Raw genomic sequence first — 57,671 nt, 5'->3', positions numbered from 1 at the left:
GCGGCGTGTGCGACGTTGGTCGGGAATCAGCTGCCGGCGGTGCACCGTGAACTGCGCGCCCGGGCGTGCGGCTGCTAACGACCGTTGGCGACGCGGGGCTCTTCCCAGCTTTATTGCAACGGAGTACAATGGGTAACGTTTAAGTTCAACTTGAAGTTTTAGTTGTGGCTCCGGGCTTCGGCCGTAATGCAGGGAAAGGCGTTCCATGGCGATCTATGTGACATCCGATGCTCACGGGCACGTGCGCGCGCTGGACGAGGCCCTTTCCAAGATCTCGCTAACGTCCGACGACACGCTGTACGTGCTGGGCGACATGATCGATCGCGGTCCCGATCCGGTCGGCGTCATCAACTTGGTGCGATCGCTGCCCAACGCTCGCGTGCTTAAGGGTAACCACGAGCAGATTATGCTCGACGCGATCATTGGCCAGGACCCGCTCGATGCCGAGACCTGGGACATCAACGGCGGTTGGACCACGCGCCAGCAGCTCAACGATATGGAGTTTGAGGCATACGAGGAGCTGGTGCGCTGGGCTGCCGCCCTGCCACTCTATGCGGTGGCAGAGACTGCCGAGCGTCCGTATCTGCTGGTGCACGCCGGCATTCAGGCCGAGGCAGCGCGTGCGTTTTTGCTTGAGCATGGTGTTGATTGCGGTGACGGCAGGGGAGCGGTCGATGCCGATAGCGAGTTGCTGCAGCAAATGCTCGCCGTGCAGTCGTCCGATGACTTGCTCTGGATTCGCCATGGCTATTGGGATGCCCCGACGGGGCTGCTATCTGCCGAGGGCAAGGGTCCGGTCGTGGTGAGCGGCCACACGCCAACGGTGTCGCTCGGGCGTTATTGCGAGGTGGGCGGCCTGGCAGGGCTCGACGAGGAGTCGGGCCGCGGGCAGATGGTGCGCTTGGGCGGTGAGGATACCGCCGGTGTTCCCGACCGTATCGACATCGACTGCGCCGCCGCCACCGGCTCCGAGTTCGGCCGCGTAGGCATTCTGCGCCTGGACGATGGGGCGGAGTTCTATGCAAATATTCTCCCCGGCGAATAATCGGTGCAAAGGGTAGCTAATTTGGGACGGGGCTTTTTTGACTACTTTTGCCCTTCTGCCCATCAAATGATTTTTCTGGGACGGGGATTACATAATCATTTGGCTGCCCGCTGGCTAAGTGAGTAGGCTTTTTTGGAAATGCCGAGCACCCAACATGTTTGCTTCAACAAAACCGCAAGTCACAGGCTTGTGCTTTGTCGGTGTGGTCGGGGATTCGGTAAAAGTCTACTCACTTAGTTTTGCGTGATGCATATTGTCCGCGACGAGACCCCAGCCGGGGTGATTCCATCGCAAATTCCGGTGACCGGGGCAGCCAATTAGGCGCCGTACGGGTTGCGGGCTCGTTCTATGCGCTGGCGAATGTGGGCGTACTCGACAATCAACAGCACCAGCAGTAGGGCCATAACCGCCAGGTAGCTCACGACGGCACCCATCAGCCCCAGTAGGTTGATGAGGATCATCGGGAGCACCACGCTCACGGCAAAGCAAATGAGGTAGATCTTGGTGACATCGCCGGCGTGGCGCAGCACTGTGATAATGGCGTAGATAAAATCGATGGCTGCGGTGATGCCGCCGGCGACGACCATCAGCAGCGCCAATGTGCGGTAGCGCTCAAAGTTGAGGCCGTACATAAAGCTCATAAGGGGAATGCCGGGGCCTGCCATAAACGCGGCGCATGCGCCAGTGAAACCCAAGATCAGCGCCATGACGGCGACAATAATTAAGTCAAAGCGGCGACGCTTGCGCGGGTTAGCCCAAATGCTCGACAAACGCAAGAGCTGCGGTTTATAGATAAAACCAATGCTCAGCAAAATGGCCTGCGCCGGAAAGAATAGGGCATTAAAATACAGCTGATATTTGTAGGCCAGCGTGCCTTCCATCACAAACTTGGGCATGCTCTCGATAAGGTTGAACAAAAAGAGCGCGCCAAAGAGCGGGGCACACTGCGCAAAAAGGCGGCCGACTTCGCGTATGCTCACGCGACGCGATTTTTCGGTTTCGAGCAGGGCGAGCGGGGCGGTGACCAGCACAAGCGAGGCGATTGCTGTGACACCCATGGCCATGGCCGCGATGGGCATGCTGCGCGTGAGGAACAGTGCCGCGCTAAAGACCGCGATGACGCCGACGGAGCGCAGCGTTTGGCTCATGCCGGCCAAATAGAGCTTGTCGGCCTGCTGCAGGCGGCCCTCGTACACGTCGGCGATGCCGTCGATCACCTTATAGAGGTAGACGCCCAGGCCGATCGTCGCCATCTGCGCGTCATAGCCGCGGGCGCTGCTGTACATGAGGCCGCATCCTAGGGCGAGAGCTCCGCAAAGCCAGCGGTTGAGCTGGTAGGAGGCAAAGGACGTCTTCTCGTCGATGTCCGAGACCTGAAAATTGCGCACGCCGTAGTTGCACGCGATCATGATGAGCGTGCCGGTGACAAAGGCGATGGAGAACTTGCCGGCTTCTTCGGCGCCCACAAGCTGCGTAGACACGATAGTGAACAGCGGAAACGCCATGCCCCACACGGCGGTGCCGAGGGTATTCCAAAGGTAGTCGCGACGGGTGGCGTGCTCCTCGTATTCGGCTTCCTGCATGGAGAAACCGCCGCCGTAGACGGCGCCGAGCAGGCGGTTCCACCAGGCGTTGGCCACGCGGTGGATGGGGCCGGGCTGGCGATCGCGCTCGCGCCGACGACGCGTGGCTTGGTCGCTATTTGGCCCGCCGGCGTTACGCTGGCTTAGCTCCTGGATGCGCGCGAGCTCCTCGGCGGTGTGCGAGGCGGGGAACAGGCCGTTCTCGATGCGTCCGCCCTGTCCGTGCGCCCCGCCCGATACAGCGGGGTTGGCGATGCCGTTGCGGCGGGCGATGGCGCGGCGGATGCTATCGAGGGGCGAGATGCTCAAGGCGGGTCCTTTCTATTGCTGCGTTCTAGTATAGACGCGACGGTGTCACTCATGTTTTTGAACGGATTGTTCAATATTTTCGGGGGGCGGCAGTAAATTGTCGGTGAGCGTGCGGTATCCTGTTGAAGTTATGTGACACCCCGATGCCGCCCGCGCGGCACCAAGGAGCTTCTACCTATGGACGTCGCCGCATTCTTGCTGGCTCTTGTGCCGATCATTTGGCTTGTCGTGATGCTGCTGTGCTTTAAATGGCCAGCTTGGAAAGCCGCCATCGGATCGTTTGTCCTTTCGTGCGTGCTTGCCTTCGCATGGTGGCACCTGCCGGCAGCACAGATCGCGACTGCCTCGCTCGAAGGCTTTTTGATGGCCCTGTGGCCCATCGTTTTGGTAATCATCGCCGCGGTGTTCACGTATAACCTGTGCGTTCGCACGGGCGCCATGGACGTGATCGGCAGCATGATCACCTCCATCAGCAGCGATCGCCGTCTGCTGGCGCTGCTTGTGGCCTGGTGCTTTGGTGGCTTTATGGAGGGCATGGCCGGTTTTGGCACCGCCGTTGCTATTCCCGCCGGCATGCTCGCGGGCCTGGGCTTTGAGGCCGTGCCCGCCGTGCTCATCTGTCTGCTGGCCAACGGCGTGCCCACGCCCTACGGCTCCATTGGCATTCCCACGGTGTCCGTTGCCGGTCTGGTGGGCCTGGACCCGCTGCATTTGGCGACCGTTCAGATGGTGCAGTTGGCGCCTTTCTTTGTGGTGATGCCGCTGTTTATCGTGCTGGTTGCGGGTCGTGTCGCCGATGACCAGGGTAATGTTGCGGGCGTTGCCGAGCGCCTGAACGGCGTGGCGGGCATCGCCGTGCTCTCCGGCGTGTCCTTTGCCGGTGCGGCTCTTGTCGTTGCTATGTTTGTGGGTCCCGAGCTTGCCGTCGTCGTCGGTTCCATCGTTTCGCTCGCGCTGACAGCTGCGCTTGCCATGCGTGCCGAGAAGTCGGGGCATCTGGACGCACGCTTCCACATGAATATCGAGGCCGGCGAGCAGCTCACCGCTAAGTCGGCGCTTTCGGCTTGGTCGTGCTTCATCCTGATCTTTGTGCTGCTGTTGGGAACGTCTAACCTGGTGCCTGCCGTGCATGCTGCGCTCGCACCGTTTGCGAGCCAGGTGCAGGTGTATTGCGGCGAGAACCCCGGCACGCTCACGTTTTCGTGGATCAACACGCCGGGCGTCTGGATTTTCCTGGCGGCGTTTGTCGGCGGCGCCATTCAGGGTGCTTCGCCGCGCTTGATGGGCAAGGTACTGGCCGCGACCGTCAAGCAGATGATGCCGACGGTCATTACCATGCTTTCGGTTCTGGGCTGTGCCAAGGTTATGGGCTATGCGGGCATGATCTCTTCGATCAGCGCGTTTTGCATTGCGGTCGCCGGTGGCCTGTACCCGATTCTGGCTCCGTGGATCGGCGCGGTCGGTGCGTTCGTGACCGGTTCGGGCACGTCTTCTGGCATGCTGTTTGGTCCCATCCAGAGCCAGGCTGCCACCGCGCTGGGCGTGAGCGACTACTGGATGGTCGCGCTGAACGCGCTTGGCGTCGCCGCCGGCAAGATGATCTCGCCGCAGACGCTTGCCATCGGCCTGGCCGCCGTGCACGTGCGCGGCAGGGATGCCGAGCTCCTGGGCGCGGTCCTGCCCTACGCCGCCGGCATGCTGATCCTTATGAGCGCCATCGCCATGCTCGGCCAAGGCTTGCCGCTATAGTTGGCACTTAGGGACGTTCCTTTTGTGCTGGCATCCGGGGACACTCCTTGAATGTTGCCTGTTCAAGAGTGTCCCCAACGACTCGTCGTTTAAGAACGTCCCCAATGACTACCCAATGACTAGGCCGCTTGCCTGGGATTTTTGACCGTTGGGCGGGCTTGCCGCCCTTGCCGCAAAAAACGTTTTTGCATATCGGGTACAACGAACTTTACGTGAGTAAAGTGCGCGCCGCGCCCGCGTGACGCGCTTTTAAAGGAGGCCCCATGCCTGGTGTTACCCCTGCAGAAGTTCTGTCCAACTTTGGTATTACGCTGGTCGAAGATCCCGCCGAGAATCAGCCGCGTCTGCTGGTCGATCTACCTGCTGCGGAGCTCGTCGAGCACGCCATCCGCCGTGAAGAGGGCCGCATGGCATCCAACGGCGCGCTGGTAATCGAGACGGGGGAGCGCACCGGCCGTTCTCCCAACGACCGCTTTATCGTTGACACCCCCGATGTTCACGACAAGATCGCCTGGGGCGCCGTCAACCGCCCGCTTTCGATTGAGAGCTACGAGGCCATCAAGGCCGGCATTGTCGACTATCTCAACGAGCGCGATGTGTTCGTCACCCGCGGCATGGCCGGTGCCGACCGCAACCACACGCGTCGCCTGCTCGTTGCCTGCGAGCGCGCGAGCCAGGCGCTCTTCATTAAGCAGATGCTCGCCCGTCCGCTCGCTCGCGAAATTGCGCGCACCGGCGAGCCGGACTTTTGCGTGCTCGCGGCACCCGGGTACCAGTGCGACCCCGCCATCAAGGGCCTCAACTCCAGCGCCGCCGTGGTCATCAACTTCCAGGAACGCGTGATTCTGGTTGCCGGCACCGGCTACTCCGGTGAGATTAAAAAGTCCATCTTCAGCGTCATGAATTACCTGCTGCCCGTCGAGGACGATGTGCTGCCCATGCATTGCTCGGCCAGCATGGATCCCGTCACGCACGAGACCGCCGTGTTCTTTGGCCTGTCCGGCACCGGCAAGACCACGCTTTCGGCCAATCCCACGCGCCTGCTGATCGGCGACGACGAGCACGGTTGGTCCGACATGGGCATCTTCAACATCGAGGGCGGCTGCTACGCCAAGTGCGAGGGCCTGGACGAGTTTCACGAGCCCGAGATCTTCAATGCCGTTCGCTTTGGCGCGATCTGCGAAAACGTGGTGCTCGACGAGAACCGCAAGCCCAACTACGATGACGTCTCGATCACGCACAACACGCGCGTTGCCTATCCCGTCGAGCATATCCCCAACGCGTGGACCAAGGGCATGGGCACCACCCCGAGCGTCGTGCTGTTTTTGACCTGCGATGCCTTTGGCGTGCTGCCGCCTATCTCGCGCCTGACGGCCGATGCCGCCATGTATCACTTTGTGACGGGCTTCACCGCCAAGATCCCCGGTACCGAGGTCGGCGTCACCGAGCCCACGCCTACGTTCTCCTCGCTGTTCGGAGAGCCGTTTATGCCGCTCGACCCCATGGTCTATGCCAAGATGCTCGGCGAGCGTATCGCCGACGGTCGCACCCGCGTCTATCTGCTCAACACCGGCTGGATTGGCGGCGGTTATGGCGTGGGCCATCGTATCGAGCTTGCCTACACGCGCGCCCTGGTCGCACGCGCCCTCGACGGTACCATCGAGGACAGCGAGTTCTTGCACGACGATATCTTTAATGTCGATATTCCCACCACGTGCCACGGTGTGCCGGACGGCATCCTGGTGCCGCGCCAGTACTGGCAGAGCACAGCGCGCTACGACGAGGCCGCGCACAACCTGGCGGTGATGTTCGAGGAGAACTTCGAGAAGAAGTACTCGCACCTGCCCGAGTCCGTCAAGGCCGCCGGCCCGCACGCTCAGGTGTCCGCCGAGGCCCGTCATCGCGGCCGCGGCCTGCTGGGACTCCGCCACTAGCGTCGCCTTGAGTCCATATCCACCACAAAGAGGCAGGCGCCTTTGTGGTGGTTTTGCTCGTGTGGATGACTCGGGTTACAATGCGCCTGACATATCGTCCCCTTCTCCGGATGGGGACAGCGTAAGCGCTCTTGTGACGGCACCGTAGGACTTTGAAGGTGGCCGTTGTAGGGGCGCTTTTTGTTTAGGCGCTCGCGTTGGCGCGAATTGCGAAAGGAGCACGTATGAAGAGCTTTGTTGCCGATGATTCATTTTGGGAGCTATTTCCACAGGCGGCGGTCGGCGTCGTAGTCGTAAAGGGCATGAAGCCCGCGGCTACGATTCCTCAAGAGGACGTGGACGCGATTGCGGCGCTGCTCGATCGCGCCAATATCGATGCGGAGCGTCATCTGACAAGCGATACCATCAGCGAGAACGCGCCGGTCAAGGCTTGGCGCGAGGCCTATCGCCTGTTCAAGACTAAAAAGGGCGCCCGCTGCTCGATCGAGAACTTGCTCAAGCGCGTGCTCAAGGGCAAGCCGGTCGGTCATATCACACCGGCGGTGGATATTTACAACACGGTGTCGCTGACCTACGCGCTGCCCGTGGGAGGCGAGGATTTGCACGCGATTGAGGGAGACCTTCGCTTGAAGGTGACCGACGGTGGCGATGCGTTCCTGCCGCTTGGCGAGGAGGCGGATGATCCGACGCTGCCCGGCGAGCTCGCCTACATCGATGATGCGGGTGCCGTGTGCCGCTGCTGGAACTGGCGCGACGGCGTTCGAACGGCTCTGTCCGACGATTCTGCCGATGCGTTCCTGGCGATTGAGTGTGTTGAGCCCGAGCGAATGGGGGACTGTCAGGCCGCGATCGATCGCTTAGCCGAGCTGCTTGAGCGCTATCTGGGAGCGACGGTTGTCGTCAAGACGCTTGTGACCCGCGACAATCCCTGCGTGGAGCTGTAGCGGCGCCTAGAACCTTTTGATGCCCCAAACCACCACAAAGGTGCTGTCCCCTTTGTGGTGGTTTTTATGTTGATGAGTTAACAATTGGGATATTTGGGTACGGGGGTTCGGGCATGCGGCTAAGATGTTTACCCGTTAGCATCATGTAAGCGAAAGGCGGTCGTCTCCCATGCAGCAGAACGACGAGACACGTTTTGAGGACTTTGTCGGACTGATTAGCGGGCTCTACAAGGAGATCCAGCGCATTAAGGCATCTGAGGGCGCAAGGCTGGGCCTTAAGGGTTCCGATATCATGTGCCTGTACTATCTTGAGCGCAGCAAGGATGGCCTGACTGGTGCCGACCTCGCCCGCATGGCAGGCGTGACCCGCGCTGCCGTCTCGCGCACGCTGGCGCATCTGGAAGAGGGCGGCTACGTCGAGGTCGACGATTCGGGCGATGCCGCCGTTAAGTATCGTGCCCCGGTTCGCCTGACCACGTTGGGCGGCGAGAGCATGAATGAGGCCGATCGCATTATTCGCGAGGTGCTCGACGCCACCGGCAAGGCCATGGGTGTGGAGCAGCGCGAGCAGATGTACGCGTCGCTGCGTACGATTCTCGACACCCTGCGCGAGCTGTAGGGCCGCCTGGGCATTTGCTTCCCATTAACAACTGCATCGTCCCGTTTGAGCGCGTATACCGTGCCGGGGCATTGCTGTCAAAATTCCCTGCGCGGGACCTGCGCAAGAAAGGATTCGCTATGTCCGTCCGCATTATTACCGATTCCGCAAGCGATATGTCGCCGGCGGAGCACCCGGCACTGGCTGTTTTGCCACTGTCCGTTACCTTTGGCACCGATGTGTACATGGATGGCGTCGACATCGATCACCAGCGCTTTTACGAGATGCTCGTGGAGCGCGATGAGCTGCCCAAGACCGGTCAGGTCAACCCGTACGCGTTTTCGCAGGCTATCGCCGAGGTTCGTGAGGCCGGCGATGAGGCCGTGATTATTACCGTGGGCGCTAAGCTTTCCGGCACCAATCAGAGTGCGCGCACCGCTCTTGCCGAGGCCCCGGGCGGCGATGTGTTCGTGGTAGACAGCAACAACGTCACCTTGGGCGAGCGCGTGCTGGTCGAGTATGCCCTGCGCTTGGTGGACGAGGGCCGTGGCGCTGCCCAGATCGCGGCGGCGGTCGAGGCCGTGCGCGACCGCGTGGTGGTTATCGGCCTGCTCGAGACGCTGGAGTACCTGGTGCGCGGCGGTCGCCTGTCTGCTGCGGCCGGCGCTGTGGGTACGCTGCTCAACGTAAAGCCCGTGGTGGCTGCCGAGGACGGTCTGATCGTGCAGCTGGGCAAGGCGCGCGGTTCCAAGAACGGTCGCAACCTGCTGAACCAAAAGGTCGAAAAGGCGGGCGGCGTCGACTTTTCCATGCCGCTGGCGCTCGGCTATACGGGCCTTTCGGATGCGGTGCTCAAGAAGTATATCGAGGACAGCGCCGCGCTGTGGGCTGGCCACACCGAGGGCGAGCTGCCCGTTCACACCATCGGCGCCACCATCGGCACCCATGTAGGCCCCGGTGCCGTAGCCGTAGCCTTCTTCCAGCCTGCCAACTAACCGACCTGCCAAAAAGGGACAGGTTTATTTTGGCAGGTTTTATCTGGGCAAACGCTACCTGCCATGCCATGTGATCCCTCGGCGATGACGGGGTTGCGGACCATCGGCCGCACGGAGGCCGCAAATGATCCGCAACCCTGCCGTCCCCGAGGGATCATTTGATTTATGCTGTTGCGGGAGCAAAGGAGCATCGATGGCGTCTGAGGGCTTTTTTGAGCGGGTGTACGAGGTAGTCGAGCAGATCCCTGAGGGGATGGTTGCCACGTACGGCCAGGTGGCGCTGCTCGCCGGCCGTCCACGAAGTGCGCGGTACGTGGGCTATGCGCTGCACGGCAATCCGCGCCCTGGTCAGATTCCCTGCCATCGTGTGGTGTTTGCCGATGGCAGCATTTGCGAGGGCTTTGCGTTTGGCGGCCCCGATGCTCAGCGCGAACTTCTGCTGGGGGAGGGCGTGACGTTTGTCGACCCCATGCACGTCGACTTGGCCGCCTGTCGCTGGCCAGCAGGGCTCTAGCGGCTCTGCCGTGGTCAAAACCACCACAAAGGTGGCTGTCCTCTTTGTGGCGGAACGCTGGCTCCATTGATGTTTCCCCAGATAAAACCTGCCAAAATAAACCTGTCCCTAATTGGCAGGTTTAACGCGGTTAACTTATGCAGAAGGTGTGGCGGCGCGGTTTGATACGGCAGAGTAAACTATGGTGAACTATATTGTATGCAGCAACGGAGCAGGCCATAGGCGATGAAAAAGCCTGCCCTGTTGAGTTTGATTCGCATTCCTCCCCTCTGTGCGATTCAACGGTGTACTTCGGGAACGGGCCCGCCGGCTGCCATGGTCGGCGGGCGCTTTCCTGTAAGCATGGGGCAAACCCATCAGGTCTGTTATCCCATAATGAGGTACTGACGTTTGGTTTTAGGGGGGCACTAACTTTGATTGTTAGTCCCGCTTACAGCAACCGATCTTGGTAAATCCCTGCGGCGCTTCTTCGCCTGCGGGGATTCTTGGGCTGTCGCTTCCCAGATATGCTTCTACATGCCGCGCGAACGCTTGCCACGACCACTCGTCTTTATCGGCCTCAAGCCGATCGGGAGAAATCGCGTTGAACAGGCACGTTGGAATCTCGTGCTCGTGCAGATTCTTAGCGATACACGGTGTGCAGCCCTTCTCGTGGTTGACAGGGTTAAATGGGCATTTCCGGTCGTTGCAGGTACAAAACGCAACTGAGCTCATGGGACTCCTTCTGGTCGGTCGGGTCTGCCGTAAAAGCTGCCGCATGTTAAACAATAGGGTGTCATTGCTTAACAGGATATAGCCTCAAGGTGCTTGCGACTTAGGGGTTCTGCCAAGCGGCTGAATATCTCGGCGACCGACCTCTGAAGAAAACAAAACCGCCGCAACGAGGATTGTGCCAATCGCGGCGGTTTAGTTTGAGTGTTGTTTATTGCTCTCGACTAGTACACCATGCCCATGGCGTCCTGAACCTCTGCCAGCGTCTGCTCGGCAATCTCGTTGGCACGACGGTTGCCCTCGTGCAGGACGTCCTTCACATAGTCCAGGTCGTTCTCGTAGCGCTGGCGACGCTCGCGGATCGGTGCGAAGTACCCGTTGACGGCCTCGGTCACGTACTTCTTGAGTTGGCCAGAGCCGCCCATGCCAATCTCCTCGGCAATCTCGACCTCGGAACGGCCGGTGCAGATGGCGGCGGTCGAAAGCAGGCCGGACACGCCGGGGCGGTTCTCGGGATCAAACGTAATCATGCGCTCGGAGTCGGTCTGGCTCTTCTTGATGCGCTTGGCCGTCTCCTCGGCGGTCATCGAGATATTGATGGCGTTGCCGTAGCTCTTGCTCATCTTGCGGCCGTCCAGGCCGGGCAGCAGCGGGGTCTCGGACAGCAGCGCGTCGACCTCGGGGAACACCTTGCCGTAGCGGTTGTTAAAGCGGCGGGCGATGGTACGGGTGAGCTCGATGTGCGGCAACTGGTCGCGACCGACGGGCACAACGTTACCCTTGCAGAACAGGATGTCGCAGGCTTGGTGTACCGGATAGGTGAGCAAAAGGCCGGTGAGCTCGTGGCCCGAGGCCTCCATCTCGGCCTTGACGGTGGGGTTGCGCGCCAGCTCGGCCTCGGAGACCAGCGACAGGAACGGCAGCATGAGCTGGTTGGCGGCGGGCACGGCGGAGTGCGTGTAGATCATGGTCTTGTCGGGGTCGATACCGCAGGCAAGGTAGTCCATGACCATGTTATACACGTTGTCCTGGATGTGCTCGGTGGTGTCGCGGTCGGTGATGACCTGGTAGTCGGCAATGAGCACGTTGGTCTTGGCGCCCATATTCTGCAACTCCACGCGGCCCTTGAGGGTGCCAAAGTAGTGGCCTAGGTGCAGACGGCCGGTGGGGCGGTCGCCGGTGAGCATGGTGAACTTCTCGGGCGTCTTGGCCAGGCCCTCGCGAATGGCGTTGCTCTTTTGCAGCGCGACTTCGTAGCTGTTCTCGTTTGGCATGATTGCTCCTAACGTATGTTCATGGGTCAAGATGATAACGCGTTTATTGAGAGGGGCGGGCGAAAGTGGGCAAGGGGGTGGTAAGGCGAGACATGCGTGCCGCTTGTGGCGCGGTCACGAGCGGCCGACGGTAAGCAGAACAACCTTCTGCAGCAAACCTTAATGCCTGTGGTGGCGCTCTCCCTTACGCTCCTCGGCCGCTTGCTCCTCCTGCTTAAAGGCGGGGTCGTCGGGGGTTATCAGCTCGTCTTCGTGCGTGCGCTTGTTGTAATGGTGACGTAGCACGGGCTCAAACAGGTGTAGGTGCTTGGCGAAGGCTGCCGAGCCAATGCCAAGGACGGTAAAGATGAGCACGCGCATGGGGACTTCGACCTGGTTGATGGCGGCCGCACCGGCCGAAAGCAGGACACACCAGGCATAGATAAGCAGCACAGCCTGCTTTTGGTTATAGCCCTCTTGAATGAGGCGGTGGTGGATGTGGCCTTTGTCGGCCTGCCCAATGCTAATGTGGGCGCGCTTGCGGCGCACGATGGCGCTAAACGTGTCGATGATGGGCACACCGGCAACGATGAGCGGAATGATAAGCGAGGTGAGCGCGGCAGTGCGGCTCACATTAAGCAGCGAAATGGAGCCCAGCGCAAAGCCCAGCAGCAGCGACCCCGAGTCGCCCAGAAAGATGCTCGCGGGGTTGAAGTTGTAGCGCAAGAAGGCCAGGCAGGCGCCAAACAACGCGATGGAGAGCGCGGCGGCATCGATGCGGCCCGAGAGAACGGCCATCGAGAACATCGTGAACGATGCGATGCCGCAGATGCCTGTGGCCAGGCCATCGAGGCCGTCGATAAGGTTGATAATGTTGGTGAACGCCACCAGGTAGACCACGGTGATGGGATAGGCGAGCCAGCCGAGCATAATCTCGCCGGGGGCAACCGGGTTGACGATGACGCCGATTTTTAGGCCACCCACGCAGGCGATGAGCGCGGCGAGGACCTGGCCGGCGAGCTTTTGCTTGGGCTTAAGCTGGAAGACGTCGTCGATCGCGCCGGTCGCAAAAATGACGGTAAAAGAAAGCGCCAGCATGGGGTAGCTAATGTGCAGGCGCGGATGCGGGACCAAGACGGGCGGCCAGCCCAGATGCCAGGTGCCCATAATCTGAACGATGCAGGCAACGACCAGGCCCAAAAAGACCGCCGTACCTCCCAAGCGCGGGATGGGCTTGGTGTTGATACGGCGTTTTGAAGGATAGTCAACGGCGTCGAGCTTAATTGCCAGACGTTTAACCAGGGGCACCGTGAGGAAGGTCGTGATATATGCCGCGGCTGCCACGCAAAGGAACGGTATGTAGCTCGTGGATGAAGCCATGTATCAAAAACCGCCAAGCGTCGAAGGAAAAGGTCAAAGGATGCCATGCCGCAAAGGGTATAGCTGACCCATGATACTCGACCAAAGGGGGTGCGGGGAATCGCGCCGATCGATAATCACGCGCTTACCAGATATTGGGATGGTGGCGGGGGTTCTGCCGAGTGCCGTTGGGTGTCATACGGGATCTGCGATGGCTATTTTTGGCAAAAACGGCAAAAGAAAACCACCCCCCACGTTACGAAAATGAACCCACCTAAAACAGGTGGGTGCCCTCATCGACCGTTCCAGCGTCCTTAACAACGAAGGATACCTGTACTACGTACGACTGTGTGGGCTCCCTAAATAAACGCGACGGTTCACCCAGTTGCTCCGCGGGGGGCGGAATACCTACATCATAAAGCGACACTTTATCGATTCCAGTCTTGACATTACAAAAATCGTGTCGGACGATTACGGCGCCTTGGGCTCGAGCCGTCTGCGCGGTTAGTCCTTTTGCGTTTGAGCTGCTGAATCGTTGTTTTGGAGCATGTTTTTATGCCGACGTCGTTGACCGAACTTTTTTCGCCCGCCTGCCATTTGTGTCCGCGGCGTTGCGGTGCGGCGCGCGATGAGGGTGCGCGCGGCGTATGCGGTGCTAACGACACACTCAAGGTGGCCCGTGCGGCGCTTCATATGTGGGAGGAGCCGCCTATCTCGGGCGAGGCCGGTTCGGGCACGATCTTCTTTAGCGGCTGCTCGCTCAAATGCGTCTATTGCCAGAACCACGAGATCTCGACGGGCAATTTTGGGCTTGAGATTATGCCCGAGCGCCTGGTCGAGATTATGCTGGAGCTGCAGGACCAGGGCGCGAACAATATTAACTTGGTGACGGCGACGCACTACGCGCACCTGCTGCCAGCTGCGATTGCCGCGGCACGGGCGCGCGGACTGGTCATCCCAATCGTCTACAACACAAGCGGTTATGAGCGCGCGAGTGCCGTGGCGGCGCTCGGCGATCTGGTCGATGTGTGGCTTACCGACTTTAAATATGCCGATGCGGGGCTTGCGCAGTCGCTCTCTCATATTCAGGACTACCCGCGTGTGGCCGTGTCGGGTTTGGCGCAAATGGCGCGCGAGATTGAGCGCCGTGGGGGAGAGCTGGTGGACGAGGACGGGCTCATGAAACGCGGCATGATCGTTCGTCACCTGGTGTTGCCGGGGCATGCGGACGATTCGTGTCGCGTGCTAGACCTGGTGTGGCAGACGGTGGGTGATGTGCCGATCTCGGTCATGAACCAGTACACGCCCAACGCGCTCATGCGCGAGCAGGGCGGCGACTTGGCGCGAGCCGTGACGCGCGAGGAGTACGAGCGGGTGCTCGACCATGCCGACGACCTGGGCTTTACGACGATGTTCTGGCAAGAGGGCGGCGCGGTAGACGAGAGCTTTACCCCAGCGTTCGACACCACTGGCGTCCTCACCAGCGCAAAGTAGCTCTTTTGAGCAGTCTTTTTGGGACGGGGCTATTTTAGCTGCCCCTGCCGTTAATCGTCCAAATCGTTTTCGCTATCTGCCTGGGTAGCTAAAATAGCCCCGTCCCAAAAAGACTGCTCCCGGTGGGGGTCGAGCTACCATCCGAAAAGTAGTCAAAAAAGCCCCGTCCCAAAAAGACTGGTTATTGGGCGTTGACAGTTGGCGAGCCGTAGGTAAAATATCAACTTGTCCTGGGGACGTAGCTCAGTTGGGAGAGCGCTGCCGTCGCATGGCAGAGGCCGAGGGTTCGACTCCCTTCGTCTCCACCCTTGGATTTGATAAGCCGTCGACATTGTGTCGGCGGCTTTTTTTAAAAAGAAAGGGCTGCACCATGGCCGAGCTTGAGTCCCAACCATTGTCTGACGAGGAGCGCGCCGAGTTGGAAGAGCTCCGCGCCGAGAAGGCCCGTCGCGAGGAGCAGGAAAAGGCTCGTCGCGAGCGAGAGGAGCTGGCCGCCCTGCGCGCCGAGCATGCGAAGGCCGAGGAGGCTGCCGCGAGCGCCGCATCCGAGCGCAAGCCCGCGCCCGCGCCCAGGCCCGCTGCTGCGAAGCTTGCGCCTGCTGCACCCAAGCCTCAGCCTAAGAAAGCCACTCGTCCCAAGCCCGTCGATTCCAAGCCGAGCCGTGACGAGATGACGTTTGCCCAGCGCATGGTCACTTCCAAGGAGCCCACGGCCGAGGGCGAGATCCCCGGTATGGCCCCGGCTCAAAAGATCATCATCGCGCTCGCCTTGGTCGCGTTTGTCGTCTTTATGGGCTACACGATCATGACCAGCATGGGCCTGCTCTAACCGATTTGCATCGGGCGTCATGTCCGCATGCTCTGCTCTCGTCCAACCCTCAACCTCTGCACAACGCATCCGAAAGGTCGCCCCATGGCTTTGACCGACATCTCGCATCCCACCGACATCGCAATGCTCACCGATCTGTACGAGCTCACTATGGCCCAGGGCCTGTGGGAGAGCGGCAAGGCCAATGAGCAGGGCTGTTTTACGGCGTTTTACCGTGACCATCCGTTTGGCAGCGCCTATGCCGTCATGTGCGGCACCGCCGAGCTGCCCGAGCTGGTCGAGAACCTGCGCTTTACGCCCGAGGACATCGACTACCTCGCATCGCTCCAGGCCCCGGCCGGCGGCGCGATGTTCAAGCCCGAATTCCTCGACTACCTGCGTGATTTTCGTGCGCATGTAAACATCGACGCCGTCCCCGAGGGCGAGCTCGTCTTTCCGCGCGAGCCCATGGTGCGCGTCACCGGCCCCGCGCTTGAGTGCCAGCTGCTCGAGACGGCGCTGCTCAACATCGTCGGCTTCCAGACGCTTGTCGCCACCAAGACGGCGCGCGTGGTGTTGGCGGCGGACGGCCGTCCCGTGGCCGAGTTTGGCCTGCGCCGCGCCCAGGGTCCCGATGGCGGTCTGGCCGTCGCGCGCGCGAGCTACGTTGCCGGCTGTTCCTCTACGTCCAATGTGCTCGCCGGTCGCCGCTACGGTATTCCCGTCTTTGGCACGCATGCGCACAGCTGGGTGATGAGCTTCGATTCCGAGCTCGAGGCTTTCCGTGCCTTTGCCAAGTCGAGCCCCAAGAACTGCACGCTGCTCATTGACACTTACGACGTGCGCGAGGGCTGCGAGCATGCCATTACGGTTGCCAAGGAGATGGAGGCGGTGGGCGAGCGTCTGTCGGCCATTCGCATCGATTCCGGCGACCTCGCCAAGCTGTCCAAGTATGTCCGCGGCCGTTTTGATGCCGAGGGCTTGCCCTATGTGGGGATCTCGGTTTCCAACGATCTGGATGAATACACGATTCAGTCGCTGCTTGACCAGGGCGCGCCCATCGATAGCTTTGGCGTGGGCACTAAGCTCGCGACCTGCTACGACCAACCGGCGCTGGGCGGCGTGTATAAGCTTTCCGCCCGCCGTGCGAGCGAGACGGACCCGTGGACTCCGGTGGTCAAGCTCTCCGAGCAGCCCTACAAGCGCACGATTCCGGGCGTGCAGCGCGTGCGCCGCTATTACGACGGCTTTGGCGGCCCGGTCTGCGACATGATCTATGACGAGGACCATCTGGCGGGGGAGGGCGCCGCGCGCGGCAATACCCTCGTGGCCGTGAACGATGCCGCCCTGGTGACCGACGTGTCCGAGCTTGAGTATCGCGAGCTGCTGGCGCCGATCGTGCGCGACGGCAGCGCTGTTGCCCCGCGCGAGAGCATCGAGGCCGCACGCGAGCGTTGCGCTTGGGCGCTGGACCATCTGGATCCGGTCTACAAGCGCTTCCTGTACCCGCAGACCTATGTGGTGGGCATGGAGCAGGGCCTGGCGCAGGTGCGTGACGAGCTCGTGCGCAAGAACATGGCCGCGGCTTCTGCCTTCCCCTGGGCTCGCTAATTTTGTTGGGTGTAGGGTGGAATTACGTTCCCTCGGCCGTCAGCTCGCCCGAACCCTCAACAGTTGATTGGTTTGACGTATGACGACTTCTTATAAAACGATGGTGGTAAAGATCGGTTCGTCCACGGTGGTGGGCGCCGATGGCAAGGTCAACCGCGCCTTTATCGGCGGGCTTGCCGATCAGGCTGCTGCCCTGCGCAAACTCGGCTGGCGTCTGGTCGTGGTGAGTTCGGGCGCCATTGCCTGTGGCTATCCCGTGCTGGGCTTTGACCGCAAACCGGTCGGTGACCTGCCGAGCCTGCAGGCCTGCGCCTCGGCCGGTCAGTGCATCATCTCGTCGGCCTACGACGAGGAGTTCCATGCGCGCGACCTGCTCACCTCGCTCGTGCTGCTCACGCGTCACGACACGGCCCGTCGCACGTCCTATCTGCACGCGCGCGACGCGCTGCTGCGTCTGGTGGAACTGGGCGTGGTGCCGGTCGTTAACGAGAACGACACCGTTACCGTCGACGAGATCAAGTTTGGCGACAACGACACGCTGGCGGCGCTTGTGGGCTGCCTGGTTTCTGCCGACCTGTGCGTGACGCTCTCGGACATCGATGGCCTCTATACCGCCAATCCGCACGAGGACCCCACGGCCGAGTTCGTTCCGGTCGTGCATAAGATCGATGCCAAGATTATTGCCTCGGCGGGCGATTCTTCCACATCGGTTGGCACAGGCGGCATGATTACCAAGATCCGCGCGAGCCGCATCCTGATGACGGCGGGCATTCAGAGCGTGATTTGCTCGGGCGAGGAGCCCGATGCGCTCGTGCGCCTTGCCCGCGGCGAGAGCGTGGGTACGTTGTTCGATCCGCCGGCGGAGCGCCTGGACATTGCGCCCCGCAAGCTGTGGATTGCACTGGGCGACAAGGCGCATGGCTCGGTGACGGTCGATGACGGCGCCGCGAAGGCGCTGGTCAGCCGCGGTTCTTCCCTGCTTGCGGTGGGTATTCGCGAGGTCGATGGCACGTTTGCCGAGGGCGATGTGCTTGACGTGTGCGACCCGAGCGGCATGGTTGTCGCCCGCGGTATCGCCGAGGCCGATTCGGACGTGCTGGAGCTTGCAGCCGGACGCCGCCAGGACCAGATTGCCGGCAACCGCTTGCTGGCAGACTTGGCCGAGAAGCCCGCGATCCACCGAGACAACTTGATCGTCTTTGCATAAAGAAAGACAGCGCTGCGGATCGTTTCCCGCAGCGCTGTCTTTCTCGTGCCGGCACTTGGGGGCGTTTCTTATGTGCCGGCAGGTGGGGGCACTCCTATGCTAGAAGATCCGGCGCAGGTCTCCGCGGTTGAGGGCCTCGTCGAAGAGGTGCTTGAACACCATGCTGCCGTGCAGGCCGTCGTGCTCGAACTCGTTCGTCACCCAGGCATGTGAGTTGCCCACGCGGCTGAGCGTGTCGAGCTGCAGGCCCGAATCCACGTACATGTCGTCGAAATACACCGCGGCTTGGAGCGGCACCTCGTTGCAGGCCAGGCGCTTCGGGTCGTAGATCTTGTCCCAGCTGGTGTCTTCCATCAGCAGGTCCATGGCGGGCTTGAAGGGCTTGAGCTCGGGCATCTGCTCAAACATCCACGGGAACATGGCCTCGCCGGTAAACATGAGTGGGCGCGCGAGGGTGTCGAACTCGGCACGATGGGCCTTTTCCTCGGCGGCTGCCCAGCCAATGGGCATCGTGTCGCCATCGGCGTAGATGAACTCTTGCAGCGTCCAGTACAGCGGATTCGTGCGCGTGTTGGTGCGCTCGAAGGCGCGCATCAAAAAGCTGTCTGATACCGAGGAGCCGCAGTTCAGCGTACCGTCGCCATTAACAAACGCGTGGTCGATAATCCAGTGCATGCGCTCAAAGCTCGGCTTCATGCCAAAGTCGCTGCCCATGAGCTGCAGGCGCTCGACCGTCATCGGCGAGCCGTCGGGCAGCGCGGGCTTTTGCTCCTCGAGGGCATCTGCCAGGGCCGCCACGCGCTCGACGTCGGCGGGGTAGCGGTCGTAATACTGCTGAGTCTTGGCCGCCATACGCGGGAAGGTGTGCGCGTAGACCTCGCTGGCACTCGCCGGTACGTGCGGAATGCCGCCGCAGGTAAAGCTCGCCGCCACGCCCTCGGGGAAGAGCGACAGATAGCTCAACGTCAAAAAGCCGCCGTAGCTCTGGCCGAGCGTGACCCAGGGCTTGCCGCCAAAGCCCACCAGGCGCAGGTACTCAAAGTCGCGCACGATGGAGCTGGCGAGGTGGCGCTTGAGAAAATCCGCCTGCGAGCGGGCCGCATCGGAGCCTGCCGCCTCGGCGCGCTCACCCAGTGCGGCAATCGTGCGCCCGTCTACACAGCTGCTGCGCCCGGTACCGCGCTGGTCGGGCAGGACGACGCGGAAGTGCTTGACGGCCTCCTCGATCCAGCCGTCGCTTGTGGGCGACAGCGGACGCGGGCTCTCGCCGCCGGGGCCGCCCTGCAAAAAGAGGAGGAGTGGCAGGTCTTCGTTGATACGGTCGGGAGCGCAAACCACGCGGTAGAAAAGCTTGATGCTCTCGGGTGCGCCGGCGATGGGCGCCGGCATGGCGCCGCGGCGCATGGTGCTGCCGAAGGCCAAAAGCATCGGCTCCAGGCCGCGCCAATCCAAGGGGACGTCGATGCTGTGGTCCTCGACATAGAGGCCGGGGACGTGGTACGAAGTGATGAGGGCCATGCGGTACTTCCGTTCGTTGCGGTGTTTCGGGTTGACCAATTCTACCGCCATGCGCGAGGGCATGCACAAATCGGCTACCATGGTTGGCAAACTACTAAGAGAAAGGGCCGTCCATGTCGGTCGATATAGCCACGTATGTCCACGATCTTGCCGTTGCCGCCAAGGCAGCGTCGGCCTCGCTTGCCACGGCGAGCGACGAGCAGCGCCAGGAGGCCGTGCGCGCCATGGCCGCGGCGCTGCGCGATGGCGTCGATTCCATCGTCGCCGCCAACGAGCTCGATATGTCCGCTGCGCGCGATGCGGGCACCTCGGCGGGGCTCCTCGACCGTCTGCTGCTGACGCCCGAGCGCGTCGAGGGCATGGCCGCCGGCTTGGAGAAGCTCGCTGAGCTGCCCGATCCTGTCGGCCGCGTGCTCGACCACCGCGTACTTGCAAGTGGTGTGGACCTCACCCGCGTGAGCGTGCCGCTGGGCCTGGTCGCCATGGTCTATGAGGCGCGCCCCAACGTGACGGCCGATGCCGCGGGCATCTGCATCCGCACCGGCAACGCCTGCATTCTGCGCGGCGGTTCGCTGGCCTATCACTCGTGCGCCATGATTGCCGAACTGCTGGCCGATGCGCTCGAGGCCAAGGGTTTCCCGCGCGAGGCTATCTCGATGATCGAGTCCACCGACCGCGAGGCCACCGGCGAGCTCATGAAGCTTCGCGGCATCGTCGACGTGCTTATTCCGCGTGGCGGTGCGGGCCTGATCCAGCGCTGCGTGCGCGAGTCGCTTGTGCCGGTTATCGAGACGGGCACGGGCAACTGCCACATCTACGTGCATGAGTCGGCCGACTTTGATAAAGCGCTCAACATTATCGTTAATGCTAAGACCCAGCGCGTGGGTGTGTGCAACGCCGCCGAGTCGCTGCTTGTGGACCGCGCCGTGGCAGATTCGTTTTTGCCGGCGGTCGTGGCCGTGCTGCACGACCACGGCGTGCTGATTCACGGCGACGGGGCCGCGTGTGCCGCATGCGCCGCCGCCGGTCTTGCCGAGGGCGATGACTTTGTTGCCGCAACCGAGGAGGACTGGGGCCGCGAGTATCTGGCGCTCGAGATGAGCGTAAAGGTCGTGGCGAACGAGGACGAGGCCATCGTGCACATCAACCGCTATGGCACTATGCATTCCGAGGCCATCATCGCCGAGGACGCGGACGCCTGCGAGCGCTTTTTGGATGAGATCGATGCCTCGGCCGTGTATGCCAACGCCAGCACGCGCTTTACCGACGGCGGCGAGTTTGGCCTGGGCGCCGAGATCGGCATCTCGACCCAAAAGCTCCACGCCCGCGGCCCCTTTGCCGCCGAGGCCCTCACCACCTACAAATACAAGCTCCGCGGCACCGGCCAGGTCCGCCCCTAAACCTACCAAAAAGGGACAGGTTTATTTTGGCAGGTTTTATCTGCGGTTTTGCCGGGCGACGCGTTCGCCCGGCTTTTTTCTCCGTATGCCTTTTCTGCCTTTCAGCTTGAGCCGCGGCGATATACGATAGTGACATCGTGTCTTAGCACCGACTCACCTGGAGGTATTGCCATGTCCCAGACGCTTTCCGCCGGAATCACCCGCGACCGTGCGTTCGAATTGCTCAACGAGCACAACAAAGATCCGTTCCACATCACCCACGGCGAAACGGTCGAGGGCACCATGCGCTACTTTGCGCGCGAGTTTGACCCCGAGAACGAGGAGTTTTGGGGCATCGTCGGCCTGCTGCACGACCTAGATTGGGAGGAGCATGAGGACGACCCCGTGAACCACACCATCTATGCGGCCGAGATCCTCAAGGGCGAGGGCGCATCGCCCGAGCTCATCCGCGCCATCCAGACGCATACCTCGGACTTCAACACCTCGCTGCCCAAGCCCGAGCTGCAGATGGAAAAGATCCTGTTTGCCTGCGACGAACTTACCGGCCTGATTGGGGCTGCCGTGATCATGCGTCCGAGCAAGAGCGTCATGGACTTTACGACCAAGTCGCTCAAGAAGAAGTTCAAGGACAAGCGCTTTGCCGCCGGCTGCTCGCGCGACGTGATTACGCAGGGCGCCGAGATGCTGGGCTGGGAGCTCCCCGAGCTTTTCGACCGCACCATCGCGGCCATGCAGTCCTTCGCGCCCGACCGCGACACCTTCCAGGCCTAACCTGCCAAAAAGGGACAGGTTTATTTTGGCAGGTTTTATCTGGGAAGACGCTTCCGCTGGACGTTATTCAGCGGAAGCGTTTTCTGTTTAACATGGTGGCGCTTGCGAATGGCGGCGCCTCGCGGCAGGCAGCTGCGCTTCGCCGTACCCGTAACTCGGCAAACGCGACGCTAGGACGCGTTCTTGATAATCCATGTTCCGAGTCCTGTCAGCAGCTGAACCTGCTTAACGGTTAGCCCTTGTTTTCGAAGCGCGAGAATCGCCTCATTGCGAAGTGGCTTGGAGACAGATTTGAGTTCCGTCGGAGCACATCCTGCGACACTCTGCACGATTGCCGTGCCAAATTCGCATAGATCTTCCTCGCGAACCTTGGCTGTTGCGCTGGGGCGATAGGGAAGCGACGGCGCACTTTCCATGAGTTGAAGGTATGAGCGAGGTGTTGGGAATAAAACGCCGACAACGCTGCCGGTGACATGCGGCCGTGACCTGGCACTCATTAGATACTCGCGATGGCTGCTCCAGGGATATTCGTCGTATGCCGCCAGTCCTGCTTTTTGTGGATTCAGATGAATGTATCGAATTGCCTCAAGTAAATATGCTTCCGACTTAATGGGCGAATCCCAAAACCGCTCCTGAAACACGTGGCCGACATGCCCCGTCCGCGCATTGTACCTGCCCGCATACGATACGGCTACCGCGTGCATCGCGTCGCTTTTGCGGTCGTCCGGGTCGTCGATGAGCAGATGAATATGGTTTCCCATAAGGCACCAAGCGATAAGCTCGATATTGTGTTTGGGGAGGATTGCATCGAGGATCTGAAGCATGGCGATTCGGTCCTCGGCATCGTCAAACAGCAATTGCCCTCCGTTTCCACGCAACGTGACGTGGAAATAACCGGTTGGTGACTTTGAACGAGGTTTTCTCGGCATGGCCCCTCCTTTAGCTTGGATGGGCTGAAGATACCTCATTCGGAGGCTTCGGTTGTCGAGATTCAGTTTACCGACTATAGCTGCTACCTGCCGAAATGTTATTGCGTTTTCAAATTGATGCTTTTTAATGGTAATTGAGCAAGACGGGCGCGCTTGCTGTGGATGCGGGCGTTGGTTGCGTCGATCTGGACGGCCCTCGCGTGATGTCATCACAAATGGGCTTCACGCATTTTCGCGGCGATAGAAAAATGGCCGGGGCTTACAAACAAAACGGAGCACCCGACCATTTACCAATTGTTTGTTGACGTTTGGCCAGATAAAACCTGCCAAAATAAACCTGTCCCTTTTTGGCAGGTTAGTTGAGAGCGGCTTGGGCTAGGCGGGCTTCGGCGTCTTCCTCGGTGACGCCCAGGGCCACGGCAATCTCCTCGATGGAGCGGCGCTTGGCTTCCTTGAGTACGCGCATGTAGTAAGAGCTGGGTTTTTTATCTGCTTCCTCGGCCTGGCGAATACGGTGCATCATTGTTTTTGCCACGCGGACCGTCTCGGGCGCACCCAGCTTGAGCTGCTGCTTAAAGTGCGTCTCCTCGAGCGAGCTGTTGCGCTCGGTAAAGGTGTCGCATTCCAGCTCGTCGTAATGGCTCAGTAGATGCTCGGCATCTTGCTGGGAGATGGCGGCATGCAGACGGTCGGCCTGCGCCACGGGGTACATGAGGATCGTCTGCGCATGTCCCTGCTTGGTCTCGAGCAACAGCATGGGCTGCGGTGTGTCTTCCCTAAAACCGACGACGGTGCAGACTCCCTGACCCGGATGAATGACGTGTTGACCGATTGAGAACATGCTACCTCCAACTTATACGAATTTACGTATGTCTAGAATACCACGCTGACGTGCGCAAACCCTTACTTTATGCAGGAAAAGCACACAAATCCGATAGGTAAGAGTATTCGATATTCTGAGCTGCCCATGCAGATGTTTATGCATTTTCGGCGGGTGCACAACCAGCAGGCAGACCGCCATCTTTGAATGGCCTTGCGACAACTGTGGTCAATTATGTGCATATGCAATATCGATTGACTTTACCCTGCGACAGTAGTTACCGCTTGTGATAGAGTGCTGCAAACTCTGGCTTTTGCCCTACGAGTGACCAAGAGCTCGGGGGCTTTAACACAAGGAGGATCTATGCCCGAGAAGATTGAAGAGCTGGTACGCGCTGCGCTTGCTGCGGCCCAGGAGGCCGGCGACCTTTCCGCATTTGAACTTGACGATTGCGCTATCGAGCGACCGGCTGACACTTCTCATGGCGAGTGGACCTCCACCATGGCCCTGAAGTCCGCCAAGCTGGCTCACTGCGCCCCGCGCAAGATCGCCGAGGCCGTCGTTGCCCATATGCCCGAGGATCCCGCGATCGAGAAGGTCGAGATCGCCGGCCCTGGCTTCATCAACTTCTACCTCTCCGTCGCCGTCAAGAACGCCATCTTCGGCGAGGCTCGCGAGAAGGGCATGGACTTCGCTAAGTCCAACGTCGGCGGCGGCCTGAAGACCCAGGTCGAGTTTGTCTCCGCCAACCCCGTCGGCCCCATGCATATTGGCCATGGCCGTTGGGCCGCTCTGGGCGACTCCCTCTGCCGCGTTATGGACCATGCCGGTTACGATATCCAGCGTGAGTTCTATATCAACGACCACGGCTCTCAGATGAACACCTTCGGCAACTCCATCAGCACGCGCTATATGCAGCTTGCCGACATCATCGCCAAGCAGGGCGTGGATATCGACGAGGCTCACAAGCTGCTGATTGCCGACCGCGATGCCTTTGTTGCCGACGAGAACGACGAGCATCCCGAGACCCATCCGTATCAGGACAACTTTGCCGAGACTCTGGGCAAGGATTCCTACGGCGGCGACTACATCATCGACGAGGCCGCCGAGTTCTGGCGCACCGACGGTGACAAGTGGGTCGACGCCGATCCGCAGGAGCGCATGGAGAGCTTCCGCGAGCGCGGCTACGTAAAGATGGTCGACAACATGCGCGACCTTTGCCACGCCGTCAACTGCGACTTCGATCGTTGGTTCTCCGAGCGCTCACTGTATGTGAAGGACACCGAGGGCGAGACCGCCGGCACCTCCGCCGTCGACCGCGCTTTTGAGAAGCTCGACAAGATGGGCTACCTCTACACCAAGGACGGCGCTCTGTGGTTCCGCTCCACCGACCTGGGCGACGACAAGGACCGCGTCCTGATCAAGTCCGACGGCGAGTACACCTACTTCGCCTCCGACGTCGCCTATCACTGGGATAAGTTCCAGCGCGTCGACCACGTCATCGACATCTGGGGCGCCGACCACCATGGCTACATCGACCGCGTCCGCTGTGTCTGCGACGCTCTTGGCTATCCCGGCAAGTTCGAGGTTCTGCTGGGCCAGCTCGTCAACCTGCTGCGCAACGGCAAGCCCGTCCGTATGTCCAAGCGCAAGGGCACCATGGTGACCCTGCAGGAGCTTGTCGACGAGGTCGGTTCCGACGCCGCCCGTTACACGCTCATCTCCAAGAGCTCCAACCAGATGGTCGACTTCGATATCGAGGCCGTTAAGAAGCGTGATAACTCCAACCCGGTCTACTACGTGCAGTACGCTCACGCTCGTGTGTGCTCCATTCTGCGCCGTGCCGCTGACGTTACGCCCGAGCAGGCTGACGAGATGGGCATGAAGGCCGTCGCCGCCAAGGCCATCGGCGAGAACGTCGATTACTCGCTGCTGACCGACCCCACCGAGCTTGCCCTGTCGCGTAAGCTCAACGAGCTCACCGACCTCATCGCCAGCTGCGCTCGCGACCGCGCCCCGTTCCGTCTGACGCACTTTGCCGAGGAGCTCGCCGGCGACTTCCACAGCTTCTATGCTGCCTGCCAGGTGCTTCCGAGCGAGGGCCGTCCCGTCGATCCCGAGCTTTCGCGCGCCCGTCTGGCCGCTTGCGACGCCGTCCGCGTGACGCTCGCCCTGGTGCTCACTCTGGTTGGCGTTTCTGCACCCGAGCAGATGTAATCTACGGGTCGTTTGACCGTGTAGGTTTGGCTTTGCTGAGCCCTATAAGCCCGATCTCCATGCGGAGGTCGGGCTTTTTGCGTTTGGCGGGGCTTTTTGGCGTGTTGGAAAATGCTACAAAAACGCAACTATACCGGTTTACGGGGCTGAATCGCTGCCTGGCGACCATAGCAACAGCAGCGAAAATAAAATCGCAGGTAGACGGCTTGCCGAATATTAAAAATGCAGGGTATGGTTGGCTTACGCCGTTCTTGCACCGTAATCCGCGATCGTTTTGAAAACGACCCCTTGGGGACGGAGGAAAACGGATCATTTTTGTCCGGTGGGAGAGCAGTGCGAAACCGTCCGCCACGAAACGGGCTTATCTACTACGTTTAGTCGCATACCCCGAACCATGCCGAAAAGTACGATATTAAAACCGCAGGTAGCGGGCTTGCGATTTTAGGAAGATCGAGGGGATGGTCAGGGGTCGCGGGTCAAACGTAGTAGATAGGCGCGTTTCGTGGCGTGGCTGTTCCGGATGCCACGGCTTCACTCCTCTGGTGCGACAGAGGAAGCGCTTTTGAGGGAGAGTGTCCCTTTTGACCAGTTGTATAAGAACGTCCAATGACTAAGTTGCAGGTGGTGGCGGTTGTGTTACACTAACGCTGCGTATTTGACGTAATCATCTCGATACAGATCAATGATGTCCGTTGTGTTTTGAACGGAGCTAGACTGTTTAGCCGCCCTGAAGGTTTATGCAGGGAGCATGTGATCACAGGGCTTTAAAAGAAAGTTGAGCAAACACTGTGTCTGATCAACAGCAAGAAAATGAAATAAGCACGGCACAAACCACTCCCACTGCACCGGTTGCGTTGGACCAGATCGCGAAACCCGCACCGTCGCAGGCGTCGGTCCCCGAGACACACCAGAACGCTGCCTCGGCTTCGAGTGAGAACCCTGTTCCCGTCGCACCTGCTACCGGGGAGGAGGCTGCGCCCGTGAAGCCCAAGCGCACGCGTCGTGTGGCCAAGCCCGCTGCGGATGACGATGAGGCTGCAAAGCCCAAACGCCGCACCACGCGCACGACGCGTGCCAAGCGTCCGGTTTCCGCCGAGGTTTCGGCGCCGCTTTCAGATGAGGTTGCGCAGGCCCGCGCGCTTGCGCAGATCAGCGAAGCCCAGGTTGTTCGTGCTCGCCGTCGTGCCGCCGAGCGCGATGCTGCGGCTCTGACCGAACTCGCGGCTTCGTCCGCCCCCGAGGCGCCTTCGGCTCCGGCTCCCGAGCAGGTAGCAGAAAAGCCGGCTCCGCGCACGCGCCGTCGCACGGCGGCCAAGGTCCAGCAGGCTGCCGAGCAGGCTTCGTCCGATGCCGCCGAGACCCCGGTTCGCTCTGCGGCGGAGGAGGACGCTTCCTCTGCTGAGTCTGTCGTGCCTGCCGAGGCCGGCGGTGCATTTGTCGTCGATCCTGCTTTGCGCCCGCATCGCCGCGGCCGCAAGCCCAAGGCATTTGTCGAGGCGGAGAAGGCGGCCGCTGCCGCGGCTTCTGTCCAAGATGCCCCGGCGTTCGTCGAGCCTACAGCGGCTGCCGTGGTTTCGGCCGAGGGCGCTGATGTTCCTGAGGTCGCTGTTTCTGCCGCTGCCGAGTCTGCCGACGTTCGTCCCGGGCGCAGCCGTCACACCGTAGCCAAACGCCCAGCTAAGGCAGAGGCGAAGTCCGGCGCCGAATCTTCGGTAGCTGAGTCTACCGAGGCGAGTGTCGACACGACTCCCGAGACGGAGGGCGCCGATCGGTCGGCAGGCGAGAAGCCCAAGCGCACGCGCAAGAAATCTTCCAAGACCAAGTCTGCCGAACAGCAGGGGGATGCTGAGCAACAGCCCGAGTCCGACGCTAAGTCGGACGGCGAGACCCCGGTGACCGCCGATGCGCCCACGACGCCTGCCGTCGAGAGCGCTGAGGCCGAAGAGGGTTCCCGCCCCAACCGCCGTCAGCACAAGCGTAACGATGAGCGCAGCGAGCGCAAGGATGATCGCAACAACGACCGCCGCAGCCGTCAGCGCGACCGCAAACAGCGCAACAAGGAGCGTAACGCAGCTCCGACCGAGCCCACGCTTTCGCGCGAGGAGCTCGCGGCCATGAAGGTCGCCGAGCTGCGCGAGAAGGCCAAGGAGTTCGAGATCGAGACGACCGGCAAGAAGAAGGCCGAGCTCGTCGAAGAGATCTACACCACAGCCGCGAAGGCCGAGGGCTTCCGCGATATTAAGGGCATCCTGCAGATTCGCCCGGACAGCTCCGGCATCATCCATGCCCACGGCTACATGAAGTCCAATGACGACGCCTTCGTGCCCGCCTACCTCATCCGCTCCGCGCGTCTGCGCACGGGCGACGTGATCGAGGGTTCGCTTCGCCCCTCGCGCGGCGGCGACAAGCGTGCCGGTCTCGCCAAAATTACGACCGTCAACGGTCTTGATCCTGAGCAGGCCCGTAACCGCCCCAAGTTCGGCGATCTCACGCCGGTCTACCCCAATGAGCCGCTGCGCATGGAGCATGGCAAGGATTCCATTACCGGTCGCGCCATCGATATCGTGTCGCCGATCGGCAAGGGCCAGCGTGGCCTGATCGTGTCGCCGCCCAAGGCCGGTAAGACCACGATTCTCAAGAAGATCTGCCAGTCTATCTCGATCAACAATCCCGAAGTGCACCTCATCTGCCTGCTCGTCGACGAGCGCCCCGAAGAGGTCACCGATATGCAGCGCTCCATTGAGGGTGAGGTCGTGGCCTCCACCTTCGATATGCCCGCCGACAACCATACCCGCGTGGCCGAGCTCGTCATCGAGCGCGCCAAGCGCATCGTGGAGCTGGGCGGCGACGTCGTGGTGGTGCTCGACTCCATCACGCGTCTTGCCCGTGCGTACAACCTGGCGGCGCCCGCCTCGGGCCGCATCCTTTCGGGCGGCGTCGATTCGGCGGCCCTGTATCCGCCTAAACGCTTCCTGGGTGCTGCCCGCAATATCGAAAACGGCGGCTCACTCACCATCCTTGCTTCCGCCCTTATCGATACCGGCTCCAAGATGGACGAGGTCATCTTTGAGGAGTTCAAGGGCACCGGCAACATGGAGCTCAAGCTCGATCGCGATCTGGCCGACCGCCGCATCTTCCCGGCCATCGACCCCGTTGCCTCGGGCACGCGCAACGAAGACCTGCTGGTCGACGAGCAAATGCGCCCGTTTGTCTTTGGCCTGCGTCGCATCCTCGCCGGCATGAACAACACCGAGCGCGCGGCAGCGTCGTTTATCAAGGGCCTTAAGGGCACTAATACCAACCAGGAATTTTTGGTGCGTTCGGCCAAAAAGCACAGCGATTACGAGCAGATGTTCTAGTCCGTCCGCTGCACGCGACAGCAACCATAGACATGCCAGAAGGGCCGGGGTTTAGATCCTGGCCCTTTTCGTATAGCCGCTCGCCAACGATTATTGACCTCACGACCGGCAAGCAGCGATTTTCCCGTTTCAATTCCGCTTCGTCGCTTGCAATCCCCAAGGGGGTTTCGCATAATAGCAGTTAAGCTTCGCGACGGAAAACGCAGATGAAACGAACCTTATACCGTTGCTTTGGGGCATAGCCCCGCTTCATCTTCTCTCGCGCAGCCAACTGAATGATGCGATTTGGGTGCTGGAAGATGGGGAGAGCTCATGGCTTCTTCTGATGCAACACAACGAGCAGTCCTTGCCGGACTTTCCTGCGGGATCGGCCTTGCCGCACCCGTGGTCGTGTATGCCGCTACACTGCCGTTTTCGTCAATCAACGAGACGGTCGTCGCGGGTGCTGTTCCCTTTGCCGTGGGCGCAGTGGCCGGCGTGGGTATCTATGCCGCCTCGCTGGGTATCTCTGAGTATCGTGCGGAGCACGATGGCCGCCTGTTTGAGCCCGATGCCGTGGGCGGCGCCGCTCAGTTTAGTCGGACCTACAACGAGTTCAAGACCGCCTCTATTCCCGTTCAGCAGGAGGAGGCTGCTCCCCGGGCTGCTGCTCCTGTCACTTTGGACGAGCAGGGTCAATCCTCTTCGCTTATCTCCGGTCTGACCGGCGCGTTTCAGCGCCGTCATGCCGATGATGGCGTTCCGACCATCGCCCGTGCCGCCAACGCCATGGACGAGGCCGATGCCTGGGCTATGATCGATAGCATGCTCGACGACGATTCGCCGGTTAGCTGCGATCCCGCTCGCTCGCGCGATGTCTACCAGGTCGCAATCGACGAGCTCACAAACGGTGAAAAGACTGGCTCCTATAACCGCGACGACATCGCTGCTGCCGCACGTGCCGTCTCGGGCTCTCATGCCGCCCCTGCGGGCAGCACTGCAGCTTTCGTGGCGCTTGTGGCCAACGCTGCCAACAATGCCGCCTGTAACGGTGCTTCTTCGGCTGCGTACGACTCTGCCGCGGCGGCCGCTTCGACCGGCCAGCAGGGCGCGGCTCAGCCGGCTCCTGTCGCCGGCCCCTTTGCCGATGAGCCCCTGGTTGTCGACGAGGAGACCATCGCCGCTCGTCGTGCTGCCGAAAGCTCGCTTTGGGGCGCTTCGGCCCAAATGCAGGCCGCGGAGGCGGTGCCGTACAACGCCAAGCTCGCCAGCATGCCCATCATTTCCGATGCCAAGGGTGTGGATCTCACCGATTTGGACGAGCCCGCCGCCATCACTGCCTCTATCGATGCCCAGAATCGCGTGGATACCGACAGTCTCCCCGATGCCTCCCTCGAGGAAGATATCCCCATGGCCGATTATTCGGGCCACGAGGACATGTGGGCCGCCGCCATGGCGATCATGGCCGAGGTTGCCGAGCCCGCCCCCGCGCCGATGCCCACGCCTGCAGCCTCACCTGTCTCGGTTGCTCCCGTCTATGTCGGCCGCCACAGCTCCGTGTTTCCCGAGGATACCGCGCGTATCTCGCGCGAGAGTATCGAGCGCGCCGAGGCTATCGCCGCCGGCGTTATGGAAAACCGTCGCCATGAGCGTGTCAATCAGATCCTTGAGGAAGAGATCGAGCGCCTGCAGTCCTCTACCGCCAAGCGTACGGGCCGTGCCTATTTGAGTGTTATCGAGGGCGGTACCGCCAGTTTTACGCCGCTTCGTGCCGAGGCCTAGTTCTGCATGATTAAGATCGATCGTAAGTGGGCGGTTGCGGCCTGCGTCATGGTGTTGCTGATCTGGGGCAATTCACTGGTTCCCGGCACGGGGTCCGGCTCACTGAGCTTGGCGATCATGGAGGACGTCCGCGGGTTTTTGCATAGCTTGAGCCTGCCGTATGAATGGGTAACCAACTTTGTCGTCCGCAAGTGCGCACACTTTACCGAGTATATGGTGCTCGGTGTTTTGGTGACACATGCCTTTGATATCGAGGGTCGACGCACTTTTGACAGACTGCTTCCCACGGCGGTTTTTCTGTTGCTGGTCCCCTCAATCGACGAGACGATTCAGTTATTTGTGCCGGGGCGCGCCGGTATGATCACCGACGTGATGATTGACTGCTGCGGAGCAGCTACCGGCGTCGTGCTCCGATATCTCCTCCGATCGCTTGTATGCACCAGAAAGGCCGCCTAGGACGTTTTGCTTGGTCCTAGGCGGCCTTGTGCGTTTGGGGGCCCTGCAGGGCGCGATAGCGTTGTCTGCGCGTTATACGGGCCCGGTAATACCGTGTGTCGTTGGTGCACCCTTTACTGGAGCGCCTGTGCGCCAAGGGCCAGACAGCCCATGATGCCCTGCTTACCATCGAGGCTGTTGTTGACAATGTAGGTATCGATGTTGTTGACCTCGGGCGTGACGATATAGTCGTTGAGCATCTCGGCGCACTTTTTGCGGGCGAGCGGCACGATGGGGGTGTGGTCGGCCACGCCGCCGCCGATGATGATCTTTTGCGGCGCATAGCACAGCGTGTAGGTCATGAGCGCCTGTGCCAGGTAGCCTGCGAGCAGGTCCATGGCCTCCGGGTCATCGGCCATGTCTCCGGCGCTTTTGCCATCCCAGCGCTTTTTAATGCCGGGGCCTGCGATGAGGCCCTCGAGGCAGTTGTCGTGGAAGGGGCAGCCGCTGTGCTCGCCGATGGTGTCGCGCGGATCGCGCGTGACCAGGATGTGCCCTGCCTCGGGATGCATCATGCCGTGTACGAGCTGGCCGCCCGAGAGCACGCCGGCGCCCACACCGGTGCCGATGGTCAGATACGCCACGTCGGTGAGGCCCTGGGCGCAGCCAAAGGTGACCTCGCCCAGGCAGGCGACGTTGACGTCGGTGTCGTAGCCACAGGGAATATTGAGCTCGTTTTGGATGGTGCCCAGCAGGTCAAAGTAGCGCCATGCCGTCTTGGGCGTCTCCAAGATCTTGCCGTATTGGGGCGAGGCAGGGTTGACTGCGGTGGGGCCAAAGGCGCCGATGCCCAGCGCGGCGATGCCCTTGTTTGCAAACCATGCGTTGACGGCCTCAACGGTCTCCTGCGGGGTCGTGGTTGCGATCTGCTCACGCTCCAGAACCGTACCGTCTGCATAGCCCGTGGCACAGACCATCTTGGTGCCGCCGGCCTCGAGCGCTCCGATAAGCTGCTGCTCTGCCATAGTATTCCTCCCCCTGGGATGAGTTGTTCGGTGACTAAAGTATAGCGCTTTAAACAAATTAAGAAAGCGCTATAAAAAGAAGCCCCACAACGCGCGTGCGGTGCGGGGCTTCTTTGGGTGCTTTAGTTGCCGGGCCGTCCTTACCCGCGCGGCTTGATTTTATCGCGTAGCGACTTGAGGTTCTCCAGTGCCGCGTTAAGCGTCTCGTCTCGCTTGGCAAAGTGGAGGCGAATCAGATGGTTGACGGGCTCACGGAAGAAGCTCGAGCCGGGCACGGCGCCCACGCCCACCTTAGACGCGAGGTCCTCGCAGAAGTCGAGGTCGCTGTCATAGCCAAACTCAGAGATGTCCATCATGACGTAGTAGGCGCCCTGCGGCACGTTATGCTCAAGACCAATGCTATCGAGCCCCTGACAGAACAGATCGCGCTTGGCGGTATAGAGGTCGAGAACCTCCTGGTAATAGCTGTCGTCGAAGTTGAGCGCGGTGACGACGGCCTCCTGCAGGGGAGCGGCGGCACCCACGGTGAGGAAGTCGTGGACCTTCTTGATACGCTCGGTAATCTGGGCCGGGGCGATGGTGTAACCCAGACGCCAGCCGGTGATGGAGTACGTCTTGGACAGCGAGCTGCAGCTGATAGTGCGCTCGAACATGCCAGGCAACGTGGCCATATAGACGTGCTCGTGGGGCGCATAGACGATGTGCTCGTAGACTTCGTCGGTGATGCAGTACGCGTCGTACTTTTTGCACAGGTCGGCGATAAAGGTGAGCTCCTCGCGCGTAAAGACCTTGCCGCAGGGGTTGGAAGGGTTGCACAGGACGATGGCCTTGGGGTCGTTGTCGCGGAAGGCAGCCTCGAGTACCTCACGGTCAAAGTCGAAAGCGGGCGGGTTGAGCGGCACGTAGATGGGCTCGGCACCCGAGAGGATGGTGTCGGCGCCGTAGTTCTCGTAGAACGGCGAGAAGATGACGACTTTGTCGCCGGGGTTGGTGACCGTCATCATGGCGGCCATCATTGCCTCGGTGGAGCCGCAGGTGATCACGATGTTCTCATTGGGGTTGATCGGCATGCCCATAAAGTGCTCCTGCTTGGCGGCAAGCGCCTCGCGCATGGCCTGGGAGCCCCAGGTGATGGAGTACTGATGGTAGAGCGGCTTGGGGTCGCTGGCGATGGTGCTCAGGCTCTTGAGCAGCTGCGCCGGGGGATCAAAGTCGGGGAAGCCCTGCGAGAGGTTGACGGCGTCGTACTTATTGGAGATGCGCGTCATGCGGCGGATGACCGAATCGGTAAACGTTGCCGTGCGATTGGAGAGTTCTTTCATACTTGTCCTTTCGAACATCGGGGTGGGGCAAGTTTACTCCTATGGAACCGGTGGGATTTGCTCGAAATGGATCCGAAAAACTCTTTTCAAAATTCTTGAAAATTGGGGCTTGCGTCGCGTGGCGTTCCTTGCAATAATAGTCGAGCGCGAAGCGCACAGGACACGGTGGGTGTAGCTCAGTTGGCTAGAGCGACGGGTTGTGGTCCCGTAGGTCGAGGGTTCGAGTCCCTTTACCCACCCCAGTTCTTGCTTCGTGTTGATATCGGGTCGTTAGCTCAGTTGGTAGAGCAGGGGACTCTTAATCCCAAGGTCCAGGGTTCGACCCCCTGACGGCCCACCACACGATATCTCCTCTAAAGTCCGCTACTACGGACTTTAGCTTTGGGTCGTTAGCTCAGTTGGTAGAGCAGGGGACTCTTAATCCCAAGGTCCAGGGTTCGACCCCCTGACGGCCCACCAAAGCATGTTAAGACGGTCAGCGAAAGTTGGCCGTCTTTTTTGTTGACCTCGCATGGGGTCGAACCCGAAAGGGCGCGGAGCTGAGGAAACGCGTAAGCGTTTGCCAGCGCAGCGCGCAAGGCGCGAAGCGCCGCAGCGGCCGCCTGCGCAGCAGGCTGACCCCCTGACGGCCCACCAAAGCATGTTAAGACGGTCAGCGAAAGTTGGCCGTCTTTTTTGTTGACCTTGCATGGGGTCGAACCCGAAAGGGCGCAGACGCTTTACAAGTCGAGCCTGCCCTGGGGGTCGGTGAATCCGTCTGTGCCCTCCTTGAGTTTTTCTCGTCTGCTTTCACGCGACGTTCGAGCTTCTTTGTATCCTCGGCAGGCGGTAGATTCTCGGGGACAATTCCACGGTCGATGAGGCTACCACGCACGCTTGTGTTGTTCTCGACGTGCTCTTCCTTGATCTGGTCCAGACCGTACAGGTCGTGTTCCTCGGCGTTGAAGGCCGTCATCGAGTTCGTAAGGTCCTTTGCTTTGATGAGGACATCGGCTAATCTGTCCGCCAATGCCGCGCTCTTGGGTACGCCGAGCTGCTGCTTCATTTCCGCCGTGCTTCTGCCGCCGAATAACGCTTCATCGCCCTTCGACTTGATGATCGCGAATCCTTTGGAGTCCACGCCGCGTTTGAACGCAATACCCGAGAGCTGTTTCTCTGAATCGGATAGCGAGTGGCGCGCCTGCAAGCGCTGAATCTCTGCGAAGCGCTGTTCTATGAGCTCTTGGCGGCGCGTCTGCACGGCAAAGTATGCCTGGGCGAGCGCGATCTCTGGCTTGTTTGAATCTCCGTTCTGTGCGATTAAATAGCATGCATAGCGAGTAAGTTTGTAGTCTTTAACCGCGCGAGCGGCGACACCGGCTGTTACCATTTTCGTGGTATCACGAAAATGGGAATCAACTGGAGTTTTGTTTGTTTCGCACGAGACTTTTGCCCTCTTAACAACTTCGGCGAAGTTCTCCCATCGAGTGTACCCCATGGGTTCCATTAAATCGCGTGCGAGCCAATACTCAACGCCGTCTTCCACATTGACGTAGCTATCAAGTTTGACACGCCACTTCTCGATATCACGACTGTCCATATCTCCTCCCCGCTGGTCTATTGTCTGTGCGGGCTTTGCCTGCTCTGTATTCAGAATAAGGATACGCTGCCGTGCGGACACGAATGGACCCCGTGCCACCTCGAGCTCACGGGGCCCATAGATATCGATTAGTTGTGTTCTGCTTTAGATGGGTGTCCAGTTTAGTCCGCTCGATAGTGCGATCCGAGGCTTTCGGTCCGTTTGCGCATGGCTTTGGCCATTTCCTGTGCTAGTTGAATCTGCGATTGCAGGCGGGCGAGGGCAGCGATTTCGCTGTCCTGGGCTTTCTGTGTGCTCAAGGTCGTTGCCTCCGTCTTCAAGCCCTCAAGCTCGTGTAGTGCCTTGGATAGGCCCCCTTCGGTGCGGTTGATCATGCAATAGGTACTCATCGTGTGCTTAAGGCCGCGGGTCAGGCGCTCGGCGTCTGTTGTGGCAATGCCATGCTGGGGGAGCGCGACATCCGCCTTTGGGGCCACCTCAGGTGCATTCTGTGCTGCTTGGGCTGCCGAGGCGCCCGCGATGCGCCCAAACACGATGCCGTTGGCGCTTGACAGGCCACCAATGCGATCGGCCCCGTGCATGCCGCCTGTCGCCTCGCCGCAGGCATAGAGGCCCTCAACGCCCGTGTATGCGGTCTTGTCGATTTTGATGCCGCCATTGGCGGCGTGGGCATACATCGCCACACGCATCTCGTCGGTCGGCGCGATGCCGTGCTCGTCTTGTAGCCAGGTGGCAAAGGTCTGCACAAACTCCGGGACGTCCTCGCGGGGGAAATCGTAGTGGAGCGCCAGACCTTCGGTACCCGCTTGATCGATGGCAAGATCGATGGCGCGGGAGGCCAAGCGCGAGGTGAAGGGACCATATCCGGAGCGTTGCTCAAGTAGATCGTCCAGCTTGTCGTCGGCGATATCGACCGGCTGGTCTACATGTACGTAGCGCCAGGTCTTCTCGTTAAAGACAAGGTTGCGCTTGGGCTCGATGAAGCCCGGCATCATCTGCATGAACTCTATATTAGTGAGCGTTGCGCCGTGTGCCAGCGCGATGGACTGCGAGGAGCTGAGCACGTCGGCGGAAGTGAGGCTTCGCTCGAACAGGCCACCCGTGCCACCGGCTGCGATGACGGTGGCCTTGGCTGCCATAGGCACGAGATGCCCGTTTGTGCGGTCGTAGAGTACGGCGCCGATAATCTTTCCGGTCGTGTCCTCAACAAGGTCGATTAGCTCGTGGCGGGGGAGCAGGTGAATGCCGAGAGACTTGATCTGGGCCGTACACGCGTCCTCAAGGGGCTTGCGGGTGAGGCCGCGCCATATGCGTGTCTTATGGTCAAAGCAGGGGATAAATTGCTTTTGCTGGGCGCTCTCGGCGCTTTGCGGACGCTGGAGCTCAACACCTAGATCCTGCTCGAGCCATTGGATGGCCTGGGGAATACCGTGGACGAACGTCTGGACGAGCGTAGGGTCGGCGACACCGCCGCCGACGGCTTGGATGGTGTCGATGAGATCCTGTTCGTCGTCTTCGTTAACGGGACCGATGAGACCTAGGCCCCAGGTGCCCGGGAAAAAGCTCGATCCGCTCATGGTCTTGCCGGCGCTTGCGACGGCAACAGTCGCTCCCGCGCGCGCCGCTTCTATGGCAGCACAAAGGCCCGCAATGCCAGATCCTATTACCAGTACATCAGTCGATTCCATCGGATTCCTTTCTCGTCCGGCGCATTTTCGCATGGGTGATCGGCAATGATGCCGAAAAGACTCGGTAAATCGGTAAAGGGCAAATATGGCAGATGGGCGTTATGGACGCTCTGACGCTCCATCTCATCACATCTCGTATTTCGTCCCAACTGATATATCGGCATTAGCAACCCTGCGGCAGTGCAAACAAAAAGAGCCGCTACCCGGGTGGATAGCGGCTCCAAAGCTCAACTATATGAGCATCGCGCGGGCGCGATTAGGCCTTGAGGGCCTCCTCGACGGCGACAGCACAGGCGACGGTGGCACCGACCATGGGGTTGTTGCCCATGCCGATGAGACCCATCATGTCGACGTGCGCAGGCACGGAGGAGGAACCAGCGAACTGGGCGTCGGAGTGCATACGGCCCATGGTGTCGGTCATGCCGTAAGAGGCAGGGCCGGCGCCCATGTTGTCCGGGTGCAGGGTACGGCCAGTGCCGCCACCAGAGGCGACGGAGAAGTACTTCTTGCCAGCCTCGATGCGCTCCTTCTTGTAGGTGCCAGCGACGGGGTGCTGGAAGCGCGTGGGGTTGGTGGAGTTGCCGGTGATCGAGATGTCGACGTTCTCGTGCCACATGATGGCAACGCCCTCACGGACGTCGTCGGAGCCGTAGCAGTTAACGGCAGCACGGGGACCATCGGAGTAGGGGATGGTCTCGACGACCTTGAGCTCGCCCGTGTAGTAGTCGAACTGGGTCTTCACGTAGGTGAAGCCGTTGATGCGGGCGATGATCTGGGCGGCGTCCTTGCCCAGACCGTTGAGGATAACGCGCAGCGGCTTCTTACGAGCCTTGTTGGCGTTCAGAGCCAGGCCGATAGCGCCCTCAGCGGCAGCGAAGGACTCGTGGCCGGCCAGGAAGGCGAAGCACTCGGTGTCGTCGGAGAGCAGCATAGCGCCCAGGTTGCCGTGGCCCAGACCGACCTTGCGGTCCTCGGCGACGGAGCCGGGAACGGTGAAGGCCTGGATGCCCTCGCCGATGATGGCGGCAGCCTCAGAAGCGTTCTTGGCGCCACGCTTGACAGCGAGAGCGCAGCCGAGGGTGTAGGCCCACTCGGCGTTCTGGAAGGCGATGGACTGGGTGTTGTTGACGATCTCACGCGGGTTGAAGCCCTTGTCGGTGCAGATCTGCAGAGCTTCCTCGAGGGAGGCGATGCCGTTGTCGGCGAGGCACTTGTTGATCTTGTCAGCGCGGCGCTCGTAACCTTCGAACGTAACAGTCATAGTTATTTCCCTCCCTTTCTACTCGTGAACCGGGAACACGCTGGCGACGGAGTGAGTCTCCTCGTCGGTGCGCGGGTCGATGTACTTGGCAGCGTTCTCCCACTGACCATAGTGGCCCATGGCGCCAGCGATGGCCTCCTCGGGGGTCTTGCCGGCCTTGACGGCGTCGGTGAACTTGCCGAGGTTCAGGAACTCGAACGCGATGATCTCGTTCTTGTCGTTGAGAGCCATGCGGGTGACGTAGCCCTGAGCGAGCTCGAGGTAACGAGCGCCCTTGGCCTTGGTGCCGAACATGGTGCCGACCTGAGAGCGAAGGCCCTTGCCGAGGTCGTCGAGGGAGGCGCCCACGGGCAGGCCGCCCTCGGAGAACGCGGTCTGGCTGCGGCCGTAAACGATCTGCAGGAAGATCTCGCGCATAGCAACGTTGATGGCGTCGCAGACGAGGTCGGTGTTGAGGGCCTCGAGGATGGTCTTGCCGGGAAGGATCTCGGAAGCCATGGCAGCAGAGTGGGTCATGCCCGAGCAGCCGATGGTCTCAACGAGGGCCTCCTCGATGATGCCGTCCTTGACGTTCAGCGTGAGCTTGCAGGCGCCCTGCTGAGGTGCGCACCAACCCACACCGTGCGTAAGACCGGAGATGTCGGAAATCTCCTTAGCCTGGACCCACTTGCCCTCCTCGGGGATGGGTGCGGGGCCGTGGTATGCACCCTTGGCAACGGGGCACATGTTCTCCACTTCCTGTGAGTACTGCATGCCTCTCCTCTCTATCGTATTGGCGTCCCGTCTGGAGGTCGTGGCTGGTGATTGCCGGGCGACCCTTCGAAAGGGACATGACATGCAGCCCCTATAATACCGCGAAATGCACGGAATATTCGGCGAACGGCGCAGTTTTCGTAACGAGAAGCGCGGAACTTTCAATTGAAACGATTTAACAAGCTTGGTTGCGGTTATGCGATACGTTATAGGGGGTCAGTTCTGGTCAAGTTATTGGTTAGTTCTTGCCCTTGTTGCGGTGTCTAGCCTGTGGTTATGATGCCATTCGCCGTCGGTTTGCCGCCTTTTACCGTCGACGGGTGCCATTTTGCGTGAATGTTTTGATGGCACGTTTCAATCGTGATGTATTGGATGGTAAGCAGGTCCCGGCGAAGGGAGCGCCATGCAGCGTGTTTGGAAAACGATCACCGGTTTTTACCATGTCTGTGCCCGCGGTATGGGCAGTCAGCTGATCTTTGAGAGCGACGAGGACCGGTGGGAGTTTTTGGAGCTGATGCGCGACTGCTGCCGCGATGCCCAGGTAACGATTGTGGCGTGGTGCCTCATGGGCGACCATGTGGATCTGGTACTTCTGGATTATGAGGACAACATGAGTGCAGCCATGCAACGCCTGCTGTTGACGTATGCTCGTCGGTTCAATAAGCGTACCGGGCGATCGGGCTGCCTGTTCCGGGAACGTTTTGAGCGCTGTTCGCTCGATACCGACCGGCAGGTGATGGAGGCTGTTCGCTCCGTTCACGCCGATCCGCAGGATGCGGGCATCAACCTAATTGAGCGTTATCCCTGGAGCAGCTTTGCGGAGCATCTGCGCGTTTACGACGGTGACGAGGCAGATGCTACGAGGGGATTTTCCGATCCTTCTTGCGTGCTTGAGCTTTTTGGTTCTGCCAAAGCCTTTATTGCCTATTCGCTTTCGACGCCCGACGGCGGCGATCCGGCGATGCGCGATTTGGTAGAGATGGAGTTGGAGCGGCGCGTCTTTGCCGATGAGTTGGCGAAGGGATTCGGGGTTGCGCTCCAGAGGGTTAAAGCGGCGCCGCCGGCGCAGCGCAATATCGTTATTCTTGGCTTGCACGATGCTGGTTTTACGGTGCGCCAAATTGAGCGGTATACGGGGATAAGCAAAAGCACCGCTTCTCGTATTGTGCGCGCCCGTGCTCGAACGGCGGTGCGGACTGATGACAGCCTGGGATAGGGCTGTCTGCCCACTGGGACCATCATTCTAAATGCTTGGACGTTAACTACACTTCTAAATATGCATAGAATGATTGCCGTCTTGCATAAAACAATAGCTCAGTCCGGTTTTGCCCGTGCCTACCCCCGTCCACGCCGTGCAAAAAGCGGAGTTTTCAGCATCGTAGTGCTGTCGGAACTACTATAACCTTGCAACTTGCGGGCCCCGAGACAATTATTTGTCTGCCAATACGCCCCGAAGCACGCGTTTGCGTCCCCGTAGACCGTAATGCCTGTTCTAAAACGCAATATATACGCGCCCGAAGGCGCTAATTTATGCTCGTGATTTGTATGCACATAGCTTTGCGTGCTGAAAACTCGCAAAAATGCACGCCGCACCCTAGGGGACCCGTCTGCGGCAGGCAGGAGGCGAGCCGGAGCCTAGTAGGACGGTGCCTGGCGCTTTGCTCGGCGTGCCCCGTGGCCCTGTGGCAAGCCTTTGGTACTGTGAAAAACGCTTGTGCTTGCGGTTGGCCGTGCGATAAATGACAGATTGGGCGCCGGAAGCGTGGCTGCGCGTGCGCTCGTTATGAAAAAGCCGAGCCGCCCGTATCGGGCGGCTCGGCAATCAAAAACCTTGGATTCGGGGCATCCGTTACTGGTTAGCCTGACCCTCGAGCATGCCGTCGAGGGTGCGCCAGGCGAGCTCGGCGCATTTGACGCGGGCGGGCATGTGTGAGATGTCCTGGAGCTGAGCGGCCTCGTCTAGGTCTTCCAAGTCTTCCTCGGAGAGCTCCTCGCCACGGATCATGGCGAGGAAAAGCCCTGCCAGACGACGAGCCTCCTCGACCGTTTCGCCCGTGATGAGGTCGGCCATGATGTCGGCGCTGGCCTGGCTGATGGCGCAGCCGTGCCCGGTAAACGAGGCCTCCTCGATCACATCGTTCTCGACACGCAGCTGCAGGGTGAGCTCATCGCCGCAGCTGGGGTTGATGCCGTCGTGCTCGTGCGTGGGGGCATCCATCTCGTACTTGTAGTCGGGGTGCGAGTTGTGCTCCATAAACGTGGTGGAGGTGTACAGATTACCCATTGAACGTGCTCCAAACGTGATGCAGGCCGGCGATGAACTTATCGATATCGGCCTTGTCGTTGTAGAAGGCCACGCTGGCGCGGCAGCAGGCAAGGTTCTCGACCCCCAGCCAGGTGAGCAGCGGCTGCGCGCAGTGGTGACCGGCACGGATGCAGACGCCGTCCATGTCCATGATGCTTGCGACGTCGTGAGGGTGGATGCCCTTGACGTTAAAGCTGACGACCCCGTGGTGGTTGTCCCAATAGATGGAGCCGATGATCTGGACAAAGTCGAGCTGCATGAGCTCGCCCATCAGGTAGTGGACGAGTGCCTGCTCTCGTGCCTGGATGTTTTCGTAGCCCACCGTATTGACCAGGTAATCAAGCGCCGCGCCCGTGGCGAAGATACCGGCGGCGTCCTGCGTGCCGGCCTCGAACTTCTCGGGGACGGGCGCCCAGGCGGCGTCCTGCTCGGTGACCGAATCGATCATCTCGCCACCGGTAAGCATGGGCGGCATGGCGTTGAGCAAATCCATCTTGCCCCACAGCACGCCGATGCCCATGGGGCCCATGGCCTTGTGCGCGCTAAAGGCAAAGAAGTCGGCTCCCAGATCGGCCACATCGACCGGCATGTGCGGCAGCGACTGCGCGCCGTCGACGACCAGATAGCCGCCGTACTTGTGCACGAGCTTGCCGAGATTCTTGACCGGGTTCTCGACGCCCAGCACGTTAGAGATCTGACCCACGGCCAAGATCTTGGTCTTGGGGCCCACCTTGGATAGAACCTCCTCGGTCGTGAGCTGACCGGTCTTGGTGGGGTAGAGGTAGACGAGCTTGGCGCCGGTCTCGCGGCAGACCTGCTGCCACGGAATCAGGTTGGAGTGGTGCTCCATGATGGTGATGACGACCTCGTCGCCGGGCTCCAGCACCGTGGGCGCAAAGCTCTTGGCGACCAGGTTGAGCGACTCGCTCGTGTTGCGGGTGAAGACGATCTCATTAGCCTGGGAGGCGCCGATGAGGTCGGCGATCTGCTGGCGCACCTTCGCGATGGCCTCGGTGGCCTCGACGGACAGCGAGTACAGGCCGCGCAGGGGGTTGGCGTTCATACGCTGGTAGAAGTCACGCTCGGCGTCGAGCACGCAGGCGGGGCGCTGCGCGGTGGCGGCGCTATCGAGGAAGGCGATCTCGGGGTGCTGCTGGAACAGCGGGAACTGCGCCTTGTAGGGATTGGTCTCGATGTCGACGGTAGGCCAGCCGCGCGAGGCCTCATCGCTGGCGTCGAATTCCATGGGCTCGGGGGCAGTACAGGTATCGCATTTAACGTGCTCGGTGTCGATCATGCGAGCTCCTCTTCAAAGTTATCGATCAGGTTGTTGCCCAGGCGGACGACGGCGGCGCGGGTGCGCTCGTCGGTCGCGGAAAGTGCGGCGTCCTCCAGCTTGGCACGGATGAACAGGTCCTCGGCGGCATTTTGGTCAAGGCCGCGGCAGGCGAGGTAGAACAGCTGCTCGTCGCGGACGTGGCCGATGGTGGCGCCGTGGTTGCCGGCGACGTCGTCCTCGTCGCAGAGGATGACGGGAACGGTCTTGTTGTCGACGCCCTTGTTGGCCAAGAGCACCGTCTCGCGCTCGGTGCCGACGGCACCCTTGCAGCCGTGCACGAGGTCGATGGTGCCGCGGTAGACCTTCTTGGACGTGCCGGTCAGCACGCCGTTGGCATCGATCTCGCACTCGGTCTTGCGGCCGCGGTGGCGCAGCTCGTAGTTAAAGTCGCGCACTTGTTCGCGAGCACCCAGGTAATCGGTGTCAATCGTCACCTTGGCGGTATCGCCCAGCAGGTCGCCGGCAAGGCCGGTGGCGCTGGCACCGGCACCCAGTACGGTGTGCTGCACGTTGACGCGCGCGCCCTCGTCCAGGAACAGGCCGGTGTCGTCGAGCGCGATCCAGCTGTCGTCGAGCGTCTGCGTGCAGGTCACGTTGACGGTTGCGTACTCGTGAGCACACACCCGCAGCACGGAGCCCACGACGCCTTCGCCGGCAACGGGGGAGTCCAGAGCGATCTGCAGGTCGAGCGTTGCCTGCGGACGGACAACGACATCGATGGCGGCGATGGCAGCGGCGGCGTCGACGCCACTCACGCGCACGGTAACCGTGGCACGGCCGTATGCGGGCACATCGATAACGATGCGCTTAGTGGCGTGGTCGGCCAGATAGGTGTAGGCGGCCTCGCCCATGCCGGTCTCGAAGGCCTCGGCGGGGGAGAGCTCCTCCTCGAGCTTGATAGCGCCGGCCTGGTAGACAGAGGTGGCAGGCACGTCGAGCTCGGTCTCGGGCGTGATGCGGGCGCGGTCGGCGGCGTCGCCGGGGGCAGAGGCGCGGCGCTCGGGGAAGCGCTCGGCCATGGCCTCCATGGCGGCGTCGAAGGCGTCGGCCGCGCCATGGATCTGCTCGTCCAGGCCTTCGACCTCAACGGCCTCGGCGGGAGCGGCGGCAAGTTCGTCCGAAAGCTCGAGCTTGGTCTGGTTCATCTTGAGCCAGCCCCATGTGGCGGCCGGCATCGCGTTGACGCCCCCGATCTCCTGCAGCACGCCGTCTCGGGGCTCCGACCCTCCTCGCGTACCTTTAGTACGCGTCGTCGGGCTCGTCGCTCCCGATACGTCGCACTGCAGAAGCTCGGATGACGTAAATGCGTTCGGCGTGTTCGTGGTCTGTTTCATTATCCGATCGCTCCTTCCATCTCGAGCTTGATCAGGTTGTTCATCTCGACGGCGTACTCAAGCGGCAGCTCCTTGGAGACCGGGTTGGCAAAGCCGTTGACGATCATGGTGCGGGCCTCTTCCTCCGAGATGCCGCGGCTCATCAGGTAGAACACCTTGTCGTCGCCGATGCGGCCGATGGTGGCCTCGTGGCCGATGTCGACGTTCTTGGCGCGGATGTCCATGGCGGGGATGGTGTCGGAGCGGCTTTGGTCGTCGAGCATGAGCGACTGGCAGCTCACGGTTGCCTTGGAACCCTCGGCCTTAGGCGTGGCCACGATGGAGCTGCGGAAGGTCTGGATGCCGCCGCTCTTGGAGATGCCCTTGGTCTCGACGGTCGCCGAGGTCTCGGGCGCGTTGAGTACGACTTTGCAGCCGGTATCGAGGTTCTGGCCGGCGCCGGCAAAGGTGATGCCGGTAAAGCTCGAGCGGGCGCGGCGGCCGTTGAGCACGCTCATGGGGTAGAGGTAGCCCACATGGCTGCCGAAGGAGCCGCTGATCCACTCGATGTCGCCGTCCTCGTCCACGCGCGCACGCTTGGTGTTGAGGTTGTACATGTTCTTGGACCAGTTCTCGATGGTCGAATAGCGCAGGTGCGCACGCTTGCCCACAAAGAGCTCCACAGCGCCGGCGTGGAGGTTGGCCACGTTGTACTTGGGCGCGGAGCAACCCTCGATAAAGTGCAGGTCGGCGTCGTCCTCGACGATGATGAGCGTGTGCTCAAACTGGCCGGCGCCCTTGGCGTTGAGGCGGAAGTAGCTCTGCAGCGGAAAATCGAGCTTGGTGCCCTTGGGCACGTAGACAAACGAGCCGCCCGACCACACGGCGCCGTGCAGGGCCGCAAACTTGTGGTCGGTGGGCGGGATGAGCGTCATAAACTTCTCGTGGATGAGCGGCTCCCACCGCGGGTCGTGCAGGGCCTCCTCGATACCGGAGTAGACGATGCCCATCTTGGACGCGGTGTCCTGCATGTTGTGGTAGACGAGCTCGGAGTCGTACTGCGCGCCGACGCCCGCCAGGTAGCTGCGCTCGGCCTCGGGGATGCCCAGGCGCTCAAAGGTGTTCTTGATGTCGTCGGGCACCGACTCCCAGTCGTGCTTTTGGTCGGTGTTGGGTTTGACGTAGGTGACGATGTTGTCCATGTCCAGGCCCTCGATGGAGGGGCCCCACGTTGGGTCGGGAAAACGGTTGAAAATCTCGAGGGATTTTAAGCGCAGGTCGAGCATCCACTGCGGCTCGTCCTTCTTGGCGCTGATCTCGCGCACGATGTCGGGCGTGATGCCGGCGTCGAGGCGCTCGAATCCCTCCTCGCCATAGGTGAAGTCGTAGAGGCTGCGGTCGATGTCCGCGACCTCGGTGCGGTTCTTGGTCATTGCGTCGCCCCTTTACGCCTGCTGCTCGGCAGCGACGGCCTCGGCCTGGGAGCGCTGCTCGGCGGCCTCGCGCTCGAAGGTCTCAAAGCCGTTCTTGTCGATCCAGGGGATCAGCGAGGCGTCGTCCTCGCGCACGATGTGGCCCTTGACCATAACGTGGACGCGGTCGACATCCAGGTGCTCCAGGATGCGCGTGTTGTGCGTGATGATGAGCATGGAACCGTTGCAGCTCTTGCGGTAGGCGTCCATGCCGTGGCTGACGGTGGACAGGGCGTCGACGTCCAGGCCGGAGTCGGTCTCGTCCAGGATGGCGAGTTTGGGCTGCAGCAGCAGAAGCTGGAGCATCTCGACCTTCTTTTTCTCGCCGCCCGAGAAGCCTACGCCCAGCTCGCGGTTGAGGTAAGCGGTATCCATGTTGAGCTCGGCCGCGAGCTCCTTGACGCGACGGCGGAATTCCTTGCCCTTCATCTCCAGGCCGGGGCGGCCGGCGATGCTGGCGCGCAAAAAGCTCGACAGCGGCACGCCCGGGATCTCGACCGGAGCCTGGAAGCTCAGGAACAGGCCGGCGCGCGAACGCTTGTCGGTGGTGAGCTCGGTGATGTCCTGGCCGTCAAAGACGATGCGCCCGTTCTGCACGGTATAGACGGGATCGCCCATGACCAGGTGGCCGAGGGTGGACTTGCCGGCGCCGTTGGGTCCCATCAGCACATGGGTCTCGCCGGCGGCGACGTTGAGGTTGACGTTGTGGAGGATGGTCTTCTCGTCCACGGAGGCGGTCAGACCTTCGATGGAAAGCAGCGGATTTGCGCTCATGCTGTTCCTCTCTGTATATGGTGTACTCATAGGTGTACTAAACCCTAGGAATCTTCTCGGAATAAAGTTACTATGGGTTCGGCGTTAGTCAAGGGAAAACCCGACTAATCCACTCGACTTTTCAGATGTGGGACATAATAGTCGGGATCGTCTGCCCCACACGCTTGGCATCTGGGGCAAACTCTGCTGATGATTTTGTCTCAAGCGCACCGGGAGGGTAGGTATGCTCATTTCTTCTAAGGGCCGCTATGCCCTCCGTTTGATGATTTATATCGCGGCGCTCGGTGACGCCGAGGGCAAAATCGCCCTGCGCGAGATTGCCGACCGCGAGCATATTTCGCAAAAGTATTTGGAGCAGCTGGTCCGTCCGCTTATGAAGGCGGGCCTGCTCAAGAGTGTGCGCGGCAAGGGCGGCGGCTACATGATGGCCGTGGACCCGGCCGAGGTGCGAGCCGGCGATATATTGCGTGCTGTCGAGGGCAGCACGGCGCCCGTCGCATGCGATGGCATCGATAACAACTGCACTCGCAGCGATCTGTGCTCTACTGTGAAGTTCTGGCGCGGTCTGGACGACGTGATTGAAAAGTACGTCGACGGCGTGACATTGGCCGACTTGGCGGCCGTGCCCGAGATTAACTTCGATATCAAGCTGTAACTCGAGCACAATTCCTTAAGATTTCGCGGAGGGCGTTATCGTTTGTCGAGTTGTTGTTGTACGACATCGGTCTTGCTGCGATACTTAAATCTATCTTTGCAAACTGCACTTTAACTACACCAATGCAAGGAGGATCTTATGCAGCCCAAGCATTCTGCGATTGTTGCCGGATTGACGCTGGCTCTTTCGTTTGGCGCCGTTGCCGCGCCCGCGCCCGCTGCTGCGGATGAGCCCACGCCGGGCGTTGCCTCGGATGCCACCGATATCGATAAGGGCCTTTATACCCAGCAGTCTTTCTCGGGCGTGCTGAGGTCGGTTCAAGGCGTCTCGTTTGTCAATGTGACCAGCGAGATGAAGTACTTTACCAAGTATGAGAGCCACGGCAACTATAACCAGGGCTTTTCGTACGGCGATGGTTACAACGCTCTCGGTTACTACCAGTTCGATCGACGCTGGTCGCTCATCCCGTTTATGAAGCAGGTCTATAACTACAATCCTGCCAAGTACGGCATGCTTAAGTCTGCAATTGACCGCGGGAGCGATATCTCCAACGCAAGCAACCCCATGTATTCGAACGGTCAGCTGACGGAGCTGGGCCGCATTGCACAGGAGGCCTTCCAGGGCGCCTATAACGCCGATCCGGCTGAGTTTTCGGCGCTGCAAGATTCATATGCATACAACTCCTATTACGCGGTGACCGAGGCCTGGCTCAAGAGCGCGCTTGGTATTGATATCTCTGGCCGCGCCGATTGCGTCAAGGGTATGGTGTGGAGCATCACCAACATGTGCGGCACCTATGGCTGCCAGGACTTTTTCCGCTGGGCAAATCTTACAAACGATATGACCGACCGTGAATTTGTGACGGCGCTTTCCAGCAGCGTGGTCAATAACGTTGCCCGTAAGTACTCGAGCCAGCCGCAATATCACGAGGGCTGGAAGAACCGTTACAAGAACGAGCTTAAGGATTGCCTGGTCTATATTACCGAGGACGAGGCCGCGGCGACGCCGCCGGTCGAGCCTGAGCCCGAGCCTGAGCCCGAGCCCGTGACTCCGGCGCCCAGCCAGGCGCCCGCCGCTCCCGTTGCTCCCTCTGGGTCTAGTGCCGATACCAATGGTGCTGACGAGGATACCGTCGATACTCCTTCGAACGATGCCGGAGCAAGCGATGGAAATGGCGATGTCGGTTCGGCCGGCAGCGCGGGGTCTGCCACGCCTTCGAATTCCGCAGATGCTGCGGCAGGGTCTGGTTCTCCCGCCGGCGGATCGACTGCCGGCTCGAGCGACTCGTCGACGAATGACAAACCCTCTGCGAGCGAACAGCTTGGCTCCATGTTTGGCTTCTCGCTGATGTCTGGCATCAACAGCGGCTCGTCTTCCAAGAAGGATGGCTCCGACCAGGGCGCTACGGAAAAGACCGAAGAAGCTAAAGGCGATTCGAAGGACGAGGGTTCTAAGGGGTCTGATTCCGACAAGGGCACGGAATCAGACGGTGCGGAATCGAAGGATCCCCGCCTTGGTAAGGATGGCAAGCACGCGGACGACAATGGGTCCAAGGGCCTGGCTGATGATGGCGCCGACCAGAACCAGGGTAAGACCAAGGTCGTGACTGCCTCAGCCACGACGACTGAGTCCTCTAAGGGCAGCATGCCCAAGACGGGTGACTTGATTTTGATGGCGAGCCTTGCCAGCGCGAGCTTGGCCACATTGGGCGCTACGTCTATTGTGAGCGGTAAGCATAAACTTGATCAGCAAAACAAAGACGATGCGGAGAAAGACGCCCAAAAGTAGGCTCTCAGCGAGCGTTTTGCCTTAGCGATTCGAATAGGGGCCCGATGCGATAGCACCGGACCCCTATTTGTTGCGAATCGTTTTGTTATGCCCCCCCTTATGGAGCCATTTCTACCGTTACCCGAATCATTTGTTGAACAATAAAATTGTTATCAAGATGGTCGCTAAAATGGCATCGTTGTTCTAAAAGGGGAGATAAAACGGTGTCTGAACAGGCAATGTATAATATTGATAACACCTTTGGCGTGAAGTTGCTCAATCCCGGCGGAAATGCTGTTCTGCCGATTGATATTCATGATTTTGCCGACGCCGCCGATCATTGTGTTTTAGTTGATAAGACCATGTTTATTGCTGATATCTTAGATTGCGAATCGACTGTGGCGCTCTGTTGTCGGCCTTATGGTTTTGGCAAGAGTATGAACCTCTCCATGCTCAAATGTTATCTGGAGCGTCCTGTGCCCGGCTCGTCGAGCATGAATCTGTTCATCGGTAGCAAAATATGGGACGCAGAAGATGGCATCTATCGTGATGAGTATGCACGCTATCCGGTCATTGCTTTGGATTTTTCTGCTTCCTCCTATCGAGGCGCCGATGCCGAGGCCGCCATGCGCGATGCCGTCGCTCGTGAGTGCGCTCGTCTGTTGCCGCTGCTGGAAGTTCCCGATTTAGCGCGCGGCGACGTGCGCCATATCGAGCGCGTAGCGCGCGGTGTTGCCGGTTCTGATGAAATCGATTCGGCTCTTGGCTTGTTAATCGAGCTCCTCCGTATGGCATGTGATGAACAGGTTGTGCTGCTGGTTGATGGGTATGACGCGGCGTTTTCGAATCATATGCAGGTGCAGGCCGCCTATGGCTCGTGCTTTATCGAGTTGCTTGACCGCCTGCTCTTTGACGGCATTGTCGCCTCGACCGATTCTTTGCGGCTGGTTTGCTTGATGGGGGAGCGACCCGGCCCCGCATGGGCGGCACTTGCGCATCGCAACTGCCCGTATTGTTTGGCTTCGCCCTTGTCGAGCTGGTGCGATCGCCGCTTTGGTTTTTCGGATGCCGAAAACAGGGCGCTGCTAGATTACACTGGCCAGAGCGACAGACTGGCTTGCGCACGCGAATGGTTCGAAGGCTACCGGTTTGGCGGGTTCTATTGTTCGAACCCGGCTCGTGTGGTTGAGTTCTTGGCTCGGGGCTGCCTGCCGCCAACCCGCTTTGATGTATGTTGCTATGCCGATTGTCTGAACGAGACTGTGGGCGCCTGGGATTTAAGATGGCTTGCGGCAATGTTTGATTTGCTTAATCCGTATGGCTGTGTTGAGGCGCCACTGTGCTTGGACGCCGTGAAGCCTGATGCCGGGACAGCGGAAGGTATTTGGACCGATTTGTATTTGAGTGGACTCCTGACGACAGATGCGACTGATCGCCAGGCGGACGGCAGTCTGCCCCGCGCCCTGCGCCTTCCCAATAACGAGCTCCGGTATGCGATGCGTCATGTGATTATCGAATGGTTCGAGTGCGCTGCCGAGAGTGCCGAGACTATCGACGATTTCCAAGAGGGTCTTTGCCGCGGAGACGAGCGTGCAGTTAGGCGAGCTTTGGACGCAATTATTGATGACTTGGGCGTTGATGGAGACGAGTCGGATTTGCCGCTGGCTTTTCGTTTGGCACTGCAGGGTCTTTGTTTTGGGTTGCCTGGGTATGCCGACCCCGTTACAAAACGAGCGCACGGTTCGGAGTTTGGGGGTTTCCAGGTGTTTCCGGCCGCCAATACCTTTGATGCGGCGGATACACTTGGCATGTTGGATAGCCGCCCGCTGATCTCGGTCAGCATGCTGTACGACCCCGATGTCGATGCGTTGGGCCTAGAGCTTCTGTCAGTACAGGCATTGCTCGATATCGAACGGAGTGGTCTCGACGACATTCGCGTGCCACGTCCTGCTGTGGGCCGCATGCGCTGGGGGTTTGGCTTTGATGGACAACGAGTTGCCGTCGCATGTCAGAGGTTATAGGAGGGCCGGCTTTACTCGGTTTCCTTCATGGGCGGCATGGGCGTCCAGTTGGGGTCGCGTATGATCTTGCGGGCATCCTTCATGCCACGGCGCAGCGCCGGAATGCCGGTCTTAAAGCACTTGTCGACGGCGGCAAGGCGGATAAACTCCTTGCAGAAGGTCGCCACATTGCCCAAACGGAACAAAATGGGGTGGTAATCACCGTAGATCTGCATGTAGCGGGCCAAGTAGCCGCGGTTACGCATGATGTAGTAGCGATTGGTGTCACTGGTGGAATTGAGCTGACGCTTACCGGCGATATCCCAGTTGGAGACGGCGCGGGCGCGCTTGAGCACCACATCGGCGACTACGACGGCAGGGAAGTGTTGGCTGGCGACATAGCCATAGCAGGCATCGTCGCCGTAGATAAAGAAACGAGCGTCGGGCAGGCCGATCTTGTCGACAACGCGGCGTGAGAACAGGCCACCCTCAAAGCACAGCTGGTTCATGGCGCGATAGCCCTCGGGGCCCAGGTCCCACTTAGCGATGGGGTTGGGGATACCAAGCGAAAGGATGAGCTGGTACTGCCAAAAGAAGGCGCCGCCGTCAAAGTCCAGGCGCGAACCCTGGATGACGTCGTAGCGGTCGGTCCACTTGGCCAGGCGCTCGATGCCCTCCGGGATGACGAGCACGTCGTCGTCCATCACCCAAAACCACTGGGCGCCCAGGTCATAGGCGCACTTGGTGCCGGCGGAGAAGCCGCCCGCACCGCCGCCGTTTTCGAGCTGCGGGGCGTAGATGACGCGGTCGGTGCCGCCCTGCGCGTCGGGCTGATCGGCGTCGATGCCCCACAGGTTGGCGAGGCGCTCGTTGAATGCGGCACACATGGCTTCGGTCTCGTGCGAATTCTCGTTGTCGACGATCACGATACGCCACGGCGCGGCCGTGAGCTCGGTCATGGAGTCGAACAGGTTGGCCAGAAGTTCCTGGCGCTTGTACGTGACGACGACGATGGCGAGCTTGTCGATGGGAGCGGGGAGGGTAGAAGTCATGAACGAGAATATCCTTTCGCGTGGGCAGCATATCGGCCCTGCGGAATAAACAACGTGTCCCATGGGACACGACTATTGTAAGCGTAGGCGGGCGCCCGCGGGTAATGTTCCGCTAATCACCAAGAACGTTTGCTACAAGCCTGGTTGACGTGTGGTGAGATTTCAAGCGCGCATTGTGGTATTACGTAGGTGCCGATTCCTGTGGACGCGATCTTTCTGTTTGGATGCCCTGTGAATAAAACTCGTTTAGCTTCCTTTGCCGATAGCCTTCCCGTCAAGGTCATGTTGCTGTTTTTGGTTTTTCAGGTCGCATTTGTCCTGAGCAATACCGCGGCGAATTGCCTGCCGAGGCCCGTTGTCGAGTCACATGCGCAGGGTTCGGAGTCCTCTGCCCTGTTGTCTGACATGTATATCTACGACCACCGTGTTGCAGCTGGTCCTGTTTGCTTTGATAACAATCGCTTTATCATTGAAGTCGCACAGCAAAAGGACCAAGGTTCTCCGTTTAAGACGATGACTGTTGCCGAGATTGATGACGTTACGAAAGCCGGTGGGATTACGCATCAGCAGTACTACCGGTATTGGCATGGATGGCAGCTACTTACGAATGTCTGCCTGTTTATTGGTGGTATCGACGTTGTCGTGGTGCCTGCGGCCGCTCTGGCGATTGCCGGCTCCGCTTGCGCTTACGTTGCCTTGCGGAAGCGATTTTCAAAGCCATTGACGTTGGGGTTCCTTACAATCCTGCTGTTCTCGACCAATCTGTTTTTCAATTTTATCGGTGATCTGCTGCTGTGCATCTCGTTCTTTGTGGCGCTCATCATGATGTCTTGCATGAGCCTTCGTTTGGGATCGGCTCCGAACACACGGGCTTTTACAAGCCGCCTTGCCCTTTGGTCGATTGCGACGGGTGCTGCGTTTTCGTTTCTTGACTTTTTAACGATCCCTGCCGCAGTTGTCGCCCTGCATTGCTTTTTCGCCTTCATTGCGCTCCCCAAGGGTGAGCGCCCTAAGCGTTGCGTCGTCACGATGCTGCAGGCGCTCTTTGGGTTTGGGCTTACGTTTGTGTTTACCTGGGCGATGAAATGGGTTGTCGCGGCATTTGTGCTGGGCTGGGACGAGGTCTTTTCGAACGTTCTGGGCGAGATGGGCCTTTGGTCTGCGCATGGGACTTCGTCACTGTTGCCCCAGGCTGACTGGCCTCAGATTTTGAAGGCGTTTTATTACATGAGCCCGCAGCTGTTTGCCATTTGCTCAACAGCTGGTTATGCGATGATCTCGAACGTCGTTTGTCTTGTTTCGTTTGCTGCCGTATTAGCGATTTGGGTTGCCGTGCTCGTTTGCTCGATACGGGGCGGCGCGCAAGGCGGTCGTCGTCGAAAGGTGTTGATCCAGTCGCTGCTCATGGCGCTGCCTCTGGTTGTTGTTCTGGGTTATTTCGTTGTTATGCATGACCATGCGATCGTTCATATTCCGGTATTTGGCTGCAAGAATTGGGCGATTGTCTTTGCGATTTTATTTGTTTCAGGTGTAAGCGCGCTTCGTGGTCTGAGGAGTCAGAAGGTCGCTTAGCCGTTCATGTGGGCCTTGATGGCCTCGACTACGGCCCTGCGTACGATATCCACGAGTAGTAGGGCAAGCGCGAGGCAAAGGCTCATAAGGATTCCGAGCAGAATGGCGACGGCTGGACGGGGCTCTCCCGTTTGGATGCCTGTCGCCATGGTGTAGATTGCCTTGTCAAAGATGGGGCGCCAGACATTGCAGGTAAACGATTGTACGGCGTAGAAAGCGAGTGTTCCTGCGGCGAGAGACACGATTGTCTTATCTGCGGCTGAGGTTTCGTGGCGCGGCTGATGGAGCGCTGCGGCGGCAACGGATGCGGCGGCCAAGATAAAGGATATGACGGAAGTGGACTTGAAGGAGAGCTTCCAGAGCGCGTCGTACTGGCTATTTGCCGATAGCAGAAGCTCGAGCGCGATGGTGGCGGCAACGAGTCCGATGAGTACGATCTTGGATTTTTGAGCGCCGGATGCGTTGCCGTGGCATTCGAGGACAAAGCGCATTTCTCCAGCTGCAATAAACGCGACCAGGTAGGTAACGGCGCTCATGAGTTTGCGCCACAAAATGATACCGGCCGCTTCGTTTGCCGTCGCCGCGATGTAGCAGTTGATTCCAAATGTTGCGAGCACAAGAAGCGCTACGACAAACGGGGCTCTTTTGCTGCCGATTCGCTGTCGTATCAGCGCAATCACTGGGACAAGCAATACGGAGACGGCGTAGACCCAGATAAACTCGATGCCCAACGTGAGCCAGCCAATCTCATGCAGCGAGATTTCTGGTAGGGGATAGACGTACATCGAAACAAACAGGCAGGTGGCGCAATAAAAGAGCGTGGGCAAGACGATCTTTTTGAGGCGATCAAGCGATTTAAGCGTGAGACCCTGCGCGGATGAACCGTTTTGGAGGGCGCGTACCGCCGAGGGAATAAGGAAGTATCCCGAGATCATAAAGAAGACCTCGTTGGCCCAGCAGCCCAGCAGGTTGATAAAGCCGAGCGCGCCGGAGTAAGGGAAGACAGCGAGCGGCGCGTATTCCGGTAGGCTGGTGCAGACGGCTTGAAAGGTCCACTGAAACGTGTGGAATATGGCAATCCCAGCGACCGCTACCAAGCGCAGCGCTTCGATGGAGGTATTTCTGCTTGCTTTGCTGCCCATCAGACTATTTTCCAGCGCGTGCGTTATATGAGCCAAAGTGCGATGTAATCATTTTTAGAGTCTGCTTGGGACCTTTGTTCCATACGTTATACAAGCCCTCACCCACGAGGTCCTTGGCGTATGCACAGTAGCTGATTTTAGGATTGGCGATGCCCATATACTCGGCATAGAGCTTTTTGGCCGCGGGAGTAACGCGGGGGTTGGCAAATACAAGTTCTTGCGGCATGCGTTCGAACATCCTGTGGATGGCCTGCTCGATTTCGGGGTGGCCTTCAATTCCGGTGTGCTCAATCATGATGCCCATATAGGTGAAACCGCGTGTGATTTGCGGTGTCCAAACGGCGGAGTCGGTGACGTTGAGCCTCTCAAGAATATCGACCATGTCGTTCCAGCGATTAAACGGCATCAAGGGGTCACGCTTGGCCAGAGCGGCCGCCTTTTCGGGTGTTTCCTCGCGGTAGCAATAATACGGCTTGGGCCAGTAAGCGATGGCCCTTGCCTGACAGAGCGTTTCGACAAGGAATGGATTATCGGCCCAGCCCGCACCGGGGATTTCCTTAAACCAGATATTGTTTTGCAACAGGAAGTCGCGACGATAGATTGCCGACCAAATGGACGGATGATGGGCCAGCAGGTGTGGAGCGTCGTGAATGGTGAACGGTTGCCGAGGCGGTTTAATGCGACCGCGATATGCGCAATGTAGCTTGACCTCTTGGGGGGTATCGGGGTTGCGAATGATCCAATACGGGGTCTCGATAATATCGAGCTTGTTCGGATCGCCAAATTCGCGCTTGGCAAAGGCAAGAATGTCGGAGTACATTCCGGGCTCGATCCAGTCATCGGGTTCGAGGATGGCAATCCAGTCGCCCTTTGCCTCGCGAATGCCCAGATTGCAGGTTGCGCCGTAACCCTGGTTTGCCTTATCGATCACTCGAACGCGCGAGTCGCGCGCAGCGAAATCTTGCATAATGGCGAGCGAGTTGTCGGTGGATCCGTCGTTGATGGCGAGGATTTCCAGCTCGATATTCTTTTCGTTTAATAGGCTGCCTATAGCCTGAGAAAGATACGGCTCGGCATTGTAAGTAGGCACGATTACGGTCAGCATTCAAACACTTTCTCTAGGCGATTTGGAAGAATTATACCTAATTGCGTTTGCAACGGTTTTAGTTGCGTTTGGGTGAAGGCAACGGTAAGGGTTGCTTATTTAGCAGGTGACCAAACGAGCCGGGACTATCCGTTCGTGCCATCTTGATTCAACAGAATTCCTTTCTATGACAATTGTTCAAAAGAAGAGATAGTTGATGGATAATATCGCAACATGGATATTCATTTTGACTGGGGATTCAATATGAAAAAGGTTTTACGTGTTGCAACTTCTTTTTCTTTGGCTGCTCTTCTGACATTTTCGTCATTGATGAGTCCTGTACTTGCTGCTTTCGGGTTGAACGAGGCACAGCCCACTGAAGCTATGACGAATGTGGCTTCTGCAGGCGATGACGGAGTGGCTGCACTCGGTGACGATGTTGAAGGCAGCGAGGCTACCGTCGACCAATCACCGGTTGAAGGGGATGTTGAGGCTATCGACTCGTTGATCCAAGGCGCAACTGAAAGCGATGTCAAGACCGATCAACAGGTCGATTCGGTCGAGTCGACCTTCCAATACGTTTACCTGGCCTACCCAAGCCTTCCCTCTGGAGCTGATCAGGTCATTGCTTTTGCAACCCCTAATGACGGCGAAGTTCTTTCCTCTGCTACGCTTGGCTATGCGAGTGCCAACGGCGTAAAGGGCTCTGTCGACGCGTCTTCTATGGCTGATAATTCTGCCGCCTTTACCTTTGGCGCAAAACTCGAAGCTAATACTTATTTCCTCACATCGATTTCGTATTATCTAGAGGGAGATGGGACTGAGCATAAAATCGATCTCTCTGATCGAGATTATTCATTCACCGTCGCAGATAGCTCTATGAACTCTGAGGGCACATCTGTTTATTATGCAGATGGGGACGGAAATGCTGTTGAGGCACAGTCTATTCAGCAGGCGTTGGAGTGCGCCGATTCTCCGGATGGTGTTTCTACTTATGCCGCTCGCTCTGCTCGCAACGTTAGCGTAATTGCTCTCGATGCTGGTCACGGTGGATCTGACCCCGGTGCACAGGGCAATGGCAAAAGCGAGGCCGATCTTACCTGGAAGATAGTGACGGCATGCAAGAATAAGCTTGAGGCATATGGCTTTAAGGTCGTTCTTGCTCGTGAACAATACGGCAATTATTCCGGTAATGATTTTCTGTATCGCGTCCAGCGCTGCATTGATCAGGGCGCGCAAGCATTCGTGAGCTTTCATATCAATTCCGGTCCTTCCGCCGCTCATGGCGCTGAGGTTTACGCTCCCACCGCAAATGGATCAGACTATACGCAGGTTTCTGTTGAGCTTGCCAATAAGGTTATGAATAACCTTGCTGCTATGGGTCTTACGTACCGCCGCGTTGTACAGATGCAAGTGGGAGATGAGTTTGCGGTAATCCGATGCGCCCGCGAACAGGGGATCCCTGGCATTTTAATTGAGCATGGCTTTATTTCGAATTCCGGCGATGTCGCTAATTACTTTTCCGATGACGGCTGTCGTCGTCTTGGCGAGGCTGATGCCGCTGCTATTATTGCGCAGTTTCCGCACCCTTATTCCATTGATGGAATTACATTCTCTGAAGAATTAGGGCGTGCTGGATCTTCCATTAAGATTGGCGTGAATGTTACCGGTAAGACCGATGGTCTTAAGTACAAATTTGTTTGGCATAAAGTTGGAGCCGATTGGAACAGCTCAAATTGGGGTGTAATTGGTCAAGATTTGACCAGCCCGTCTGTTACTTGGACTTTGCCGCAAGCGGGTGAATACGAAATTTATGCCGATGTTGTCGACTCCAATGGTTATATATCGAGCACTTCTAAATATAAAGTAGTCAATTGGTCCGTCGACGGCCTCGACGTCTCCGGCGAGGCGCGCTCCGGCAAGCCGCTCAGGCTCCAGGCCAGGGTCTCCGGCGACACCGACGGCCTCAAGTACAAGTTCGTCTGGGAGAAGGGCGGCTGGGCCAAGTGGGGCACCGTCGGCGGCCCCAGCTCCTCCGCCTCCTGCGAGTGGACCCCCTCCGAGCCCGGAGAGTACACCCTCTACCTCGACGTGATCGACGGCGGGCAGGCCAAGCACCTCACCCGCAAGGTGACGGTCGAGGACCGCTTCAGCGTCGACGGCCTCGACGTCTCCGGCGAGGCGCGCTCCGGCAAGCCGCTCAGGCTCCAGGCCAGGGTCTCCGGCGACACCGACGGCCTCAAG

The 57,671-nt window shown here is 59.8% G+C and carries 44 protein-coding genes and 4 tRNA genes; 27 read left to right on the top strand and 21 right to left on the bottom strand.

Annotated features, from left to right (window positions below; genetic code table 11):
• Nucleotides 1-205: 205 nt before the first annotated feature.
• A complete protein-coding gene (locus ACTNDJ_RS01545; protein ID WP_441063056.1) occupies nt 206-1,045 on the top strand; it encodes a metallophosphoesterase in 840 nt (279 codons plus the stop codon).
• A 317-nt stretch (nt 1,046-1,362) separates the two neighbouring features.
• Here the strand turns inward: ACTNDJ_RS01545 and ACTNDJ_RS01540 are convergent, their stop codons facing one another.
• Complete coding sequence (locus tag ACTNDJ_RS01540) at nt 1,363-2,937, bottom strand: lipopolysaccharide biosynthesis protein (protein WP_441083219.1); 1,575 nt, start codon at nt 2,935-2,937, stop codon at nt 1,363-1,365.
• Between the two features lie 177 nt (nt 2,938-3,114).
• Here ACTNDJ_RS01540 and ACTNDJ_RS01535 point away from each other — a divergent pair, with 177 nt between their 5' ends.
• From ACTNDJ_RS01535 to ACTNDJ_RS01510, 6 genes are all read left to right on the top strand, one after another.
• The gene (locus ACTNDJ_RS01535; protein ID WP_441083218.1) at nt 3,115-4,686 is read left to right on the top strand and encodes an L-lactate permease; all 1,572 of its coding nucleotides are present in this window, start codon (nt 3,115-3,117) and stop codon (nt 4,684-4,686) included.
• Between the two features lie 263 nt (nt 4,687-4,949).
• Nucleotides 4,950-6,620 carry a phosphoenolpyruvate carboxykinase (ATP) gene (pckA, locus tag ACTNDJ_RS01530; RefSeq protein WP_427719537.1) on the top strand — a complete coding sequence of 557 codons (1,671 nt, stop codon included), beginning with the start codon at nt 4,950-4,952 and terminating at the stop codon, nt 6,618-6,620.
• 224 nt (nt 6,621-6,844) lie between these two features.
• Nucleotides 6,845-7,564, top strand: a complete 720-nt coding sequence (locus tag ACTNDJ_RS01525) for a B3/B4 domain-containing protein (RefSeq protein WP_441083217.1) — start codon at nt 6,845-6,847, stop codon at nt 7,562-7,564.
• Between the two features lie 169 nt (nt 7,565-7,733).
• Nucleotides 7,734-8,183, top strand: a complete 450-nt coding sequence (locus ACTNDJ_RS01520; protein ID WP_154515655.1) for a MarR family winged helix-turn-helix transcriptional regulator — start codon at nt 7,734-7,736, stop codon at nt 8,181-8,183.
• 119 nt (nt 8,184-8,302) lie between these two features.
• On the top strand, nt 8,303-9,157 hold the full coding sequence (locus ACTNDJ_RS01515) for a DegV family protein (RefSeq protein ID WP_427727967.1): 855 nt from the start codon (nt 8,303-8,305) through the stop codon (nt 9,155-9,157).
• Between the two features lie 193 nt (nt 9,158-9,350).
• Nucleotides 9,351-9,671: an MGMT family protein gene (locus tag ACTNDJ_RS01510; protein WP_441083216.1), complete on the top strand. Its 321-nt coding sequence runs from the start codon at nt 9,351-9,353 to the stop codon at nt 9,669-9,671.
• 420 nt (nt 9,672-10,091) lie between these two features.
• On the opposite strand, the gene ACTNDJ_RS01505 is transcribed toward ACTNDJ_RS01510, so the two are convergent.
• The 3 genes from ACTNDJ_RS01505 to ACTNDJ_RS01495 form a co-directional block, all read right to left on the bottom strand.
• Nucleotides 10,092-10,385 (bottom strand): DUF6485 family protein, encoded by a 294-nt coding sequence (locus tag ACTNDJ_RS01505; RefSeq protein ID WP_195838532.1) that lies wholly within the window; start codon nt 10,383-10,385, stop codon nt 10,092-10,094.
• A gap of 221 nt (nt 10,386-10,606) precedes the next feature.
• The gene (gene trpS / locus ACTNDJ_RS01500; protein ID WP_427794591.1) at nt 10,607-11,656 is read right to left on the bottom strand and encodes a tryptophan--tRNA ligase; all 1,050 of its coding nucleotides are present in this window, start codon (nt 11,654-11,656) and stop codon (nt 10,607-10,609) included.
• Nucleotides 11,657-11,815: 159 nt separating this feature from the next.
• On the bottom strand, nt 11,816-13,015 hold the full coding sequence (locus tag ACTNDJ_RS01495) for an MraY family glycosyltransferase (RefSeq protein ID WP_441014800.1): 1,200 nt from the start codon (nt 13,013-13,015) through the stop codon (nt 11,816-11,818).
• 534 nt (nt 13,016-13,549) lie between these two features.
• Here ACTNDJ_RS01495 and ACTNDJ_RS01490 point away from each other — a divergent pair.
• From ACTNDJ_RS01490 to proB, 5 genes are all read left to right on the top strand, one after another.
• On the top strand, nt 13,550-14,488 hold the full coding sequence (locus tag ACTNDJ_RS01490; protein ID WP_441083215.1) for a radical SAM protein: 939 nt from the start codon (nt 13,550-13,552) through the stop codon (nt 14,486-14,488).
• Nucleotides 14,489-14,720: 232 nt separating this feature from the next.
• A tRNA-Ala gene (locus ACTNDJ_RS01485) sits at nt 14,721-14,793 on the top strand.
• 65 nt (nt 14,794-14,858) lie between these two features.
• Nucleotides 14,859-15,317, top strand: a complete 459-nt coding sequence (locus ACTNDJ_RS01480; protein ID WP_441083214.1) for a hypothetical protein — start codon at nt 14,859-14,861, stop codon at nt 15,315-15,317.
• Nucleotides 15,318-15,401: 84 nt separating this feature from the next.
• Nucleotides 15,402-16,907 carry a nicotinate phosphoribosyltransferase gene (locus ACTNDJ_RS01475; RefSeq protein ID WP_441083213.1) on the top strand — a complete coding sequence of 502 codons (1,506 nt, stop codon included), beginning with the start codon at nt 15,402-15,404 and terminating at the stop codon, nt 16,905-16,907.
• Nucleotides 16,908-16,986: 79 nt separating this feature from the next.
• Nucleotides 16,987-18,114 (top strand): glutamate 5-kinase, encoded by a 1,128-nt coding sequence (gene proB, locus ACTNDJ_RS01470; protein ID WP_154518242.1) that lies wholly within the window; start codon nt 16,987-16,989, stop codon nt 18,112-18,114.
• Between the two features lie 99 nt (nt 18,115-18,213).
• On the opposite strand, the gene ACTNDJ_RS01465 is transcribed toward proB, so the two are convergent.
• A complete protein-coding gene (locus tag ACTNDJ_RS01465; RefSeq protein ID WP_441083212.1) occupies nt 18,214-19,632 on the bottom strand; it encodes an alpha/beta fold hydrolase in 1,419 nt (472 codons plus the stop codon).
• 113 nt (nt 19,633-19,745) lie between these two features.
• Between ACTNDJ_RS01465 and ACTNDJ_RS01460 the strand changes: the two genes are divergently transcribed.
• Together ACTNDJ_RS01460 and ACTNDJ_RS01455 are read left to right on the top strand one after the other, a co-directional pair.
• Nucleotides 19,746-21,032: a glutamate-5-semialdehyde dehydrogenase gene (locus tag ACTNDJ_RS01460; protein ID WP_441083211.1), complete on the top strand. Its 1,287-nt coding sequence runs from the start codon at nt 19,746-19,748 to the stop codon at nt 21,030-21,032.
• 171 nt (nt 21,033-21,203) lie between these two features.
• Nucleotides 21,204-21,803, top strand: a complete 600-nt coding sequence (locus tag ACTNDJ_RS01455) for an HD domain-containing protein (RefSeq protein ID WP_441083210.1) — start codon at nt 21,204-21,206, stop codon at nt 21,801-21,803.
• Between the two features lie 170 nt (nt 21,804-21,973).
• On the opposite strand, the gene ACTNDJ_RS01450 is transcribed toward ACTNDJ_RS01455, so the two are convergent.
• Together ACTNDJ_RS01450 and ACTNDJ_RS01445 are read right to left on the bottom strand one after the other, a co-directional pair.
• Nucleotides 21,974-22,732, bottom strand: a complete 759-nt coding sequence (locus ACTNDJ_RS01450; RefSeq protein ID WP_441083209.1) for a transposase — start codon at nt 22,730-22,732, stop codon at nt 21,974-21,976.
• Nucleotides 22,733-23,087: 355 nt separating this feature from the next.
• The gene (locus ACTNDJ_RS01445; protein ID WP_154518254.1) at nt 23,088-23,573 is read right to left on the bottom strand and encodes a CarD family transcriptional regulator; all 486 of its coding nucleotides are present in this window, start codon (nt 23,571-23,573) and stop codon (nt 23,088-23,090) included.
• Nucleotides 23,574-23,915: 342 nt separating this feature from the next.
• On the opposite strand from ACTNDJ_RS01445, the gene argS reads away from it, so the two are divergent.
• The 4 genes from argS to ACTNDJ_RS01425 all read left to right on the top strand — a co-directional run bounded on the left by argS (nt 23,916) and on the right by ACTNDJ_RS01425 (nt 31,345).
• Nucleotides 23,916-25,769 (top strand): arginine--tRNA ligase, encoded by a 1,854-nt coding sequence (argS, locus tag ACTNDJ_RS01440; RefSeq protein ID WP_427796045.1) that lies wholly within the window; start codon nt 23,916-23,918, stop codon nt 25,767-25,769.
• A 980-nt stretch (nt 25,770-26,749) separates the two neighbouring features.
• Complete coding sequence (gene rho, locus ACTNDJ_RS01435) at nt 26,750-29,128, top strand: transcription termination factor Rho (RefSeq protein ID WP_441063068.1); 2,379 nt, start codon at nt 26,750-26,752, stop codon at nt 29,126-29,128.
• A gap of 312 nt (nt 29,129-29,440) precedes the next feature.
• Complete coding sequence (locus tag ACTNDJ_RS01430) at nt 29,441-30,889, top strand: hypothetical protein (protein ID WP_441063069.1); 1,449 nt, start codon at nt 29,441-29,443, stop codon at nt 30,887-30,889.
• A 6-nt stretch (nt 30,890-30,895) separates the two neighbouring features.
• Entirely contained in the window at nt 30,896-31,345 is a 450-nt protein-coding gene (locus ACTNDJ_RS01425) for a VanZ family protein (RefSeq protein ID WP_441063070.1), read from the top strand.
• A gap of 113 nt (nt 31,346-31,458) precedes the next feature.
• Here the strand turns inward: ACTNDJ_RS01425 and ACTNDJ_RS01420 are convergent, their stop codons facing one another.
• Complete coding sequence (locus ACTNDJ_RS01420) at nt 31,459-32,349, bottom strand: ROK family protein (protein WP_441063071.1); 891 nt, start codon at nt 32,347-32,349, stop codon at nt 31,459-31,461.
• Between the two features lie 140 nt (nt 32,350-32,489).
• Nucleotides 32,490-33,671, bottom strand: coding sequence for a pyridoxal phosphate-dependent aminotransferase (locus ACTNDJ_RS01415; protein ID WP_441063072.1), 1,182 nt, complete (start codon nt 33,669-33,671; stop codon nt 32,490-32,492).
• A gap of 165 nt (nt 33,672-33,836) precedes the next feature.
• Here ACTNDJ_RS01415 and ACTNDJ_RS01410 point away from each other — a divergent pair.
• The 3 genes from ACTNDJ_RS01410 (at nt 33,837) to ACTNDJ_RS01400 (ending at nt 34,130) form a co-directional block, all read left to right on the top strand.
• A tRNA-His gene (locus ACTNDJ_RS01410) sits at nt 33,837-33,913 on the top strand.
• A gap of 22 nt (nt 33,914-33,935) precedes the next feature.
• Nucleotides 33,936-34,011, top strand: a tRNA-Lys gene (locus ACTNDJ_RS01405).
• A gap of 43 nt (nt 34,012-34,054) precedes the next feature.
• Nucleotides 34,055-34,130 (top strand) — tRNA-Lys (locus ACTNDJ_RS01400).
• Nucleotides 34,131-34,323: 193 nt separating this feature from the next.
• Here ACTNDJ_RS01400 and dinD read toward each other — a convergent pair.
• From dinD to ACTNDJ_RS01380, 4 genes are all read right to left on the bottom strand, one after another.
• Nucleotides 34,324-35,250 carry a DNA damage-inducible protein D gene (gene dinD, locus ACTNDJ_RS01395; RefSeq protein WP_441063073.1) on the bottom strand — a complete coding sequence of 309 codons (927 nt, stop codon included), beginning with the start codon at nt 35,248-35,250 and terminating at the stop codon, nt 34,324-34,326.
• Nucleotides 35,251-35,411: 161 nt separating this feature from the next.
• Entirely contained in the window at nt 35,412-36,938 is a 1,527-nt protein-coding gene (locus ACTNDJ_RS01390) for an FAD-dependent oxidoreductase (RefSeq protein WP_441063074.1), read from the bottom strand.
• A 256-nt stretch (nt 36,939-37,194) separates the two neighbouring features.
• Complete coding sequence (locus ACTNDJ_RS01385; protein WP_154518278.1) at nt 37,195-38,199, bottom strand: GGGtGRT protein; 1,005 nt, start codon at nt 38,197-38,199, stop codon at nt 37,195-37,197.
• 18 nt (nt 38,200-38,217) lie between these two features.
• Nucleotides 38,218-38,952, bottom strand: a complete 735-nt coding sequence (locus ACTNDJ_RS01380; protein ID WP_006235554.1) for an iron-sulfur cluster assembly scaffold protein — start codon at nt 38,950-38,952, stop codon at nt 38,218-38,220.
• Nucleotides 38,953-39,355: 403 nt separating this feature from the next.
• On the opposite strand from ACTNDJ_RS01380, the gene ACTNDJ_RS01375 reads away from it, so the two are divergent.
• Entirely contained in the window at nt 39,356-40,168 is an 813-nt protein-coding gene (locus ACTNDJ_RS01375) for a transposase (protein WP_441044702.1), read from the top strand.
• 633 nt (nt 40,169-40,801) lie between these two features.
• On the opposite strand, the gene sufU is transcribed toward ACTNDJ_RS01375, so the two are convergent.
• The 5 genes from sufU to sufC are packed head-to-tail and all read right to left on the bottom strand — an operon-like array spanning nt 40,802 to nt 46,155.
• Nucleotides 40,802-41,236 carry a Fe-S cluster assembly sulfur transfer protein SufU gene (gene sufU / locus ACTNDJ_RS01370; protein WP_427718807.1) on the bottom strand — a complete coding sequence of 145 codons (435 nt, stop codon included), beginning with the start codon at nt 41,234-41,236 and terminating at the stop codon, nt 40,802-40,804.
• On the bottom strand, nt 41,229-42,554 hold the full coding sequence (locus ACTNDJ_RS01365; protein ID WP_441083208.1) for an aminotransferase class V-fold PLP-dependent enzyme: 1,326 nt from the start codon (nt 42,552-42,554) through the stop codon (nt 41,229-41,231). Before ACTNDJ_RS01365 ends, sufU begins: the two co-directional genes overlap by 8 nt.
• Entirely contained in the window at nt 42,551-43,930 is a 1,380-nt protein-coding gene (locus tag ACTNDJ_RS01360; RefSeq protein WP_441083207.1) for a SufB/SufD family protein, read from the bottom strand. The genes ACTNDJ_RS01365 and ACTNDJ_RS01360 overlap by 4 nt, the downstream gene beginning before the upstream one ends.
• The gene (gene sufB, locus ACTNDJ_RS01355; protein WP_427794570.1) at nt 43,930-45,342 is read right to left on the bottom strand and encodes a Fe-S cluster assembly protein SufB; all 1,413 of its coding nucleotides are present in this window, start codon (nt 45,340-45,342) and stop codon (nt 43,930-43,932) included. Before sufB ends, ACTNDJ_RS01360 begins: the two co-directional genes overlap by 1 nt.
• A 12-nt stretch (nt 45,343-45,354) precedes the next feature.
• Entirely contained in the window at nt 45,355-46,155 is an 801-nt protein-coding gene (gene sufC / locus ACTNDJ_RS01350) for a Fe-S cluster assembly ATPase SufC (RefSeq protein WP_441083206.1), read from the bottom strand.
• Nucleotides 46,156-46,378: 223 nt separating this feature from the next.
• On the opposite strand from sufC, the gene ACTNDJ_RS01345 reads away from it, so the two are divergent.
• The 3 genes from ACTNDJ_RS01345 (at nt 46,379) to ACTNDJ_RS01335 (ending at nt 50,598) form a co-directional block, all read left to right on the top strand.
• Nucleotides 46,379-46,810, top strand: coding sequence for an RrF2 family transcriptional regulator (locus ACTNDJ_RS01345; RefSeq protein ID WP_154518293.1), 432 nt, complete (start codon nt 46,379-46,381; stop codon nt 46,808-46,810).
• Nucleotides 46,811-46,948: 138 nt separating this feature from the next.
• Nucleotides 46,949-48,598 carry a hypothetical protein gene (locus ACTNDJ_RS01340; protein ID WP_441083205.1) on the top strand — a complete coding sequence of 550 codons (1,650 nt, stop codon included), beginning with the start codon at nt 46,949-46,951 and terminating at the stop codon, nt 48,596-48,598.
• 203 nt (nt 48,599-48,801) lie between these two features.
• The gene (locus tag ACTNDJ_RS01335; protein WP_441083204.1) at nt 48,802-50,598 is read left to right on the top strand and encodes an AAA family ATPase; all 1,797 of its coding nucleotides are present in this window, start codon (nt 48,802-48,804) and stop codon (nt 50,596-50,598) included.
• An 11-nt stretch (nt 50,599-50,609) separates the two neighbouring features.
• On the opposite strand, the gene ACTNDJ_RS01330 is transcribed toward ACTNDJ_RS01335, so the two are convergent.
• Nucleotides 50,610-51,629: a glycosyltransferase gene (locus tag ACTNDJ_RS01330; protein ID WP_441083203.1), complete on the bottom strand. Its 1,020-nt coding sequence runs from the start codon at nt 51,627-51,629 to the stop codon at nt 50,610-50,612.
• 201 nt (nt 51,630-51,830) lie between these two features.
• Between ACTNDJ_RS01330 and ACTNDJ_RS01325 the strand changes: the two genes are divergently transcribed.
• Nucleotides 51,831-53,201 carry a hypothetical protein gene (locus tag ACTNDJ_RS01325; protein WP_441083202.1) on the top strand — a complete coding sequence of 457 codons (1,371 nt, stop codon included), beginning with the start codon at nt 51,831-51,833 and terminating at the stop codon, nt 53,199-53,201.
• On the opposite strand, the gene ACTNDJ_RS01320 is transcribed toward ACTNDJ_RS01325, so the two are convergent.
• Complete coding sequence (locus ACTNDJ_RS01320) at nt 53,198-54,343, bottom strand: acyltransferase family protein (RefSeq protein ID WP_441083201.1); 1,146 nt, start codon at nt 54,341-54,343, stop codon at nt 53,198-53,200. The two genes, ACTNDJ_RS01325 and ACTNDJ_RS01320, sit on opposite strands and share 4 nt — an antisense overlap.
• Nucleotides 54,344-54,347: 4 nt before the next feature.
• On the bottom strand, nt 54,348-55,448 hold the full coding sequence (locus tag ACTNDJ_RS01315) for a glycosyltransferase family 2 protein (protein ID WP_441083200.1): 1,101 nt from the start codon (nt 55,446-55,448) through the stop codon (nt 54,348-54,350).
• A 213-nt stretch (nt 55,449-55,661) separates the two neighbouring features.
• On the opposite strand from ACTNDJ_RS01315, the gene ACTNDJ_RS01310 reads away from it, so the two are divergent.
• Nucleotides 55,662-57,671: N-acetylmuramoyl-L-alanine amidase (locus ACTNDJ_RS01310; RefSeq protein WP_441083199.1), on the top strand; the 2,010-nt coding region annotated here is incomplete at its 3' end.

Origin of the sequence: Collinsella sp. HCP3S3_D1 (assembly GCF_052064015.1) — a bacterium.
GTDB lineage: Bacteria > Actinomycetota > Coriobacteriia > Coriobacteriales > Coriobacteriaceae > Collinsella.
The sequence above is the reverse complement of the archived record's forward strand: the minus strand, read 5'-3'. Positions and strand labels throughout refer to the sequence as shown.

Excerpts from the sequence above, each read along its gene's own strand:
- ACTNDJ_RS01465 (WP_441083212.1), bottom strand. The coding sequence starts at position 19,632 with ATGGCCCTCATCACTTCGTACCACGTCCCCGGCCTCTATGTCGAGGAC.
- argS (WP_427796045.1), top strand. The coding sequence starts at position 23,916 with ATGCCCGAGAAGATTGAAGAGCTGGTACGCGCTGCGCTTGCTGCGGCC.
- sufB (WP_427794570.1), bottom strand. The coding sequence starts at position 45,342 with ATGACCAAGAACCGCACCGAGGTCGCGGACATCGACCGCAGCCTCTAC.
- ACTNDJ_RS01510 (WP_441083216.1), top strand. The coding sequence starts at position 9,351 with ATGGCGTCTGAGGGCTTTTTTGAGCGGGTGTACGAGGTAGTCGAGCAG.
- sufU (WP_427718807.1), bottom strand. The coding sequence starts at position 41,236 with ATGGGTAATCTGTACACCTCCACCACGTTTATGGAGCACAACTCGCAC.
- ACTNDJ_RS01385 (WP_154518278.1), bottom strand. The coding sequence starts at position 38,199 with ATGACTGTTACGTTCGAAGGTTACGAGCGCCGCGCTGACAAGATCAAC.
- ACTNDJ_RS01520 (WP_154515655.1), top strand. The coding sequence starts at position 7,734 with ATGCAGCAGAACGACGAGACACGTTTTGAGGACTTTGTCGGACTGATT.
- ACTNDJ_RS01375 (WP_441044702.1), top strand. The coding sequence starts at position 39,356 with ATGCAGCGTGTTTGGAAAACGATCACCGGTTTTTACCATGTCTGTGCC.
- ACTNDJ_RS01445 (WP_154518254.1), bottom strand. The coding sequence starts at position 23,573 with ATGTTCTCAATCGGTCAACACGTCATTCATCCGGGTCAGGGAGTCTGC.
- ACTNDJ_RS01315 (WP_441083200.1), bottom strand. The coding sequence starts at position 55,448 with ATGCTGACCGTAATCGTGCCTACTTACAATGCCGAGCCGTATCTTTCT.
- ACTNDJ_RS01390 (WP_441063074.1), bottom strand. The coding sequence starts at position 36,938 with ATGGAATCGACTGATGTACTGGTAATAGGATCTGGCATTGCGGGCCTT.
- ACTNDJ_RS01545 (WP_441063056.1), top strand. The coding sequence starts at position 206 with ATGGCGATCTATGTGACATCCGATGCTCACGGGCACGTGCGCGCGCTG.
- ACTNDJ_RS01460 (WP_441083211.1), top strand. The coding sequence starts at position 19,746 with ATGTCGGTCGATATAGCCACGTATGTCCACGATCTTGCCGTTGCCGCC.
- ACTNDJ_RS01380 (WP_006235554.1), bottom strand. The coding sequence starts at position 38,952 with ATGCAGTACTCACAGGAAGTGGAGAACATGTGCCCCGTTGCCAAGGGT.
- ACTNDJ_RS01475 (WP_441083213.1), top strand. The coding sequence starts at position 15,402 with ATGGCTTTGACCGACATCTCGCATCCCACCGACATCGCAATGCTCACC.
- ACTNDJ_RS01535 (WP_441083218.1), top strand. The coding sequence starts at position 3,115 with ATGGACGTCGCCGCATTCTTGCTGGCTCTTGTGCCGATCATTTGGCTT.
- ACTNDJ_RS01425 (WP_441063070.1), top strand. The coding sequence starts at position 30,896 with ATGATTAAGATCGATCGTAAGTGGGCGGTTGCGGCCTGCGTCATGGTG.
- ACTNDJ_RS01515 (WP_427727967.1), top strand. The coding sequence starts at position 8,303 with ATGTCCGTCCGCATTATTACCGATTCCGCAAGCGATATGTCGCCGGCG.
- sufC (WP_441083206.1), bottom strand. The coding sequence starts at position 46,155 with ATGAGCGCAAATCCGCTGCTTTCCATCGAAGGTCTGACCGCCTCCGTG.
- ACTNDJ_RS01365 (WP_441083208.1), bottom strand. The coding sequence starts at position 42,554 with ATGATCGACACCGAGCACGTTAAATGCGATACCTGTACTGCCCCCGAG.
- ACTNDJ_RS01505 (WP_195838532.1), bottom strand. The coding sequence starts at position 10,385 with ATGAGCTCAGTTGCGTTTTGTACCTGCAACGACCGGAAATGCCCATTT.
- ACTNDJ_RS01415 (WP_441063072.1), bottom strand. The coding sequence starts at position 33,671 with ATGAAAGAACTCTCCAATCGCACGGCAACGTTTACCGATTCGGTCATC.
- ACTNDJ_RS01340 (WP_441083205.1), top strand. The coding sequence starts at position 46,949 with ATGCAGCCCAAGCATTCTGCGATTGTTGCCGGATTGACGCTGGCTCTT.
- ACTNDJ_RS01495 (WP_441014800.1), bottom strand. The coding sequence starts at position 13,015 with ATGGCTTCATCCACGAGCTACATACCGTTCCTTTGCGTGGCAGCCGCG.
- ACTNDJ_RS01320 (WP_441083201.1), bottom strand. The coding sequence starts at position 54,343 with ATGGGCAGCAAAGCAAGCAGAAATACCTCCATCGAAGCGCTGCGCTTG.
- trpS (WP_427794591.1), bottom strand. The coding sequence starts at position 11,656 with ATGCCAAACGAGAACAGCTACGAAGTCGCGCTGCAAAAGAGCAACGCC.
- ACTNDJ_RS01360 (WP_441083207.1), bottom strand. The coding sequence starts at position 43,930 with ATGAAACAGACCACGAACACGCCGAACGCATTTACGTCATCCGAGCTT.
- ACTNDJ_RS01480 (WP_441083214.1), top strand. The coding sequence starts at position 14,859 with ATGGCCGAGCTTGAGTCCCAACCATTGTCTGACGAGGAGCGCGCCGAG.
- ACTNDJ_RS01430 (WP_441063069.1), top strand. The coding sequence starts at position 29,441 with ATGGCTTCTTCTGATGCAACACAACGAGCAGTCCTTGCCGGACTTTCC.
- ACTNDJ_RS01455 (WP_441083210.1), top strand. The coding sequence starts at position 21,204 with ATGTCCCAGACGCTTTCCGCCGGAATCACCCGCGACCGTGCGTTCGAA.
- ACTNDJ_RS01345 (WP_154518293.1), top strand. The coding sequence starts at position 46,379 with ATGCTCATTTCTTCTAAGGGCCGCTATGCCCTCCGTTTGATGATTTAT.
- ACTNDJ_RS01490 (WP_441083215.1), top strand. The coding sequence starts at position 13,550 with ATGCCGACGTCGTTGACCGAACTTTTTTCGCCCGCCTGCCATTTGTGT.
- ACTNDJ_RS01330 (WP_441083203.1), bottom strand. The coding sequence starts at position 51,629 with ATGACTTCTACCCTCCCCGCTCCCATCGACAAGCTCGCCATCGTCGTC.
- proB (WP_154518242.1), top strand. The coding sequence starts at position 16,987 with ATGACGACTTCTTATAAAACGATGGTGGTAAAGATCGGTTCGTCCACG.
- ACTNDJ_RS01525 (WP_441083217.1), top strand. The coding sequence starts at position 6,845 with ATGAAGAGCTTTGTTGCCGATGATTCATTTTGGGAGCTATTTCCACAG.
- pckA (WP_427719537.1), top strand. The coding sequence starts at position 4,950 with ATGCCTGGTGTTACCCCTGCAGAAGTTCTGTCCAACTTTGGTATTACG.
- dinD (WP_441063073.1), bottom strand. The coding sequence starts at position 35,250 with ATGGACAGTCGTGATATCGAGAAGTGGCGTGTCAAACTTGATAGCTAC.
- ACTNDJ_RS01450 (WP_441083209.1), bottom strand. The coding sequence starts at position 22,732 with ATGCCGAGAAAACCTCGTTCAAAGTCACCAACCGGTTATTTCCACGTC.
- ACTNDJ_RS01420 (WP_441063071.1), bottom strand. The coding sequence starts at position 32,349 with ATGGCAGAGCAGCAGCTTATCGGAGCGCTCGAGGCCGGCGGCACCAAG.